This window comes from Paraglaciecola aestuariivivens, from assembly GCF_052983255.1.
This window is the reverse complement of sequence record NZ_JBRKBA010000002.1, coordinates 1-57,671: the sequence shown is the minus strand read 5'-3', so window position 1 is coordinate 57,671 and position 57,671 is coordinate 1. Positions and strand designations below refer to the sequence as shown.

The window sequence follows — 57,671 nt, the reverse complement described above, 5'->3', positions numbered from 1 at the left end:
TTTAAGATCTAACGTTTCCCCTGAAGACTGAAAATTCACTTGGCTATTAGACACATTGGATGCGCAGCCAAGCAAACCAAAAACCACCACTAAGCACAAAACAGCTTTGCTATAATTAACCATGCTATTACTCCTTAAAATACGCGATTAATTAACTTCAAAAATCCAAAAGGAAGAGTTGACCCAGGCCACATATTTGCCGGCAGCAAGCTCGTTTGAAACCTTAAAAAAGTAACCATTGTTAGATTCATCACTTTTTTTAGACAGGTCGATTTGCTCTCCAGCAAAGTAAAAAGTTTGGTCTTTTGTTGCTGGGCCTTTGTTTTCAAATAAACCTTCGTTTTCAGCCAAGGTTTTTTCTTCTAGCTTGTGAAGTGAGAAGTTTTTAAAGGCATAGTCGCCTTTAACAAACACACCTTGTAAGTCATCACTAGACAAAGTGGCTGTGGGGGTGTTGTCTAACACGTAATAATATTTAGGCGCTCGCATTAAGGCTGAAATGCTCATACCACCTTTGGCTATTTGTGTAGACGCCGCTTGCACTTCTGTTAACGGCATATATTTATCGCCAGAGGTCCACACATAGCCACCATCAAAGTCAGCATCACTTTGACCAGGGCCACCACAAGCAGTCATTAAAAACGTTAGTGCAAGGATGAATACAGCAGTTATTTTTTTCATTATTAGGCTCATTTATTTGACTAAAAAATATCAACAACCATTAAAACACCTTAGCCATAAGGGATCTTTCCCTAAAACGCGCATAAAAAATCAATTTAATGTTGGAAAAAAAAAGCTAAAAATCGTGACTAGTGCATAAAAATAAAACATTCAACACTTGGCTTACTATTTATGAACTAAGTGAAGCACCTATGGCCAAGGTAAAACCCTTTTCGCGCGAGGACTTTGTGCTGCAATTAGATAAAACCATTGAAAATCTGATCCAACACAAAAACTGTCAGCCAGACCTCACACCAACAGATATACAGGTGCAAGACATAGCTAAAGATTTTGGTGTGCATATGGCTACGTTAAGACGATGGTGCCATGAGTATATTGGTGTGAGCCCACGTCAGTATTTGGCTATGTATAGAGTAGAACGTGCAAAACACATGCTAAAAAGCGGCATGCGGCCAACCCAAATTTGGCAAGCATTGGCATTTACTCAGCACAAGGTGTTTTCAACTTTGTTTAAACGTTTACAAGGAAACTGCCCAATAGATTTTATTGATCAGCAAAAGCGCTTAAGTTAAGGCACACCAGCACTATCTTGGTCACTCAACTTAAATCAATTAAAAACTCTGGCACTGTGTACGCAAATAGGCCTTTGCCGCAGATAGTTCGTTATAAACTGTGGATTTATTAATTTCTAAGGCGGATTTTACTCGGTCAATGTCGTAGCCTAAAAAATAATGTAATAACGCTACTTGGTATGACCGAGGTGACAGTACTTCTAGTTTAGACAAAGCTTCATCAAACAAATGGTAAGGCTCTGGGTCGTCAATTTGTTGGAAAAATTCAGTAATGTGATCTTGCTCTTTGGTGCGTTTTTTCGCGGATTTAGCTTTGAGGTGGTCGAGCAACATCCAACGTACAAAAGATGCTAGCGATAAAAAATATTGTTCTCTTTTGTCAAAAATTTCAGTAGGCGGCGTTAAGCTTGCTAACACTTCATGCAATAAAGAAGTAGTGTTTGGTAATTGAGCCATCAAAGTGGGGCTGGCACCGTTATTTGATTTATCTAAGATCTGCTTTTTAACTATGCCTTTTAAATGATAATAAACCATGCTGCGTAATTGATTAGCGCTATCGAGATCATTATTAAGTACCCAATTATTTAGAATTTCCGTAAACGCGATATTTTCCGTTGGTTGTTCATTAGGTTGAGCTTGAATATTCATTGCATCTACATCTTTTAAGTTAATCGCAGCGAGCTGGTTATTTTTTATATACTGCCCGAGGCACCTATGCAGCTAAATAAGTTATATCAAATTTTTTATTAAAAAACCTAGATTATAACTATCTAGGGGTAACTCCCTATTTCCGAAATCGCTTGCTTTAAGTAATGTGAATGCATCTATTAGGAGTATCTTATGCGTTCACTAGTTGCACTTTCTTTGTACATTTTTATTGGTTTAGGCACAGCTAAAGCTGCGTTAATTGATTATGAATTTAATACCTTAATTTTTAGTGATAACCACCAAATTACCGGTGGCTTTACATTAGATTCAGATACTAATGAATTGGTGGCCTTGTCGATATCACTATGGGGTAGCTTACACAATATTGAATTTGATATGAGTCATTTGACTTCACCCGATGCGTTTTCGATCACCTTTGACAATAGGGCTTTTGGCGACAATGACGACGAAGGGTTTCAGTTATTTAATAATAATGTTTATTTAGCAACAGGCGATTATGGACTTGGCGCTCAAGATACTTGTTTTTTCGACCCAGAAACTTGCACAGCCAGTCTATTTACCTTTCAAAAAGTGACTTCAACGGTCAGTACTCCTGGCATTAATTACTTATTAGGCTTAGGTTTATTACTAATTTTTAGACGTAAAATAATCAGTTAACAATTTGTTTGAAATTGACGTGAGTTTGCCCTGTTTTACAGGGCTTTTTTGTATTCGTGTACAAAAAATAATATCTGAAAAATAAACTATTTTAGGGGTAACTACCCATTTTAGATTAATGACGAGTCGGTGATAGTAAGAGGGTATTCACTACCGAGATAAACTCATTATGAAACTTTTAACTAAACTAAAAACACTTTCTTTGGCAGTTTCTCTATCACTGCCGGCAAGTTACTTACAAGCCAAAACTTTTGACTCAGACTTAGCCAGTTTATTAGCTAACTCTGAGGAAACTCAGTTACATCAGGTGATTGTTAGCTTTGAGCAAAAAGGCGCACCTAGCACTAAACAACTTGATGCGTTAACAGCCCTGGGGATTAATCAAGGCGTTAGTATGCAAAATTTGCCTATAGTGGGCGTAATGGCAACTAAGTCACAAATTGACCAAATCTATGCCCGCGACGATGTAGTGTCGGTTTGGCACAATGATGAGCTAAGCCTAGAGAACTTTGAATCAACACAAATCTCTGGTGTGCGTGATTTACGCGCAGATCGTGACTTGCGTAAAAATGGTATTCCTTACTCTGGCCACGGTGTAGCTGTTGTAGTTAACGATTCGGGTATTGATGGTAACCATGGCGATTTGATGTTTCCTTCACATGTTGTGCAAAACGTTTTGGCGCAAACTAACCTGCAAAGTTTTAGCGGCATTTTACCTGTTACCTATCAAGAAAATGTAGCCAACACCGACATTGGTGGCGGGCATGGTACCCACGTTGCCGGCACAGTAGGTGGTTTAGGCGCAATGAGTTCGGGCAAACATGCGGGCGTAGCACCGGGTGCTGACATTATCGGTTATGGCTCAGGCGCAACCATTTTAGTGTTGGATGCAATTGGCGGTTTTGACTATGCCTTAACTCATCAGTTTCAATACAATATTCGCGTTATTTCCAACTCCTTTGGTAACTCGGGCGAAATAGGCATGGACTTTCAGCCTGACGACCCAACCAATATTGCCACTAAAGCTTTGGCTGATAATGGTGTGATCACCGTATTTTCTGCCGGTAACTCTGGTCCTGGTGAAGGTTCTATTACCGGTAACTTTAAAAAAGCCCCATGGGTAATTACTGTAGCAGCCGGTGATAAAGATGGTAAATTGGCCGACTTTAGTTCTAAAGGTGCCAGTAATAATGAGCCTAAAGCTGTGGAAATTGATGGCGAAACTTTCTTTTGGGAAGACCGCCCTACCATCACTGCACCTGGTGTAGATGTGGTATCTGCCCGAGCCTCTACCTCTAGCTTAGGTGGCTTGAGTGCACAAGATGATGCTGACATGATCGAGACGCAAAACTTGCCGTATTACACAGTGTCTAGCGGCACATCAATGGCCGCGCCACATGTTTCAGGCGTTGTCGCTTTGATGTTAGAAGCTAACCCTTCACTACAATGGCAAGATGTAAAGCGCATCATTCAACAAACTGCCACACCTATGACCGGCAGGGACACTTGGGAAGTAGGCGCGGGTTATATAAATGCTCACGCTGCAGTAAATGCAGTAGTAAATGGTGAGCAAGTCTATGGGGATACTGTTAAATTAAATCGTAATTTTAACGCTTCAGCTATTACGACCTCGGGTGAAAGTAAAACCTACACAACATCTTATGTACCAGTAGGTGATAGACCCATCACACCTTTTGAAGTTGGGGCCAATGTATCTTTAGTAATTGCTAAAGCCACCATAGAAACAGGTACTGCTTTTGTTTTAGAAGATCCGGCGGGCAATCGTTATGGTTCAGGTATTGGCTTACCTGTTTTAGGTGCCAATGTTGGGGTGTCTGCTCCGGGCATGCCTGGTACTTGGAAACTATATATGAGCGGTATTGGCTCCATTAGCGGCGTTTCTGTGGATCCATTAGGGGTTACTAATGGTGTGGGTGTACCTAGCACTGTTGATGTAGATATTCGCCAAGTTGAAACTTTGGGCTACCAAGGGTTAGATGATGTTGAGCAACATCCAGCCAAACCTTTCGTTCATTATGTGGTTGATCGCAAGTTAATGGATGCTACTGCAAATGGCTTTAAACCGGATCAAGACTTAACCCGTGTTGAGCTAGCCGATACCCTAACCTTAGCGACTAGTGTGCGCCAAAGTCTTAAAGGCAATCAAACTGAATTTATCGATATTGACGGCAACTTAGCCGCAGCTGTTAATTCAGTTACGCAAGAGGGCATGTTATTAGCTGATTTAGAGCGCACTGATGATCCGCTAATGCTATCCGATGGCTCAGCTATCTTTGGTACTAACGACAAGGTATCTAAGCAGGCTCTTGCTTATTCATTAGTACAGTCTTTAGGGTTGCAGTCCGAGGCACAAGCTTTTGATCCTGAGCAACAGTTAACAGCAGTAGTATTTGGTCAAACTATCCCTGTGGTAGATAGCGACCAAATTAGTGACGAGCTAAAAGGTTATGTGCAACATGCTTTGGCTTTAGGCTTATTAAAAGTAACAGTTGAAGTGCAGCAAGGACCGTTTGATTTAGAGCCTACGCTGGTAGCCTACTTTGCTCCTCATGCAAGTGTGACCCGCGGAGAAACCGCTGTGGCCTTAACCAATTTAGACGGATTACGTTAATTCTTACTCTAACAGGCCGGCTTTGCCGGCCAACCTAACTAACTCAGCCGAGCTATTCACTTGTAATTTTTTATAGATATTACTGCGATGGTTTTCGGCTGTTTTTAAACTCATATCTAACAATTCGGCAATTTTTTTACTGGTATTACCGGCTGTTACCAAAAAAAACACTTCTCGCTCTCTACGGGTTAATACACTAATAGGATTAATATATTTAGCTTGAGCATCGGTGTTGTCTGGCTGCTCTGTACTGTCAGGAAATGCTAGTTTACCCGCTGCCACGGCACGAATTGCTGCAATTAATGTTTCACTAGAACTTTCCTTTAACATATACCCTGCGGCACCTGCATCGCGCATTGCCTCTATATATTCAAGTTCGTCGTGCATTGATAAGACTAACACTTTGCTTTGTGGACGCTGAGTCAATAATTTATCAATTGCCACTAAACCACTCATTCTTGGCATAGAAATATCCATGATCACCACATCAGGAGTAAGCTTTAACACTTGATTAATCAGCTCTATGCCATCACCACATTCACCAATTACCTGAATATCTTGTTCGGCGCTTAAAACTTGAATAAGGCCCTGGCGCATAAGCACATGATCATCTGCAATCACTAGTGAAATACTCATATTGCCACCGTTAGCGTCACTCTAGCTCCTTTACCCAAGGTCGAATTTATCTCTAGTTTTGCTTTAAACGCCTGAGCTCTGTCTTGCATGCTATTTAGCCCAATGCCTTTTTCTATACTTTTATGCTCAAATCCAATGCCATTGTCAATAACATCTAACCTAAGGGTTTGGTGATGGCTAGATAGATTAACCTTTACTTTGCTTGCTTGAGCATGCTTAGTAATGTTGACCAAGGCCTCCTGTACAATCCTAAAAACCAGTATGCTGATGTCATTGCTTAACTGTGCATTACAGTCAAACTCGCATTCACACTGGCAACTTTCTTGGGCAAATATACTTCTAGACAACCATTTAATTGCAGGTATCAAGCCCAAGTCATCCAATATTGTAGGGCTCATTAAACGCGACAATTGACGTACATCGGCCAAGGCCATTTCAGACAAACTAGCTAATTCTTGTAGCTCTGGTTGCGTAGAGCTTAAGCTTTGCAACCTTCTTGTTAATCCAGTAAGTAGTTGCCCTACCCCATCGTGTAACTCGCGCGATAGTTTGGCTTTTTCTGATTCTTGCTGAGCCCATAAGCGTTTCGCTAACTGATTTAAGGTGTCTTGCTCTTGATCTAACCTAGTTTTTAAATTCTCTTGTTGTTGCAGTATTTTAGCCAATAAAGGCGCCTTAGGATCAGAACTCAAAGTACTGCTCCTGATATCGTTTTGCTTGTTGTTCATTTAACTTAGCAAACCACTCGGCTTGCAGTTGTTGTAGTTTCAATTGAGATTTTTGATCATCAAACACGCTGTAATACAAATGATTGCGCCAGTACTTAGGATGCGACAATAGCTGAGTATGCAAAGCTTGACGTGCTGCTTGATCGTCAGATTGCAAAAACAATAAATGCATATATTGCTGATAATAAATAGGCTTCACAATTTGTTTAAGGCGCTGCATGCTTAAGCTGTCGGCTGACAAATTTAACCGTTCTTGAATATCCAATAAAATTTTCATTTCGGTCATCACTGGAATATTCGCCTGAATAATATTTTGCACAAAATCCAATGGCTCTATTGCATTAATTTTAGAATCAAACAATTCACTACTGTATTTTAACCAACTTAACAATGCCTGATGTTCAGTCATATTTTCAGCAATTGTAGTGCTGGCTTGGTTAATGTTTGCTTGTAAGCAAGCTAGGTCGGCAATACGTAAACAGATTTCCCCATGCCATAAATTTACCTCAGTTAACGCTCTACTATCCTCTGTTTGTTTCGCCAGTTGCCGCGCCTCTTCTAAATTTGTTAGCGCATTAGATAAAGCCCCTTCGGCAAAATTTAGATAGCTATATAATAACTTGTTGATCATAACTTCTTGTTTTTGACTGGTATCAAGTTGCCCCGACACTTGAGTTAAAAATCGTGACGCTTTTAAATGATCTCCTTTGGCTAAACTTAACTGTGCAAGATTTTGAATAGTCCGCTGTAAATGACTTTGTTCATTATTTTTATCAAACAAGGCTTTGGCTTGTTGCCAATAAATATCGGCTAACGAAAAGTCACCTATTAAAAAGTGCATAAAAGCCACATTGCTCATACTAAGCGCTTTTTCTATATCATCTCCCAAGGCGCTGCGCAGATCTAAAGCACGTTTATAGTAATCTAACGCTTGGTTATACAGGCCTTGTTCTTCATGCAAAATACCAAGAGTATCAATAACATGAGCTTGGCGAGCTGTATCTCCTACTTCTCGAAGTATATCTAAGGCTTCTTCTAAGGCTGTTTTGGCCTTAGCATATTGACCATTTAAACTATCAACAGTGGCTAAATTAGCTAAAGACTTAACCCTTTCTAGCGGGTAATTTTGCCTATCATATAAAGCCAAAGTATCGGTTAAATATTTTTCAGCAATGTCATATTCTGCTCGTCTAAGGTGTGCAATTCCAAAAGCGTTTAAAACTAGGCCTTCACCAGCCAAGTCGTTATTTTTGCGGTATATCACTAGTGCGCGTGTCAGTTCATTTTCGATGGCACTTTGACTATCACCAGAGATAATTTTTAAACGCGCTAACTCAAACCAGTGCTTGGCATTGTTTGGGAGCAGTTCAAGCGCTTGCTGATAATCGGCAATTGCGCTGGCATAATCGCCAGCCCATTCGTGAATTTCAGCCTGTTTGGCTAACAAGTCAGCACGATCTGGAAACCCATCAGTAAGTTGCTGAATGCTTTGCTGCGCTAAGCTTAAATCGTCATTCATTTCGGCTTGTAACAATCTAGCCTGTAAGCGCCAATAACTGGAACTCGTGCCTAACTCAAACAGCATGGATAAATGCTCTTGAGCAGCTTGCACATCGCCTTGTTGCCATGCATTTAATGCCGCTTGATACCAAGCACCTGCATACCCTGGTGTTTGCTCGGCTAAAAAATCTGGAGTAAGAGTTTGCTCGCCAGTTTGTACTGTAGGTTGGCCAAGAGTAGCCAACCCTGAACTAAAAAGTGCCACTTCAGAGTCGTCAAATTGCTCGGCTAATCGCACTTCAAGTTGACTAAATAAACGCCCTGCAAACTCAGTTAGGTCTGCTTCTAATTGATTTGCATTTACACTTTGCGAAATTTCCAGCACACTTTTATTGGCAGGCATGGCGTACACACTTGCGCGCATTAAAAAATCATCCCCTTGAATATTATTCACGCTTAACACAATTAACGCCTGCAAATTATAAAGGCTAGCTAAAGTGACTCTGTCTTCGGCAATTGTACTGGGGTTTAAGCCAAGATTTAGGTTACTTTGTTGAATACTGTTAGAGGTGATCACAGATAACTGCGGATTAGTACTAAGGGGCAATTCAAACAAGTCTATTAAATTTTGCACCAGCGGTGATTTGCCATCATGTAGAAGTGAAATTTGTAGCGTATCTGCTGGCAAAGCCTGCTCTTGATTACTAATCCAATCAAATTTTATAAGCCCCCAAACCAGTAAAACCAAGGCCACAGCTAGGCCGCTTAACATCAGCCCGTTTAGTAGTGAAATAGAAGATTGTTGATGGTAAAAATCGCTAGCTTGATTTAGTGTGGGTCGCTTTAGTGGATTAACATGGCATAGTTTGTTGGCAAATTTTTGCTGCTTTGCTTGCCAAAATCTATTGGCAAGAGACCAAGCTGTTAATTTTACACTAGCCAACATTAGCTGGATAGTTTTACCGGCACTAAATAACTCTGATTGAATGCCTGATTGACCACCATATAAGACTTCTGGGGCAGAAAAATCTTGGTGACCACTGACAGCTTGCACACTGCTATGAATGTTTTGCCCAATACCAAAGTCAATCAGCCTTAGGTTATTTTGATGATCAATTAAAATATTATCTGGTTTAATATCACCGTGTTTAATTTGTGCTGTTTCACATGCCTTCAAGGCACTTATTAACTGTGCTGTCCATAACTCAAATTCTGTTTGAGTTATAGGCTGACCAATACGTTTTATCAGTGGTTCACCTTGGATATATTCCATTGTAAAAAAGACCAATCCTTGATCTTCAAATACATCAAATATGGGAATGATATTTTTGTGTTGCAATTGTCTGGCAAGCAACACTTCGTTGCGAATAATAGTTAAATGTGAGAAGTCTTGTAATTCATTTTGAATAACCTTGATGGCAACGTCAACTTCTAATAATTGGTCGTAAGCGTGGTAAACATTGCCTTGAGCACCTTGACCTAATGCTGCCACAATTTTAAAGCGGTTTACCAAGACATGATTGCTACTGAGTTGCGCTGCTGAGCAAAGTGATTGGGTAGCTAAATCATTTTCATCGGAAGGTGTTTTTGTATGGTCGGTCAACTAGCCACTCCAGCCTATTTGTCACATTTGTGAGCATTAGTTGTTACAAGCTAGAGAGATATTATGTCCTATAGATTGAAATAACAAACGTAATGATAAAATACTGGCAAATGACTGAACAAACTCTACTTCAGTTTGAGTAAAAAATTGACGCTCTAGGGTGTTGTCGGCATACAAGACCGCAATAACTTGCTGCTCGGCAATTACCGGCACACACAAGGCTGCCTGAATATTATTGCGTACTACACTTTGTTGTGCGGCTAAGATTGGTTCGTCTTTGATATTTCCTATTGCTTGTGGGGCTTGCTTGGCAATACAGCGACGAATAATAGTGCGGCTACCGCTAAAGTCCTCTTGTTGCATCCAGGCTTGAAAACCTAAACCTTGCTGCACCTGCTGATTTTCATCTAACAAAATGAGTGCCGCCCGTTCACAACCTAAAGTTTGGATTAAACAATGTCTCGCCATATCTAATAAGGCCGCGCTTGATGGGCATTGGCTAAATTGCTGTGAAAATTGCTTTATCTGTTGCTGTCGCCAAACACTTTGATTATCTAATACTGTGAGTTGATGATGGTTTATAGGATTAAACTGGCAAGAAATAGGCCCTAGCTGGAGAATTTGCTGCCCTTGAATTGGCAGTGATTTAACCCGTTGCCCAGCACGAAAACAGCCTACGCTACTCGTGTCTCTAAGCGACCAAAGTTGGTCGTCGTTGGAACTTAAGGTGGCATGTAAACGCGAAATTTGCGGATGGTTAATTAGTACATCCGCAGTTTTTGCCCTACCAATTTGATATTCATTACCTTCGAACAACAAATGTTCTGCTACCCAACCAGACTCTAACGACACTTTCAGTTGCATAGGCATAATCAATATCCTTGTAAGCCAAAGGCCTAGTTAGCTAACTCTTAGGCTATATCTTAAGGTTTTTAACCGGGTTAGAAGTTCGCCCTGCATATTAACTAGATCGTTTGATGAGCGCCAAACAGTGCTAAGTTGTTCATTGCTGGCGTTTTCAAGCACACTAATCAACTGGTCGGTCACAACTAAAGCAGTAGTATAGTCATTGGTTAATAATGCTAATTGCAAACTGTCAAAGCTGGTTTGTAAGCTGGCGCTTAAAGCTGACGAGATCAGGTCACTGTTAGCGGATAACAATTGATTAAGTTGTGCGTAGGTATCGTTAATTTTTGCTGGGTGGCTACGTTCGTCAAGTAAAATCATAAAGTCCGAAAAACTACCTGTGCTACCTCGTGCTCGAATACTGCCAGCTGAGATCATAGTGGTAATGTCTTCAAAGTCTTGGTTATCATGCGAACGAAACAATCTAGCTGGCATAGCGGCACTGTAATCTACCGCTTTAGTGTAAATTTCTACCGTGGCCAAGCCTTCAAAGCCAAAACCAGAGTCGGCTTTAGGGCGAATACTCACCACTACAGGAAAGCTAGGCAATACGCTTATATTGGTTGAGGTTAGTCTGTCTAACACACTGCTATCGTTAGGCGATACTAAAGTGGCACTTATATCAATATTGTCGGCACTCAAGCCAATACTGTTTTCAAACTCAACGACTAAGTCTACAGAAATTGCACTGTTAACTTGCAATTTAGCCTGGAGCTTGTTGTCGGTTATAGATACTGATGTGGGTGACACGCTTTGTGCCAGCACTAGTTGGCTACACAGCGAGAAAAACAATACACCAAAGATTTGCTTTAACTTGAGGGTCATAATTCAGCACCTTTTCAATTGGTTATTTAACTGCAAATTAACTTAATAAGGCCACTAACTCAATAGTGGCCTAACTCATTAGTTGCGTTTATTGAAAATAATTAACATAAAAACGCGAAGCCAATTCGGCGAAATGCGCTCGGGTTATGTTATTGCTGCCATTAAAACGAGCAACCAAGCTTGGGGTTAAATCAAAAGGACCTTGCTCAATTGAGTAATGTACATTAAGTAACGATAGGTTAATCGCCAGTTGCACATAACCTTTCATGTTGTCATCTATTTGATCTTGATCAGCTAACACCAATTGCTGACCTCTATAATCCACAATAATGTCATTGCTTGGATCAAAAGCGGTGGCTGCGTCTTGCATGCCTAACATTTGTACTAAGCTATAAGCCATATCTATCTTAGACATAGTGCCAAATGCCTTAGCTCGATCATCTAAGGTTTTTAAAATAGGCAACTGACTACGAGTTGAGTCTTTTAACGCTCCGCCTAGTACAGTTACCGATTCCATAAATGGTCTGTCTAAGGAAGATACACCTCTTAGTGCAGGTTGTGGTTGATTTAACAAGTCACGATACTGTCTAACCGCGCCGCCCATCATGGCGTAACGAGCAAAATCTTTGCGTCGTAAGGCACTGTCAGGCGAAAAGTTATTATCGCCTAAGCCGTCCATTAATCGTTCGCTTACGGCAAACTCAATAGCACCTTGCTGCGGATGACCTGCTACGTCATCTAAACCGTCGTAACCCCCACTCATTTCATAAGCAACAGTCACATCAAAGGTTTCGGGCAGACCAGGACCATTAGTCACACCAAGGGGGTCAGCCGTAACTCCAGACAAAGAAGTAAGACCGTAAACGTAAACACCCCAAGTACCAGGCATGCCAGGTGCAGACACACGCATGCCTTCGGTTAATACAGGGGTAGACAGATTACCGAAGTATTCTGTGCCATCAGGGGCGACTAAAACTAACTTAGTTAAATTAGCCAAGGTATTGGCCGAGGCCTTTACCAGCGCAGTACCTTCTTGTACTTCAAAGTGTTGCACTTCTGGCTCACCCACAGGGCTATAAAAAACCTCTAATTGGGTTTGATTTGGGCTAGTAAACACATTGGCATTAGCGTTAAAGGTTTTATCCGCTAAATTGTTTACTGTTACATTGTAATTCATATCGTAACCCAAGGCAGCGGCCACGGCAGCACGCGCATTTACGTAACCAGCACCCACTTCCCACCTTTCATAACCTGGCATATTAGTCGCAGTTTCTTGCAACAATTTTTTAATGGTTAAGTTATCCAGGCTTGGATTAGCTTCTAGCATCAAGGCAATAATTCCCGACACATGTGGAGTAGCCATAGAGGTACCAGAAATCATGGTATAAAAAGGCAGATTTTCTGGCTCAATAGCATCAACGTCTGCATCACCTCCGTTGGCAGCTAAGTTAGTCGTTGCACGAGTTGAGATAATATCCACCCCAGGCGCCACTATGCTAATTTCATTTGAATAGGTCCAATTAGTGCCATCTGGCATAGTAAAGTCGCCAGTTTCAGATTTTAGTCCACGAGATGAAAATTCAGCCAATTTACCAAATTTATCCCCTGCACCCACTGACATTCCCCAAGGGATTTGTGAATAAGGGTTGTTAGTGTCTTCGCCCGGACCGCTATTACCCGCAGCAAACACACTTAAAATTCCTAATTTATGAGCTTTGTAAGTTGCTAAAGAAACTGGCCCTTTAGGCTCATATTTACCACTTGAGCCCCACGAGTTACTGATCACTTTAATTGGACTGTCGTAGCTGTACACATTATTAATGGCAAAATCAAAACCACCAATAGTATCTAATAAAAACAAGCCACCACCTGAACCGTATCCAATTAAATCTGCATCGGGTGCTGCGCCAAGGTACTTGCCACCTGACATACTGCCATTGCCTGAAATTGTGCCGGCAACATGGGTACCATGGCCTGAATTAGTATCGGTATTTATTTGGCCTTTAAGGGTAGCGCCATCTGTTACGCCAGTTAAACTAATGGCCGAGGCATGCGTTAATCCTTGTACGTTTTCAACCACAGTATCACCAAAGAATATATCTTGATGAGATGCATCTATCCCTGAGTCGTTGACCATAATAGTCACGCCTTTACCGGTAAATTTTACCGAATTACGCTGTTCAAAGTCAGTGCTTTGCAGATCTGCTACTCCGGTGATCTGTCTAGCATCAGCGTTGAAATACTGCATTTTGCGGTTGGCAAATATGGATTGAATATCATCAAACTTAGACAAGGCTTCAATTTGTTGTTTGGTGGCCATCACACCCATAATAGGCAATGACTTAAATTGCACACCTTCGCTTATGCCTAAGCCCAGAATTTGACTAATCTGAGACTCTGTAAGTGGGTCAAGTTGATTGTAAGTTAAAACTGCCATTATAGGCTGAGAATCGCCAAGGTTAACTAGTTTGCTGGCCAACTGCTCGCCAATAATGGCATCGGCTTTCGCTACAGATGAAAATGCTAGCATTGCCGAGGCAATGGCAGTTAAGGTAAGTTTTTTATTAACAGTCTTAGACATGATGAGTGCTCTTTAATAATGAATACCCTGTCATATTGACTGTTGTTTTATTAAACGAATATAGGGGGATCACCCTATATTTTACATTAATTTAACGTCTAGCTGGAATAGAGCTTAAGGCCAAGCTCTATGCCAAAGCAGACGAGCTTAAATGCTCATAGGTTTAAAAGGTAGATCACGATAACGTTTACCTGAGGCAGCAAATACTGCATTCGCTAAGGCTGGGGCAAAGGGCCCTAAACCAGGTTCACCTAGTCCTGTAGGTTTATAGTCGTTTTCTAAGAAGTGTACATTTACTTGCGGCATTTCGTTAATGCGCAGTACGGGGTAATTGTGGAAGTTTGAGTTAACCACTGCCCCATCCCTAAACACAATTTCGGTACGCAACGATAACGACATGGCCATCACTACCGCCCCCTCCATTTGTGCGGTAGCGCTGTCGGTATTTAATACTTGGCCACAATCTACTACTGCATCTACCTCTAGCACTTTGATATCGTCACCATTAGTTTCAACACGTACCGCCATGGCCACATAGGTATTAAAGCTATAATGCACAGCTATACCTAAGCCTTGGTTTTTGGGTAGCTTGTCGCGGTTAGCCCAGTTAGAGCGTTTAGCGACTTCTTGTAACACTCCTATTGAACGTTTGACCTGCTCAGCTTGTTCGGGGTTTTTGTTGTTACTGTATACCTTAGTTAAAAAGCTCACTGTATCTTGCTTGGCCATATGGGCTAATTCATCGGCGGCGCTACCAAAAGCAAACCCATAAAATATGGCGTTAACCGCGCGATACCAACCTATACGAGTATGGGCAATGGCTTCGCCAGATTCACTGCGAAAATTGGCCACATTAAATGGATGATTATCTACATCTCTGATCACATTTGCCGGTGGGCGGGTAATGCTAGAGTCAAACAAAGATGGAATAGAGGGAAAAGCCGCACGGTGCAACCAGCCTGTGACATTGCCGTCTTTATCTAAAGCTGCTTGGATATGCTGGGCATTAATTGAATGATAATAACCAGTACGCATATCTTCTTCACGTGACCAGATCAGCTGCACTGGGGCTTTGACCGCTTGTGATAACACCGCCGCCTCGTGCACGTAATCACATTTAAATTTACGTCCAAACGCGCCACCAGCCATAGTGACATTCACATAAATATCTTTAGGGTCACGTTTTAGATACTGTCCTAAAACTTGCTGAATATGTGCTGGGCTTTGAGTAGCAGCCCACACTTCACAGCTGTTTTCTTGTACCCACACTACAGAAGCATTGGGCTCCATTGGTGAATGTGATAAATGCCCACCTGTATAGGTAGCCTTTAACACTTGTTCGGCATCGTCTATGGCTTGTTGTACATTGCCTCGTTCAGTGACTAATTCTGCGGGCTGTTCGACGTTCTTAACTAGTTGTGCTTTATAGGCCTTAGTGTCGTAGCTGGCATGTTCGCCTAAATCCCACTCAATTTTGACTTTTTTGAGGGCTTGTTGGGCAGTCCAAGTATTGTCGGCCACCACTGCTACCCCGCCTAAAGAGCCAAATGGCACGTCAAAACGCGGGATCTCTATTACGTCAATTACACCTTTAACTTTTAATGCTGCACTTTTATCCACACTTTTTAGTTTACCGCCCATTACCGGGCAATGGGTCATAGCCGCATACTTTAAGCCGGGTAATTTGGTGTCTACGCCATAGGTAAGTTTGCCTACTACTATCTCGCCTTGGTTGTGTCGAGCAATGTCTTTACCTATGTATTTATAATCTTTTTTATCTTTTAAGGTGACGGAATCAGGCACTGGCTGATCGGCAGCTAGGCTCGCTAACTCGCCATAACCAAGCTTTTGTTGGTTATTTTTATTTACTACAAAGTGGTTTTCGGCCATACACTGCTCAGGCGTAATCCCCCATACTTTAGCCGCAGCAGCCACTAACATTACTTTTGCTGCTGCGCCGGCCTCACGCATTGGAATATACATAGTCCGAATACTGGCCGAGCCCCCTGTGGCTTGCGGGCCGTATTTTTCTTCGTTGCCTTCACCTTGTTTAATAGATACCCGTGACCAATCGGCTTCTAGCTCATCGGCTACTGCTGCGGGCAACGCGGTACTTATGCCTTGCCCCATTTCACAGCGACCACAATACAGCAAGGTATCACCATTTTCGGCAATATGAATAAAGGCACTAGGGCTAAAAGTACTGTCTGTTGACATATTCATACCAGCAATAGTTTTGCCTGGTAAAGTCACACCTAAAACTAAACCACCGGCCGCGATGCCTGATTGTTTAAGGAACTGACGGCGGCTTTGATTACTCACTACTTGATTAGAGGTGTTCATATTAGGCCTCCTTGTACAGTTCTTCAGCTGCATCAGCCACAGCTTGTTTGATACGTTGATAGGTACCACAACGGCAAATATTACCTTGCATGGCATTATCTATGTCTTCACTGCTGGGCTGCTTATTGCTGGCTAAAAAGCTGGCGGCATTCATTATTTGTCCAGCTTGGCAATACCCACATTGCGGAACTTTGTTTGCCAACCAGGCTTTTTGTAAAGGGTGATCACCATTTTCAGACAAACCTTCTATGGTGGTGATGGTTTTACCAGCCACTGCCGAAACTGGCATAACACAGGCCCGAATAGCTTGGCCATCTAAGTGTACAGTACAGGCGCCACATTGCCCCATACCACAGCCAAATTTAGTACCCGTGAGTTCAAGTTTGTCGCGTAAAAACCACAGCAACGGCATTTGTGGATCCACGTCAATGGGGTAACTTTTATCATTAATCGTTATGTTTTGACTCATTCTGCACTCCGTTAAAGGTACGAGGTTGAGTCGAGATAACGAGCCAACCTATAGCTGTTTGTTTTTATTTAACCATTGTTAATTTTGTACTGCTGGTTGCGAAAATTTGGGTGGTTTAACTGCTTTAGGTTTAGACCCTTTCAACTGTTTGAGCAATTCTTTTACGCCCCTTTCTAGTTGTGGATCTTTACCTTTAGCCAAAGATTTAGCATCTTGGTAGACCTCAATGTCTGGCGCTATGCCTTTATTTTCACCTACCCATTCATTGTTGATAGGATCAAATACCGCATTATCAGGTGCGGTTAATGCGCCACCGTCTACCAAACTGTAATGCACCGAAGACTTCACTAAGCCACCCCATGTACGTGCGCCAATGAGTTTGCCCACTTTTTGCTGTCTAAAGGCCCAAGGAAAATAATCTCCACCAGATCCGGCTAACTCATTAATAAGTAACACTTTAGGCCCTTTAATACCGGCAGGTAATAACAAAGGTTTGCCATTGGGCACTTCATTGGTAAGGGCAGCTCGCAGCTCACGTTTCATCAAATCAACCATATAGTCATCTAATAACCCGCCACCATTAAAGCGCTCGTCAATCACAGCGCCCAACTTATCTTGCTGAGCAAAGTAGTATCGATTAAATGATACAAAACCTGGTGTGCCAGTATTAGGTACCCATACATAAGCTAATTTACCACCCGACAATTTGTCTACTAAACGGCGGTTATCTTCTACCCATGCACGTTGACGCAAAGCTCGTTCATCACCTGTAGGTTTAACGGTAATTTGCCAAGAGTCGGTAAATTCAGGTTTATCGTTGATATGTAATACCGTTTGCTGACCGACAGTACCATCTAACCATTGATAAGGATTATCTTGGCTGGTTAACTCTTGGCCATTCACTCCAACTAAGTAGCGTCCTTCTGCCACTTTTAACCCTGGCTGATCGAGCGGGCCTTTAAGTTTAGGGTTCCAGCTTTCAGCGGTAAAAATACGCTCAAATTGCCAACGACCTTTGCTGGCAACTAAATCAGCCCCAAGTAAACCGGCTGTGCGCTTTTCGGTTTTGGGATAATCACCGCCAAAGACAAAACTATGGCCTACCGATAATTCACCGTTCATCATATCCAATAAATAACTTAAATCAGCACGATGTTTAACATGGGCAATGAGCGGCTCATAACGGGCTAACACTTCTTGCCAATCACGGCCGTGCATGTTTTTATCGTAAAAGTAATCACGCTGATAACGCCAAGCTTCCATAAATATCTGACGCCACTCTTGCTGACGATTAAGCTTCATCATTAATTTAGTATTAAGCGGTTTATCGGTTTTACCTTTTCCTCCTGTCGCATCAACAACAAACCACTTTTTGCCTTTTTGAATCAATAAAGATTTATGTTCAGCAGAAATTTGTGCAGACCGAATACCACTCATAAAGGGTTTGGCTTGGCGCTTTTTCAAATCAAATTTGTGCAATTCCACTTCGCGTTTGCCTGGTATTCTTTTGGCAAAAAATACCGTGCCTTTAGGCCCACTTAACGCAAAGCTATAATCGCCAGCTGGCATGGGTAAGGGCAAGATCCGACGTTCGATATTGCTAAAATCAATGGCGATTTTTGCTGACTTTTTATTCTCGTCAGCTTTAGACTCTTGCTCAGATTGCTCTTGAGAGTCTAGGTCTTGCTCTTTTGCTTCTGTCTCAGTTTCGCTGGCCGCGTCCTGTTCATCCTCTTCAGTGACTTCTTCTTCGTCGCTTCTTGGTGCAAAAGGAGAAGTCTCACCCGCCAATAAACTGACCACATAAGGAGCATATTCAGACTTAGCCGAGATTGAACTAGTGTTGGCCCAACCACTTTCTAAACCGTAATCTGTGCTGGCCAAAAAGTATAAGTATTGGCTGTTTTGATCCCAGGCTGGTGAAAATGAATTAGCAAACTTATTGGTTAAAAAATGGCTTTTTTGCTCATCAACTAAATACACTTTTATTTGTTGAAAACTGTTTTCAGCAGTTTTCACATAAGCTAACGCATTAGAATCGGGGGCCCAAGTTAAATCGTTTCTTCCACGTTCTAAATTAGTTCCGCCCACATCTATAGTACTGATGCTGGCATTTTTTAAATCCACTAAACGAATGCGTACATCATCATCCACAAAGGCAATATAGTTACCATCGGGAGACCAGGTAGGCTCCCAGGCCATTTTAGATTCACCTATGTCGATAAATTTTGCAGCAGATAAACCATCTTGTGCCTGTAACACTAATCGATAACCGTTTTCGCCTTGGTCAGAAAACCAAGCAATTTGATCACCTTTTGGCGACCAGATTGGTTTACGATCGGCCGCATCAGAACTTTGGGTAAGGTTGCGCACACTGCCATATTCAGTAGGCACAGTGAAGATTTCACCACGGGCTTGCATTACCACTCGTTTACCAGAGGGCGACAGAGCCGCATTTTGCACATTGTCACCAAGGTTTTGCCAAGTTGACTCGACCCAAGCAAAATCACCCACCAAATTAATGGTTAACTTTTTTTGATTTTTGCTATTTAAATCATACAGATACAAATCACCATTTTGCTCAAACGCCAATTGGTTGGAATTACTTGTTAAGTGTTTAACATCAGCATTTTTAAACTCGGTAAGTTGTTTGAGGCGTTTACGTTTTACTTCATAAGCCCACACATTGGAAACACCGCTGCGGTCAGATAAAAAATACACAGTATCGCCTAGCCAAATAGGGCGAATATCGGTAGATGAATTATTTTTTATCATGGTTTCGTCTAATGTAGCCAAGTCGACAATCACCAAAGGGGTATTTTGCCCGCCACGATAGTTGCGCCACTCGCTGTCCCATCTAGACATACGATCTATCACTAGTTGTGTACCATCGTCAGAATAGTCACCGCTATAAGCCCACTGGTTAAGTACTAACTCAGCGGGGCCGCCGTTTTTGCCGATAGTCCATAAACGATTAATTGGCCTAGGTGCAGTATCGCGACCTGAAGCAAATAACACTTTTTGCCCATCAGGCGTCCAACCTCTGACACTGCCGCCGGCTGCGTGCCAAGATAAACGTCTAGCCTGCCCGCCAGTAGTAGGCATAACATACACAGAGTTTGTGCCAGAACGGTCTGATGAAAAGGCGATGTGGTTACCATCTGGTGAAAAGTGCGGAAAACTTTCTTCTGCCGGGGTGCTCGTTAATCTTTGGCTATTTAGCCCGTTTAAGTCACTGAGCCAAATATCACCAGCGTGAGCAAAAACTATGTGTGTGTCGCTCAAACTAGGCTGACGTAGCAAGCGGGTTGACTCTGCCAAAACACTAGATGATATAAAGGCAAAAATCGTTAACAAGCTTAAAAACAAGCGCATTCTGGGTTCCTTTTTCGTAAAAATGTAGCGGTTTACTGTCCCCACTGTAAATGACCTAACTTTTTAGCGCAATGCCAAGCAAGCTGAGCTTGTTAGTCGCTGTGCAAAGCATCAATTGGGTTGAGTTTTGAAGCTTTAATAGCAGGATACACGCCAAAGCCTATACCTACAGCCATACATATGGTGAGAGATAAAACAATTGCGGTGATTGACCAACTGACTGCCCAACCAGAATAAAAGCCTATGACCTCAGATAAAATCAAACCAAAGGCTATGCCCAATAAGCCCCCTAATACTGAAATAGTGAAACTTTCGGCAATAAATTGCATTTTAATATTTTGTTGGGTTGCCCCAACCGCCCGTAACAATCCAATTTCTTTTGTGCGTTCTAATACGTTGGCAAGCATGATATTCATAATGCCTATACCACCTACTAACAACGAAATACCAGCTACACAGGCCATTACTATATTAAAAATTTGCTGAGTTTGTTTTTGCTGAGCGAGCAAGGCTGCGGGTATGATCAGTTGATAATCATCGGCTTCGGAGTGACGCAATTTAAATAAATGAGACACCGCTTTTGCCGCCACTACAGGATCAGTTTGCTCGTCGATTTTGAGTTTGACCAAGTCGAGTTCACTGGCCAAAGCTGGACTACTAAGCTTTTTCATACTGGTGCTTAATGGCACAAATACTCGGGCGCTATCTCCACCAATTTTCACCCCTTGAAATTCATCGGTGGCAAAAAACGGATTATTTAATACTCCCACTACTTCTAACCACAAATGGTTAACCTTAAGGTATTGCCCTATGGCTGATTGGTTTTTAAATAACTGCTGGGCGGCACTTGCCCCTATCACTGCCACTTGCGCCACATTCAGTGAGTCTTGTTGATTTAACAATCTGCCGGCCTGAACCTGCATATTGGATAAGCTAAAGTGTTGTTCACTTACCCCAACAACTTGCAGATCGGCACTGCCTAAATCGCTGTACACAGACTGGGTTTTAATATGCCTTTCGGCACTATAGTCTGTGACAAAAGGTAAGGTTTGTTTTGCCGCTTCAACATCGGCTAAGGTTAAACCCAGTGACTGCTGACGAATTTCGGTTAATTCGTCGTCTGCAAATTGTTTGGCTTCCACAATTAGGTTTCTTAAGCCCATTGAATCAATCATCTTTAAGGCCTGACGCTCTGCCCCTTCGCCTATGTTTAACATAGCAATCACAGCTCCCACACCAAAGATCATGCCTAACAGGGTTAACAGGGTACGTAATTTATGCGCTGCCATTTCGGCTAGCGCATCTAAGACCAATGGCATAAATTTATGGTTCATAGGGCCGCTCCACTGGCATGTTCTGGTTCACTAAGGGCAATCACATCATCAGCCGACAGCCCGTCTATTACCTCAACAAAATGTAGGTTTTTGTCGGCTGTGGTTACGCTTTGCACAACAAAGTCTTGACCTTGTTGGCGGTAAACATAGTTTTGGTTTTGCTGATTAAAAATCGCTTGAATGGGGATCACAATTTTTTCTTGCGCTTGTTTTACCTGAATGCTTGCTGTGACTTTGGCCCCAGGTTGCAAACGCTTAGACTGTTGATCTAACCCTACTTGCAACTCGAAATATTTAGTCGGATTGCCACGCTTAATAGTGCGCGAAAAGCCTGAAACCGCTAATACTTCACCTGTGAGTTGCTCTTCAGGATAGGCATCTAAACTTAACTTTACCTTTTGCCCCACAGCTAAATTAATGGCGTTTTTATCTAACACATAAAGCTTGGCCTGCATTTTATCGAGATTAGGAATTTTGGCTATATTGCTACCTGGAAAAACAGTTTGGCCTACTGAGGCTTTTTCACCACGCCAATTTTTTTCATATATCAACAGGCCGTCATAAGGTGCCACTACTTCGGTTTGCGCTAAAGCGGTTTGATGTTGTTGATATTTGGCTTGATGCCCACCTTTTTTAATATCTAAAACCTCTAATGCACTTTTATTTCGCTCATCTATGCTGTCTTCTTTCCATTCAATAAATTCTTCTTTAGCGCCTAAATAATCGCGGTTCGACAAGGTATCAATAATCTCAATTTTGGAGTACAAACGCAGATCATCTATAGCAAAACGGTCGACAAAACCAAACTCTTTGGCGACCAACACTTTTTCTGAGTTGAGTTCATTTTGTTGTTGTACTTCTTGGGCATTTTGTTTGCGCATGTCCATGTCTAACAACATCATAGCCAGTTCTTCTTCACGGCTATCTAATAACAATTGTTCGGCATCAAAACGCGCTACCACTTGGCCTTTTTTCACCCAGGTATTTTCTTCGGCTAGCCATTCGATGGTCATAGGGCTGCGACCTGGGGTAATAATTTTTTCTGCTAAGGCGGCTTCTAATTCGCCAACCGCAGGAATAGCAATGGAAAAGCTTTCTGCTTTAACCTGATAAAGGGGAACGGTAGATTGCGGTGCCTCACTGCAAGCCAACAACCCACCTAGCGTTATCCCTAACAAGGCAGCTTTTTTCATATGTCTAATACCTCTACTTTTGCTTTCATGCCGGGGCGCATAACGTCTGGGCGCACTTCGCCTAACTCTATTTCTGCATCAAAAATAACCTTAGGATTGTTTGCCGACTTAGGGTAAAAGGCTTGGCCTAGCTTAGAAATTTTGCCTTGATAAGACATTTCTGGATAGGCTTCAAAAATCACTCTAACTTGTTGACCCACCTCCAATTTGGCTTTATCTGGCTCGGCAAATTCGGCCTTAAGGGCTAATTTATCTATAGAAGGCAACTGCAGTAAGCTGCGCCCCATCCATACAGATTCGCCCACTGCCACTTTTTCACCGTCGCCATTTTCAAGGTACATTACTAACCCCGCTTTTGGGGCTTTCACACTTAACTTGGCAATTTCGTCCTGAATACTGTTTACCCTTTTTTGAAGGCCTTTAATTTTACCTTCTGACACTTGTTGGTTAATCACTAAGGCTTGGTGATGATGCGCCAGTTTTTGTTTGGCTTGCGCTAAGTTTTCGGTGTGATAGCGGTAGTCTGCTTGTTGCTTGAGTCGCTCAATATCAGAGCGAGAAGCGTCTACAATTTCGGCTTTGCGTTTGGCTTTTTCAAACTCCATTTCGGCTTCGGCTAACTTCAGCATAAGATCTTGCTTAGTGGCTTCGTCTCTTAAACTGTCACTTTCGGCCTTTTTTTGCGCGGCCTTTAATTCACTTTGTTTGCCAATTAGGTCGTTTTTAAGCCTTTGCCCGTCAAACACTAAAATCACATCACCTGGTTTAACCAGGGTATTTTCAGCGGCCATTTTCTGAATTTTAAATTGCCACATACGCGAGACCATAGGTGGGCCTATAGTGGCGTTTTCAAGAGAAATCAACTCGGCTGGAGCAGTGACACTGGCCTCGGTTAGCGTGGCATTTGCGGCTTGCTTAGATTCACCACAGGCCACTAGCAAAGCGCCCAATATCAATAAAGGTAAAGCGAGATGTAGCTGCATTATTGGCGCTCCTGTTGTGAGTTGGAAACTTTAGCGCTTAATGCAGGGGTTAACTTTACTCTAACACTCATGCCCGGAAACACAGCTTGCTTTAATGGCTCTTCAAAACCTAGCTCTACTCGATAATAGGCACTGTCACTCCAATGGCTTTTAGCTTCTGCCTGACTTGAAACCGACAACACTTTGGCTTGATAGCTGTACTCTGGGTATGCGTCTAGTGTGAGACTGTAGTGGCTATGGGTAAGATCTAAACGCGCCGCATCAATTTCGTGCACCCAAGCCGTAACCTGATAGGTAGATGCAGCCTGAACAGTTAACACATCCCAACTGGCTTGAATATTCATGCCTGAGGCCAACTTTTGCGCCATCCAGGGATGCATAGCATGAGTCACTGGGCCAGACACTTTGGCTCTTACGCTTAACTTTTCTAACTGACTTTTTTGATAGGCAATTTGCTCTTCTAATTTAAGAATTTCGATTTTCTTTTTATTCAGCTCTACATGTTGCTCTTCTAATTTTAACTGGTAATTTTGCTCAGCTTTAATCTTAGCAGTCAGAGCTTTTTCGTAGGCAATCACGTGTTTGCCTTTTTCGTAGGCGCTGATTTCGCCGTCTGGGATAGATGCTTCAATTCGCGCTTTTTCAAGAGAAATAGTGGCTAACTTTAAAGCCCCTTGGGCTTCAAGCACGGCTTGGGCTTTATCCATTTCTAATTTAAGTAACTCTAGTGATTCGGTTTCTAGGCGCTCTTCATTCGCTTCAAGTTGGGCTTCTGTGCCACCTGAGTCAAATACCGCCACTAAATCCCCTTCATTCACTATGCTGCCTTCATCTGCCATCCATTGAATTTGCACTTGCCATCTATTGGTTTTGGGGGCGGTCACTAAGTGATATTCTGACGAACTCACAATGCCAGTTAATAAAGTGCTAGGCTGCTCGGCGGCTATGCTGAAAGACCAAGCCAACAAGCCTAAACTAAGGCCAGTTAAATAATGCATAAATTGTCCTCTTTATGCTGTTTGCGAAACAGCGCTAATATTGCTGGTATCTTGCAACACTTCTCCGTCTCGCATAGTGATAACGCGTTGCGCATACTTAGCAATATCGTCTTCGTGCGTCACCATAACTATGGTTTGCCCTTGTTGATGTAAATCCGTCAGCAAGGCCATGATTTCTACCGAAGTTTTACTGTCTAGATTACCCGTTGGCTCATCTGCTAAGACCACAGTTGGGCGATTGATCAACGCCCTAGCTATGGCTACGCGTTGGCGTTGGCCGCCAGACATTTCAAATGGTTTGTGGGTTTTACGATGGCCTAAGCCAACTTTTTCTAATAATTCGTGCGCACGTTGATCGGCTTCTTCTTCAGAAACTTGACTAAAGCGTAGGGGTAATTTGACATTCCCTAGGGCGTCTAATTTGGGTAATAAATGAAAGGTTTGAAAGATAAAACCTATATGCTGATTACGAATGGCCGAAAGCGTATCGTCGTCCATGGTCGCGACATCTTGGTTATTTAACAGGTATTGACCACTATTAGGTGTATCTAAGCAGCCCAATATATTCATCAGGGTCGATTTACCTGAGCCCGAACTGCCCATAAAGGCCACAAATTCATTCTGGCGAATAGACAAGGAAATATCTTTGAGGGCATGTACAGTTTCTGCCCCATTAGCAAATGACTTGGCTATGTGTCTAAGTTCTAACATTATAATTGGCAATATATTTCAAAGAGTTAACAGTATACGCAAGCACTATAACGCGCAATCTTTCAGGCTTTAAAGCTAAGCTTTAAAGCCTGTTTTACTGTTTCAAAATATGTCAAACAATAGGTAATTTGTGGTTATTGGCAACCAGAAGTAGGTGGGGCTGTAGCGGCTTGTTTGGCGGCCTGGCGCGCTTCAAAGGCTGCCAGTTGCTCGTCAGAAGCGGGCAACTGATATTTTGCTTTGTATTCGCTAAAAGGCATGCCATAAATAGCTTCGCGCGCTTGGTCGTAATCCATGTCTACGCCCTGCTCTTTAGCACCAGCCATATACCATTTAGCTAAACAATTACGGCAAAAGTCGGCCAAAATCATTAGGTCGATATTTTGCACGTCTTTGTTGGCATCTAAATGTTTAACTAAATGCCTGAAGGCCGCCGCTTCTGCGGCGATTTTTTGTTGTTGGTTCATGGGGTTTCCTGATTATTTTCGTGGATCTGTGGCAGTGACTTCAATGCGCTGCGCATTATCGTCATGAAAAGCCAGCAAGTCGGTTAAACCTTGCATGTTATGTAACTTTCTAAACTCTATCCAATCAATTAAGCAATAAAGGCATACGGCTGGGTAATTCCAACTAGAAAATTGTTTATTGGCTACCATTTCATTTAATTGAACCAATACCGAATTGACTCGCTCTTTTTGTAATTTAAAGAACAATTTATCTTCATCGGGTTTAATGTCTGAATTGGATAAAATAAACATTTGCACTAAGGAATCGTTGGCTGAGTCGATTAAGGTTAATTGATTCTCTTGCTCCCAGGTTAACAGCGGATCATTATGTTTACTGGTTAAATAACGATAGATAACACGCGAATCAAAAATGATCTGAGGCTTACCTTCTACTTCATCTTCAAGCATAGGGATTTTCATAGTAGGGTTTTTATCTGCCAGAATTTGCCTATCTTGCTCAGCAAAAATTTGTAAATTAACAAATTCGTGTTCTGTATTGGCCAACCAAATACGCAAACGACGTACATAAGGAGAAGTGGTAGACCCGTATAATTTCATTCTTTCATACTCCACAATAGATAAAATTAGTTAAGGATTAGATACTAGAATGAAGTCGGCATTGCGGCAAATCAATCTAACCAAAATCCTCGCCAACAACTTAAGCAGTGCATTTAACTTGAAGCATTAGTTAGCACTCGCTTCTTCCCTGAGCAGAGATTTTATGGCATTTTTTTCTTCGCGTTTAACTTTTAGAGCTAACAGGCATGGGGTTAACACTAAAGTTAACACTGTGGCAAAGGCTAAGCCGCCAGCGACAGCTGTGGCAAGTTGCGACCACCATTCAGTTGATGGACCACCTATGTCTATATTACGACCAATAAAGTCGATATTGATTTCAGCAACCATGGGCAATAAACCTAAAATAGTTGTCACTGTGGTCATTAATACTGGGCGTAAACGTTGAGCGCCAGTGCGTAAAATGGCTTCCATAGAAGCAATGCCTTCTTTGCGCAAAATATTATAGGTATCGATTAACACTATATTGTTGTTCACTACTATGCCGGCTAGCGCTATCACTCCTATGCCAGACATCACTATGCCAAACGGCTTTTGAAAAATCAGCAGGCCTAAGAACACCCCAACTGTAGAAAACAATACCGCGCTCAAGATCAAAAACGCTTGGTAAAAACTATTAAATTGGGTGACCAAAATAATCGCCATCACAAACAGGGCAACTAAAAACGCATTTTGTAAAAATGCGGTAGATTCGACTTGCTCTTCATTTTGACCTTTAACTTGAATATTCACTCTAGGATCTAGGCCTAAACTTGGTAATTGTTGCTGCAGTTTAGGTAATTCAATGCTGAGCAATTCACCAGGTACCATATTGGCTTCTACCGAAATCACCCTTTGACTATCTATATGTCGAATAAGGTCGGTTTTAGGTTTAGCCGAGCGCTCAACAAAATTTGAGATAGGCACCATGCCACCGGCGGTTTTCATTCTCAGTTCATCTAACTTACCTAAATAGCGTGCATCAACTGGGTAACGCACGCGAATATCAAGTTCGTCATCTACATCGTCTGGACGATATTCTCCAATTTTCAAGCCATTGGTAACAAACTGCACTGTGCTACCGACCAAGGTTGCATCGGCACCAAATCTGGCGGCATCAGCACGATTCACTTTAAGTTGCCATTCAATACCGGGTTTAGAGGCTGTGTCGCTGATAGAAGTAAATTTAGGGTTATTTTCTAAGGCCTGACGTATTTTCAGGGCGGCTTCGTCTAGCAGTTCTGGAAAACGAGAGGACAACTGAATACGTAAATCTTTGCCAGATTGCGGGCCTTCTTGATCAGGGGTAATTTCGATATCCATGCCAGCCAGATCTTTCAGACGCGACTGCGTTTCTTTAAGCACTTGGTCTGAGTGCGATCGATAGTGCCAGTCCACTAAATTTAACCTTAAATAACCAATTTGATCACGCCCGCCACTACGTACATACAAACTTTCAATCTCGGGCATATCAATTAGCCGGGCCTCAACCTGACGCACCACTTGGTCTTTTTCGTAAATAGAAAAATCACCACTGCTGCGCACTGTAATATTGATGCCTTTTACATCTACATTAGGGAAAAACTGAGTACCTAGCCCAGATATGCCGTAGGCAGTAAAAGATAAAAATGCCACTACTATGGCGCCTAACAAGATTTTCCAAGGATGCTGAATAGCGGTGGCCAACATTCTCACATAGCGACCGGTAAAACCCTGTAAATGGATAATGTCACCGTTTTCTGCTTGTAACATTTGTTGGGTTTCGCGCTGGGTTACGTATCGTGGTTTTCCAAACACCCCACCTAATACAGGCACAAAAATCAGTGCCATTAATAACGAGGCGGATAATACGGCAATAAGGGTAAAAGGTAAGAACTTCATAAACTCACCCATCATGCCCGGCCAAAACATTAATGGGGCAAAGGCCGCTAAAGTAGTGGCAGTTGATGCGATAATAGGCCAAGCCATACGTTGTGCTGCTTTGCTATAGGCTTGTTTTTTATCCATACCTTCGCTCATACAGCGATCGGCATATTCGGTGACCACTATGGCTCCATCCACCAACATGCCCACCGCCATGATTAACGAAAACAGCACAACCATATTTAGGGTATAGCCAAACAGCGAAATAATTAAGATACCGGTTAAGAAAGAACCAGGAATGGCCACCCCTACTAAACAGGCAGTACGTAACCCCAAAATTGCCACTATCACTATGGCCACCAAAATCACTGCACTGGATACGTTATTTTGTAAGTCGCCTAACATCATGTTGACATCTATGGTTTGGTCGCCGGTATAACTCACCAAAATACTGGCTGGCCAAATGGCCGATTGTTGCGCACTAGCCACTAGCTCTTTAACTTTAGCTACGGTTTCTAACATGTTTTCGCCAGGACGCTTTTTCACTTCTAGCGACACTGAGGGTTTGCCATTTAGGCGCGCAAAACTACTGGGATCTTTATAAGAACGCCTGACTTGTGCCACATCCTGAAAAGTAATTACGCTATTGCCTTGTACTTTTACCGGCTGTTCCATTACATCTTTGATCGATTCAAATACTGAGGGGACTTTAACCGCAAAACTGCCCTTGCCGTTATCCATAGTACCGGCTGGCACTAAACGGTTGTTTCGCGACAATAAGTTAAAAATGTCGTTTTGATCTAAACCGTAAGATTCCATTAAGAGTGGGTCTACTACTATTTCTACTATGTCTTCTCGATCGCCACCTATTTCAACTTCAAGCACCTCACTTATGCCTTCAAGTTGTTGTTGTAGCTCTCGCGCAACGGTAACTAAGGCACGTTCAGACACTGGGCCAGATAACACCACAGTAATAGCCGGTTGTTGACCGGCCATAGTGACTTCGTGAATGGTTGGCTCTTCGGTTTCAGCGGGCAATTTAGCGCGCGCCACTGTCACTTTATCGCGCACATCGGCTAGCGCAACGGCAGAATCAAGACCAGCAAAAAACTCTAAGGTGATATTGGCAAAGCCCTCACCTGCTGTGGCTTTCATCTCTTTTACCCCGTCGATAGAACGCAGTTCTCTTTCCATTGGCTTAACCAACATGCGCTCTGCGTCTTCGGGAGATATACCATCGTGAACAATAGACACATAAATTACCGGAATCGGCACATCTGGGTTGGATTCTTTGGGAATATTGACATAAGTCACTACTCCAGACACCAGCAACAACACAAAGACCATCAAAACGGTACGGCTGTGATTTAATGCCGCGTATATAATGTTATTCATTATTGTGCCTTGGCTGAAATAGCGCTGGCAGAGGTTTGAGTAGACTCAACCCGGTTAACTTGTACTTTGTCACCGTGACGTACAAAACCATGGCCTAAGATGATCACATCGGCTTGTTGACCCATACCGCTTAACCAAACGCCTTGGCTATCACTTTTTACTATATCTATGGGCACAAATTTTACCTGATCATTTTGCACAATTTTCACCCCTATATTACCTTCTTCATCTAGTGCCATAACCGAAGGGGTAATTCGAATGGCCCAAGTTTTTTGTAAGGGCAAAGCTAATTCTGTGCTAATGCCGGCTAAGGTCGAAAAATTAGGATTTGGCACCGCAACTTCTATTTTAAAGGTGTTGGTACCTGGCTCTGAAATACTCGAAATATAACGAATTTTACCTTCTAGCACCTCGCCAGAAACCATGCGGCCAATGGCCGCTTGCTCATGTACTAATTGCTGAATATGGTTTTCGGTGACATTAGCGCTTATGACTAAAGGATCTAAATCCACCAGCTTGGCCACTGAATCACCGTCTTTTAATAAATCTCCTTGCTCAACAAAACGTTCATTAATGATGCCATCAAAAGGCGCCAAAATTTCGGTTCTTTGCACCATTAGTTGGTACTGAGTGACCTCTGCTTTAGCTTGTTCAAGATTAGCAACGGCTTGGGCTAAAGCGGTTTGAGATTGGTAGCCTTGGGTTTGTAACTTTTGCGCCCCTGCAAGCTCCACTTCCCTTTGTTTAAGCGTGGCTTGGGCCGAGCTTAAACGGCTTTGGTAATCGGCTTTTTCTAGACTGACTAACTTTTGGCCCTTTGTGACGCTTTGACCTTCTTGAACATGGACTTGTTTTACTAACCCTTTTACTTCGGCTCTAATAGTGGCAATGCGGTCGGGTTCGGTTCGCCCGTATAAAGATATTTCACGGGTAACTTGTTCGGCATTAAAACGTTCCACTGTCACTTTAACTAACGGAAAACTTTGTTGTTTGTTAGGGGTTTCAGGGCGATTGTCTGCTTTTAACATACCTGAAGCTAACCATACACAAAGTATCACTACAATGATTAGCGCTAGCCAGATAGGTTGTTGTTTAAATTTAATGAAAGCAGACGACATAGGAATTCCGTTTAGTTAGATCAGGCAGTAATTTACCTGTTTTAGCAGCCAAGATCATGAGCAATTAGTATGAATCGGGAGCTAAATTGTTACCAATTACAAATGTTTAATATTTTTCTAGCTGGTAAATGGCTTCGCTTAATGCATCAACATTTTTGTCTAGTACCGCCTGCGCATCGTAAACCCCTTGGTTATAAAAGGTTTTACCCATTTCTTTCGCAATAAAGTCTAATAAAAAATCGGCGTCAAACTGCGCTAATTCTAGATCTAACTCTTGGTTAAAATAGTTTTGTAATTTTTGCACCAATTGCTCTTTTTGAGCTGGGGAAAATTGAATTTCTGACATGCTTATCTCTATTGCAGCTAAAGAGCCAATTATGCCTAGCTGTTAAAACTAAATACAGCAACAGGATCAAAAAGTGCAAACTAACGAATGGTGAGGGTGGAAAGTAGTAGTGCTAAAAATTTTAAAGGTTGATCCTACAAGTCAAGTTGCTGGGCAAGCTCAACTTGTAGGATAAAGACCTTGAGGGTTATCCCAACATGGTACTGACAGAGTTACCGCTGCCATAATGCTGCTTACTGACCTGCATGCAGGTATCTAGATATAACTTATCTATGTCACTCGCCGACATAAATTGCTGGCTAAAGCCTGGAATAACCGGATCTATATGCAATTTAGCACTATTAATAAAGTGTGCTATTAGCTCTCTTACATTGTCTGTGCCCATGGCAATTCGCATAGTAGTTAAATAAATGCCACTTTTGCTTTGTGCGTCTACATCAAGCTCACTATGAGAAGTAAGAGCAGGACATAAAATAATAGTGTTGTTTTGCCCAATACTTACCTGATGACTAAAAGCCGGCTCTAAGGCATCAAAAAAGCGCACAAAAGTATCGCGGGCAATATCTGCGCCTTGCATATCTACAGTAAACAAAGCACATGGCCAACCGTGACGTAATTGACTCTCACGCAAGGCAGCATTGGCATGTCCGGGTACAGCATGACAATTAACATTAAAGCTAGGGTGAGAGGCTAAAAACTGGCTAAAGACTAGAGTGTTGATCACTTTATTCATCACTCGCATTTCTAGGGTTTTCATGCCATTTAATACATCAAAGGCTTTTTCAGAATCTAAAAACGCACCTTTAATATAATACACATCCCAAAACATGGTTTTTGACCAATCATAACCGTTTACGCAGTCACCTTTGCCTTGGAACATGCGATACGCTTCACCAATAACCACACCAGCAGTAGTGGCGCCGCTGCCACAAATGTCTTTGGTATAGCTATGAACCACATAATCTGGACGTTCGGCTTTGTCTTCGCGTTGTAAAGGTTGATGCAAAATAGGGGTAGCTAAGGTGGCATCTAACATCACTGTATGGCCTTCGGCATGAGCTAACTTGCTAATACCAGCCACATCTAAAACGTAACCATGCGGGTTACAAGGTGATTCCATATAAACATGTAAATCGCTCCCCTCACTAAGGCGCTCAGCATGTTTGGTTTTGGTTTGTTGCATAAAATCAGCAAACTCTGCAGCTGTATAACCATCAAACCATTCAAGTTGAATATTTAAACGATTTTCGCGGGCAAAATAATCATGCAATAACTGATACACCCCGCCATACACATTTCGCGATACAATTAACACATCGCCGTGACCCAACACATTAGACAGTAGCGCATCTATCGCTGCCATACCTGAGTTAAAGTTCCAGGCTAAATAATCGGCGGCATAAGGGCCAGCTTCTAAATCAACTATGGCATTAGCCAGTGAGATATTAGTGGGATTGAGCAAACGCGAATAAATTTGGTGGGTAGACTCTTTCCCCTGAAACGCATCATCAACCCATTCAGTACAGGCATAAACATAAGTGGCAGTACGCACTACTACTGGGGTAGCCGAAAATAATGCGGTTACATTATCAAACAAGGGATAATGACTTTTACTGACTTGTGAGCCAGATTGTTCGCTTAAACTTTGGTAAGTGGCGCGAAAAGGATTTTGTAGGGTATCCAGAATTTTGGCAATTTGGAAAGATAAAAACTTTTTTGCATTAAAATAAGCGACTTTATTTTCTTTGCTTAAACCGTCTAAGGTAGCACTGGTGATTTGCCAAAGTTGCTGCATATTGGCTTGGGTGTGATATAAATGCTGAGCGGTTTGAAATAACGCTTGTCCATATTCCGAATTTTTATCAATGCCAAAATGAGCTAATTGTTCATGAGTTAATTCGTCGATAGTGGTGGCTTGAGTGGTGTTTCTTTTAGGCGATAAAATTTTTGCTTGTTGTGCGATATTTTCGGCGCTCATAGTCACGTCTCTGTTAGAAGTCAAAAAGTAAAGCGCCATACTAAACCGAATTAAATTCAACTTTAACTAATTTTTAACAAATATAATTTTGATTATTCTCCATTAAGTAATGTTAACTTTACAGGTTTTAAGTTCCCTATGATGAAGCTAGCCATTTTAAGCCGTGACGCTGAGCAATATAAACTCTTGATTGAACAGGCCAATTTACCTCAATTGCAGCTGTCTATTGTCAATACTAAAGTGATGGATTCAGACGATTATTCTGCTGTAGATATTATCTTTGGCGATCCAGATTTAACTGTACAGGTGCTAGATCAAGCAGAGCAGTTAATCTGGTTACAATCAACTTGGGCTGGAAACGCGCCCTTGTTAAGCCACCCTAAAACAAACTATCAACTATGTGGAGTCAAAGGTATTTTTGCCTCTGCCATGCAAGAATATGTATTTGCTTATTTACTGCACTTTGCCCGCAATATTGACGGTTTTAAACAAACCCAAAAATCGGCACTTTGGGGCGCACCAAAGTTTACTAGTCTAGCTGGAAAAACCATTGGCATAATGGGCGTAGGCGATATTGGCCAAGGTATTGCTAAAACGGCTAAACACTTTTCCATGCAAACTAAAGGTTATACTCGTACCCAGAAAAATTGTGAGTTTATTGATACATATTACGCCCCAGGGCAAGAGCAAGACTTTGCCACTGGGCTAGATTATCTAGTGTGTTTGTTACCTGAAAGCGCGGCCACTAAAGAATTAATCGATGCGACTTTTTTAGCCTATTTACCCAACAGCGCTGTACTGATCAATGCGGGGAGAGGCACTTGTATTCAAGATTCAGCCCTTATTCAGGCATTGCAACAAAAGCGCCTTAAAGCTGCAGTGCTAGATGTATTTACCCAAGAGCCTTTGGCTAACACTCACCCTTATTGGCAACTAGATAACCTTTTTATTACCCATCACAGTGCGGCTATTTCGTTACCAGAGCAAATTTGCCCGTTATTTATTAATAATTACCAAGGCTTTATTAACGGATTACCATTAAAGCATGTGCTGGATTTTAGCCGAGGTTATTGAGCCTACCCTTAACAACAACTGCCCAACAATCAACTAACTAGCGCCAAATTACAGTAGATTTATCCGTTTAATCTTACCAACGAACCCTGTGGCCGCATTAGCTAGGGATCTGCTACTCATGCCCTAAGTTGTGGCATACACTTTAGCCCACTGTTTTTCCTATAGTTACGGAGCCAGCATGATCTTTTCCCCCAGCCTTTATTCTAAAGGCTTAGTATTGATGTTACTGATAAGCTGTTGCACAACCTTTTTAGGGTGTTCTGATAAAAACAACTCAGGGCCTGCCGAGGTAAAAGTAGTTAAAAATGGCGCGCAATATTCATTAACAGTTAATGGCCAGCCATTTACTGTAAAAGGCGTAGGTTTAGGCTACAAAAATGACCAGCAAATAAAAGCGCTAAAAGCCGCGGGCGGCAATAGTTTTAGAACCTGGGATCTAAAACACATAGAACAAGAACTGGCCATGGCAAAAAAGCTAGATTTAATGGTGGCAGTGGGCATTCGCACAGGTAAAGAATTAACTGGCTTTGATTATAACGATCAAGCCGCAGTGGCTAAACAGTTTGAACGAGTTAAAGCGGCAATTAATCAATATAAAGATCACCCCAATATTTTAATTTGGGTGATTAATAACGAGCCCAATTTGTTATTTGATGAAAATGAAAAATTGGTCGAGGTAAACCCTAAAGTGTATAGCGCTATGGGAGACATTATTGATTATATTCATCAAGTTGATCCCAATCACCCTGTTACTTTTAGCTTAGCGGGGGCAAATCCCAGACACATTCAGCAGGTGGTAGAACACGCTCCCAATATCGACATAATAGCGGTACAAACCTATGGTGATTTAGTCACCTTGCCCGAGGCAATGGCTAAAAGTAAAGTTGATAAGCCTTTTATGGTGACCGAATTTGGTCCTATGGGCCACTGGGAATTACCCACTACAAATTGGGGCCGCGAAATTGAAGAGCCTAGCGCTGTGAAAGCTGCAGGTATGGCAAAGCGAATGCAAGATGTAATACTCAATGATAAAACCGGCAAAATTATTGGATCTTTTGCATTTTTCTGGGGGCAAAAACAAGAACGGACCCCAACCTGGTATGGCATGTTTAACGAAACCGGTGAACAAACAGCCAGAATTGATGAATTAACCCGACTGTGGACTGGGCAGTACCCAGCTAATCGCGCCCCTCTATCTTCTGAAATACGCATCAATGGGCAATTAGCCACACAAAGTTTGCGATTAGCAGCCAATCAAATTGCTCAAGTCAAAGTGCTGGTATCTGACCCAGACCAAGATCCCATTCGCCATGAGTGGGTACTAATGCGAGAAGTCACTAAACGCAGTCAAGGCGGACATTTCGAAGCAAAACCTGCAGAAATCCCAATAAAAATCATCACCACTAATGTGCAAGATAAATGGATAGAAATGACCTTTAAGGTGCCACCTAAGCCGGGTGAATATCGACTATTTAACTATGCATATGACGGTAAGAATAAAGTCGGCAATGCCAACTTCCCCTTCTTGGTGGAATAAATATTTAGAGTAAAATACTAAAAAGCCCTTCATTTTGAAGGGCTTTTTGGTTAAGCAAAATAGTTTGTTATTTACCTATATGCTTCTCTAAAAAAGCTAACATACGTTGATATAACTCTAATCTATGTTCTTCTTTATAAAATCCATGCCCTTCGTTTTCTTTAACCATCAATTCATAAGGATAACCGGCTTTATCTAATCTATTGGTTAAGGAGTACATTTGTTCAATAGGCACGCGAATGTCTTTTCCACCTTGAACAATAAACAATGCGGCTTTAATTTTATCCACATTGTAGGCCGGTGAACGTGCTTCTAAATCCGCTTGGTCTTCGCCTAAGACTTCTTTTAAATAGGCGATGCCCGATTCGCGAGCAGGAATGTCACCCTCTTTAAACATCATAGGCAAGTCATACACACCTACATAACCAATGGCACATTTATATAAATCCGGCTCTTTGACCACTGCCATTAAAGCTGCATAGCCACCATAAGAGGCACCATAAATACATAATCTGTTTTTATCCGCTACACCTGTTTTAACTGCCCAGTTAGTCGCATCTGTGAGGTCGTCTTGCATTTCACGGCCCCATTTTTGATAACCTAAACGCTCAAAGTCGCGTCCATAACCACCAGAGCCTCTAAAATTAAGCTGCAGTACCGCATAACCGCGGCTGGCTAACATTTGTGCGTCTTGTGTAAAGCGCCAAAAATCTCTTGGTCCATGTGGGCCGCCATGGGGGTGCACTATTAAAGGTAAGTTTTTTGCTTCACCTTTGGGTAAAGTCAAATAGCCTCTAAGTTCAACGCCGTCGCGGGCTTTAATAGTAAAGGGCTCAACTCTTGCCATCTTGGTGCTGTCTACCCAAGGTGAGGTATTTAACAAAAACTGTAGTTCTTTCGATTTAGTCTTAAACAGATAAAACGCCCCTGGATCGCTGGCAGATGACACATTCACAATGAGTTTGCTAGCGTCTGCTGTAGAGCTAGTGATAGTCACTGTGTCTTTTGGAAACACCCCTTGTAATTGATCTAACCACTTAGCCATTTGGTTATCGGTTAAGGTGACATTAATGGTTTTATCTGGCGATACTCGTACCCCAACCAGTTGATCGTTTACATCCCACAGTACCTCATCAATATCGACGACTTCATTGCGGTACAACACCTCAACTTCAGTTGAGCCAGGCTTTAGTTTGACTAAACCTTGAATGCTATTGCCTAGATTAGAGGTGGCATATACTTCTTGGTTATTTGGGGTAAAGGCAATAGGCATTATTGCCCCTTCTTGTCTGGTATCGTAACTAGATGATAATTGCCATTCATCATCATTACTCTGCCGATAATAGGTTTTTACCTTAAAGTCGTCTTCATCATCTACCCCAATTGCAAAACGTACATTTTGATTGTGATCGGCCAATAAAGTGGCGCCTCTTAATGGGGCACTGGCTACTTTTTTAGTTTTACCCGTATAAATGTCCATTTCGTAGGCATTAGTGTAAGACGCTACAGAACTGTAGCCACCAGTGTTACTGCCACCACGCTCAGAGATAAGAATTTTTCTTGGGTCTTCAGGGATTAAATCTAAAATGCGCATAGAAGTACGGTACTTTTTAGGACCAAAAGCGCGACTGTCATCGGCCATGCCCCATAACACATCTTTATTGGTACCATCGGCATTCATGGCGTAATACAGTGGCGTACCTATTGGTTGATCTAAGGCCCCAATTTTTTTAGCGATCCGTATACCAATACGCTCTTTGTTAAGCCAAGTTAAACGGGAGGGTAATTCCCCCAACTTAAACTCAATAGCAGAGAGCTGTTGCATCTTATTTAGATCGAAAATCGCCACATAGTTAATATTGTCGCTACGCATAGCTGCTGCAGCCATATATTCCCCAGTGGGAGAAATAATTAATTGCTGAAATTGCGAAAACTTTACAAAGGTTTCTAATGGGATAGGTTTTTCGGCCTGAGCAGGCATGCTGAAAATTGTCACCAACAGTAAAAACAGCAACAGATGTAGTTTTTTCATATTTCTTCCTTAAATTTATTTCATATTTGCCCGCTAGATGCAGGCAAATTTATTGCCATGCTTTATCATCAGCAAACAAATCGTAAAGCTGCTCAGCTTTGGTAATGAGTCGATTGGCAAATTCAACCTGAGTGTTATCTTGCGTACCCGAGTTTAATAAGTTATCGGCTTGTAACTGCCAGCGTAGTGAAAAACTGCGCATAGCGTCACGCGCGGTTTTTTCTAATTCATAAGGCATAAAATCGGCAGGCACATCTCCGCTTATCACCCAATAAAACTTGCCGTCAGAGGTTTTGATTTTCCATACAGCTACAAAAGGCGCTAAATAACGACTTTCGCTGGTTACTACAGACTCAAATAACACCCCATTCTCGGCTAAGTGTTTATTGGCTCGTTGAAATTGCTCTTTTACCCAAGCAGATAATTGCTCTTGGCTAACTACATTAGTTGTCATATAACTCACTAGTCTAAGTTGTTACAATAGATAAAATAAATACTAGCATAGAGTGGATAAACGCTTCATTAAGCATTTTGGATGAAATAAACCCTAAATTGTAACTTTAGGTTTTTGTTTGGTTCGCACCACTTTAAACAAACTTTTGGAAATACTCATGTCAGAAAATAATGTTTCGCAGCTCACCCCTGAACAACGTCTTAGTTACCTAATTAAAGAATGTCAGACTCACAACCAAGTATGGATCTTAACTGACCAGGATGGCTGTGTGATGTTAAATACTGAAGATGAAGATTGTACCCCGGTGTGGCCAGCAGAAAACTATGCTAAAGCTTGGGCCACGGGTGAATGGGCAGATTGCCAGCCCCAAGCCATTGATTTAAAAACTTGGCATAGTCGCTGGACCCAAGGGTTAGAAGATGACGATGTGGCTATTGCAATTTTTCCTAGCGAAGATGAAGAAGGCTTAGTGATTTCAGCCCAAGAGTTTGATTTTGAGTTACGCCAAAAGAAGTAATCAATAAAACTAAGTGAGGTGGCTGTTGTAGGCTATTTAAGCTTTATTTAGCCACAAACTCATGCCTCACTTACCTTTCACCCGACTCATTTTTTTGAGTATAAACTTCAAATTGATTGGGTAAAAAGTCTACCAACCTACCGGATAACCCTACATAGGTTTTAAGGGTTTGCGGAAAAGACAAAAAGATTTTAGGCAGAATATTTAATAATTGGTCGTTACCACGCTTTTCAGCTTGCTTAACCGCTAATGGAATGTCGGCAAAAGTGGTAAACATGTATAAACAATGTTTTAGATCTTTTTGTAGCTGGGTTAGTTTGTGTTTATCTGTGACTTGCATTTTATCCCAAGCCGCTTGCCATACTGGCTCCAGCTGACTATGCCCTAACAACATACCTTGGCACCAAATTGCTAGGCTACTTGGCTGCTGGTCTTGCTCATTAAAGGTGACGCCCATAGGCAAATTTATCTTTTCGTCACTTAAGTTTTTTAGCTGATGCTGCAGAATTTTCATCAACAGGTCGGTTAATTCATCCGCTTGCTCAGTGCTAGTCAGTTGCTTGGAGTTGTTTATGATCCAAGGTAGCCAATTTTCTGGCATAGGAATTTCAGGGGCGGCACTTACCGCAAAGACTAACCCTTGAATAAACGCATAAGGATGCAGCACCTCAGATAGTGCATCAGACGCACAAAGTTCAAAAAGCCGCTGGTGTGCATCAGACTCAAGTTTAGGCATAGTCATTCATCTAAATTGTTGCTGTCATACTTGGCCTAAGCTTAACCATTTACCCTAAGCATAAGCAACACAGAAAAACACATCTTAACCCTTTGCAGCTTCGATTAAATGTTATAGTATAACATTACTTTAAACTTTCAATGACTGAACTCTATGCATTATTCACTGGTAAAACTAGGTATAACTCTGGCCTTGGCCTCGTTGTCGCAATCTCTGTTGGCTGAAGATAAACCCATTCAAACCGATGAAAACCACATAGAAAAACTGCTAATTACCGCCTCACCACTAGGGCGTTCGGTTTTAGAGTCGGCCACTCCAGTGAGCATTTTAAGTGGTGACGAGTTAGAAATGAATCAAAGCGCAACTTTAGGTGAAACCTTAAAGTCGGTGCCTGGGGTGAATAGCACCTATTTTGGTCCTGTCTCTAGTAGTCCTATTATTCGTGGTTTAGATGGCCCTAGAGTAAAAGTGGTCCAAAACGGTATGGATAGCTCAGATGCCTCCAGAGTAGGGCCAGATCATATTGCCAGCACCGAAGCCTCAACCGCCACACAAATTGAAGTGTTACGCGGCCCAGCAACCTTGTTATATGGCAGTGGAGCCATAGGCGGAGTTGTAAATGTAGTAGATAATCGCTTACCTAAAACCCGTCAAGAGGGCACCAGTGGACGGGTAAGCGCTCTACATAATACTGTATCGAATGAGCGTACAGTATCGACAGATTTAAATGGTGGCCAAGGCAACCTCGCTTGGCACTTTGATGCTTTTAGCCGCACAACCGATGACTATGAGGTACCAGAATTTACCCTAGAAGACGGCGATAAAGTGGATAGCTTAGAAAACTCCATGCTAGATGCTAAAGGATTTACCTTAGGCACAGGCTGGATAGGTGATAATCATTCATTGTCTTTTGCCTATGGCAAGTTAGATTCTGATTACGGCATACCAGGTCATTCTCATGAAGAAGAGCACCATGAAGAGCATATAGAAAACCAAGAAGAACATGATGAAGAAGGCGTGTATGCAAGCATGCAACAAGAGCGTTTTCAATCAGTTCTCGATATCAATAACTTATCTGGTTGGTTGACAGAAGTGCATTGGCACAATGCTTATACCGATTATCAGCATAGAGAAATAGAAGAAGGTGAAGTGGGCACCACTTTTACCAATGATACCTTTGAATCTCGATTATGGGCCAAGCATGCTAACACTTATGGCTGGCAAGGGGTTGTTGGTCTGCATTATAGCGACTCAGACTTTGCAGCTGCAGGAGCCGAAGCTTTTACTCCTTCTACTTCCACTAATTCAACCGCATTATTTGTTTTAGAAGAACAAGCCATAGGGAATTTTTTATGGCAGCTCGGTGCTAGGTTAGAAAGAGTAAGCCACCAGCCCGACAATAGCTTTTTTGCAGAACAAGCTAGCTCAATCTCCTTTGACGAGCTAACTTACACTGCCGGTAGTGTGTCGGCAGGTTTTGTTTATGAGCTATCAGATAACCAATCCTTTGCGGTTAATTTTGCTCACTCTGAGCGAGCGCCGTCATCGGCAGAAATATTCTCTAATGGGATCCATATAAGTACCTCTACCTATGAAGTAGGTGCAGGTTTTGACTTACTAATAGACAACAGTGATCCTGACGATCTGGAATTTTCTCTGGCAGTATCTTCGGAGCCAGTAGAAAAAGAGCGCTCTAACAATTTAGATCTTACTTACCGTGTTCAAAACCAAAATATCAATGCCAATTTCAGCGTGTTTTACAATCAAATAGACAACTATATATTCCAACAAAACACGGGGTTAGTTTTCCATTTAGATGAAGATGAGCTTGAAGATCATCAAACCCATGAAGAACATGAAGATAGCCATGAGTCTGGCTCACCTGTGTATATATTTAGTCAGCAAGATGCCTATATTTATGGTTTTGAAGCCGAACTAGATTGGCACCTAAATGATACTTTGCGAGTGAGTGCCTTTAGTGACTTTACTCGTGCCAAGTTAAAAAACAGCTCAGAACAAAACACTAACTTACCTCGCATTCCCCCCATGCGCTTTGGCGCAGAATTGCATTGGGAGCAAGGTGACTGGCATGCCGAAATAGGTGCAACACATTATGCCAAGCAAGATAAAATTGCAGACTTTGAAACCTCTACAGCGGGTTACACTATGGTTTCTGCCTCTATTAATTATTATATGAGTTTAGATAGCCTAGATTTGAGCCTGTATCTCAAAGCCAACAACCTTACGAATCAACTGGCTAAAGTACACAGTTCTTTTTTAAAAGACAGTGCCCCCTTGCCAGCTCAAGCTTTTGTGTTTGGCACTAAAATAAGTTTCTAGCCGAAGTTAATGCTTGCCTAGCCAGATAGTGGCTAGTCAGTTAATAAGGCGATGGCTTTTTCTAGTTGAGCCCGCGGGCAGCCAAAATTAATCCGCACAAAGTTTTTGTCCCCAAAATCTGCCCCCGGAGACGGACCAATTCCCAGATCTTCGAAGTACTTTTGTGGATTTTTAACCCCTAAGCCACTGGCGTCTATCCAAGCTAAAAATGTGGCTTGTGGGGTTAACACTTTAAGCCCTTCAATTTTGTTAATTTCTGCAACAAGATAGTCTCTGTTGCCACGTAAATAGCTTAGAAAATCTTGATGCCATTGATCACATTGAGTAAATGCTGCAGCTGTGGCTGTTAACCCTAACACAGTCACCCAAGGCACTATGCCTTGTGCTGCGCGGCTAAATTTAGCCCGCATGGCCGCATCTTCTATGATGGCAAAAGACGTACCTAAGCCTGCTACGTTAAAGGTTTTACTGGCCGCCATTAAGGTAATAACTTGGCCATCTAAGGCAGAGATTTTACCCGCAGGTATATGCTTGGCTTGTTCATCGAGAATAATATCGCAATGAATTTCGTCAGAACACAATGTCACATTGTGTTGCACACAAATTTTGGCAATTTTATCTAATTCTTGCTCAGTTAATACCGAACCCACTGGATTCATAGGGTTGCATAAAATGAGCAACTTGGCCGCGGGATCGGCCGCCTGCTCTGCTAGTTGCTCAAAGTCTATAGTCCAACGGTTATTGACTTCTACGCTAGGTATATCGACTTTGGTTAAGCCGTTTAGTTTAGGCGCGGCAATAAGCGGAGGATAATTAGGCGTTTGAATCAGTACCTTGTCACCGGGTTGGCAAAGCGCTTTACAGGCAACATTAAAGGCCGGTACCACCCCTGGTGTCCACACTATCCATTCGGGCTTTATATGCCAATCGTATTGACGAGCTAACCAATTAACCACAGCTTGGTTGGCTTCAACATGATGTGAAGGCAAGGTATAACCTAACAGACCATGGTCGGTTCGCGCTGTAATGGCCTTTAAGATTGGCTCGGCACATCTAAATTCTGTATCGGCAATCCAAAGCGGTAAAATATCGCGATCTTTGTATTTTTCCCACTTTAAGGCATAGCTTGGTGAACGGTCGATTATAGTGTCAAACTGCATATCAAAAGGTCACTTAATTAAATAAAAAGGTTTAAATATTTAGCCTAAATCGGCATTGCGAATTACGCGCTCTACTTTGGCTAATAAATCATTAGTATGAAAAGGTTTCACCACAAAATCTGTGGCGCCTAAGCGAATAGACTCAACCACTAACTCTTGGGTTGCGTTAGCAGTCAGCATTAAAAATGGACACTCTGGGTGATTTTCTCGCAACACCGCCAAAATTTCTAAGCCGCTGACCTCTGGCATTAACCAATCACAAATAACCAATGATATATTGGTAAACTCTGCACCTTTGACAAAATCTACTGCTAGTTTGCTATCACTATAAGTGATGATTTCTCCACTAATGATTTCCTCAAGAATCACTCGCACTAACTCTAGGGTTGTGCTGTCATCATCTATTACTACAATGTTGCAGTTGTACATCTACCATCCTTCGAAAAATACCAAAATGCATTTGGGTCAAAAAACTTCCTATTTACATAGTAACTAAACAATAAACAATGTAAAAGCAAAGTGATTCAAGCTTATTTAGTTTGCATTAAAGTTTAATAAAAAGCCCAGTAAAACTGGGCTTATTTGAACAATTATATTTAGCCTAGTTTATCTGAGGCAATATGGTAGCGAGGATCTTCATTTAAGTTCATTTCTACATATTCTTGTGCTTTGGTCATGAGTTCGCGGCACTCGGCACTAATATGCCTGATATGTAACTTTTTACCTTGCTGTTTATATTTATCAGCCAGTCCGTCTATGGCATCAATACCAGACGAGTCCCAAATCCTTGATTCGTTAAAATCTATGACTACGTCTTGTGGATCGTTTTGCGGATCAAATAAGTCTTTAAAATGCAGAACTGAACCAAAAAATAATGGGCCTTCAAGTTCATAAACTTTCCAACCATCTTTGTCTGTATGAGTTCGAGCATGAATATGAGTTGCATGTTTCCAAGCAAAAACTAAAGCAGAAACTATTACGCCCACTACCACAGCTACTGCCAAATCAGAAATCACTGTTACTGCTGTTACTAAAAACAACACAAAGGCATCTTCTTTGTTTACACCACGAATAATTCTAAACGATGCCCATTCGAAGGTGCCTATAACTACTATAAACATAACCCCAACTAATGCAGCTAATGGGATCATTTCAATTAATGGCGCGGCAAATAAAATAAAGCCTAATAATACTAATGCTGCGGTAATACCTGATAGTCGACCACGACCACCAGAATTAATATTGATCATGCTTTGACCTATCATGGCACAACCACCCATACCACCAAAAAATCCGTTTACTGTATTGGCAAGACCTTGGCCTAAACATTCTTTATTGCCGTTACCACGAGTGTCGGTCATTTCATCAATTAAAGACAAGGTCAATAAAGACTCGATTAAGCCAACTAAAGCCAAAATAATAGAAGTAGGCAAAATAATGTACAGGGTTTCTAAGGTGAAAGGCACCATAGGAATCGCAAAGGTAGGCAGCTCACCAGCTAAGGTAGCAGCAGCTTGTTGCTCGGCAGGTAACATATCACGCACAAAATCGATAACGGTTCTAGCTTCTAGGTCTAAGCCATGGACTAAAGCAGTAACCCCAACTATGGCCACTAGAGACGCTGGCACAGCTGTGGTTAATTTAGGCAAGAAGAAAATGATTGCCATAGTTAGCACCACTAAACCTAACATCAGATACAACATTTCTCCTTGCATCCATACCTGATTGCCTAGTGAGTCAATTATTTTAAACTGACCTAATTGAGCTAAGAATATGACTATAGCCAAACCATTCACAAAACCTAACATCACTGGATAGGGCACTAAGCGTATAAACTTACCTAGTTTAAATATGCCAAATAGCAGTTGTAACACCCCCGCTAAAATGACCGCCGCAAACAAATACTGAATGCCATGTTGAGCGACTAATGCCACCATTACCACAGCCATAGCGCCAGTTGCACCAGAAATCATGCCAGGACGGCCACCTATAGCTGAAGTAATTAACCCCATCATAAAGGCAGCATATAAACCTACCATGGGTTCAACCCCAGCTACAAAAGCAAAGGCAACGGCTTCTGGCACTAAAGCCAAGGCCACAGTAATTCCCGATAGCACGTCATTTTTGACGTTACTATCTTTACTGGTGATCAAATCAAACATTTGTTTTCCTCGTAAATGATCGACGATTAAAAATTAGGCGCGGATTCTAGCAGAGATCATAGACCAATACTTTTAACAGATTGTTAATTAAACAAAAAATTATGAAATAAATGGAAAAATTGAAGATGTAAAAAGAGAATTGAAAAACAAGTGGGGCAAAGCTTAAAGGCAATGCCCCTTTACCAATATTATCTTAAATATTTTTTACATAGTTTGGAGTGCTGCTTATTAGGTTTGAGGCCTTTTTTATAGGCCATTTTATCATTTAACTCTTCTACCAAAACATCTTCAATAAAGTATTGAGCAGATTGATCAGTTTCTTGATGTACTTTTAGCAGCAAATTATTATCGGCATCAACCGCACAGCCCTTAAACTTCACAGTACGAATTTCAGCACCAGCTGGTGGTCTATAAGCCCATTCAATCAAATCCGGCATCTCGCCACCAAATTCTGGGATAACAAAGTCAATATGAAAAACCGACTCGCCACGAACAAATCCATCTTTAACTGAATAAGTAGAGGTAATCCAATGCCCAAAAAGCTGCTCTTCTGGTTGTGATAACGGGTTAAAGGGATCACGAATATACGCCCAGGAAATAGCGTTTTTAGTGCGCAGCGACACTTGTACAAAGCCTCTACCATCATCCATTTTAGTCTCTGTTACCTTACCATCAAACTGTGCGCCAAAGCGCCCATTAAAGGCTCGGTCTGCCACGCCAGAGTAATCAAAATAAGCCATTCGAAAGCTTTTAGGATCCGACCAAGAAAATAGGTTTTCTAATGGAGGGTTAAGCATCATACACTCCCCATTATTAAATAAATCAGCACAGAAGGTACCTTGTGCTGCGATAAATTCGTATAAATCCCGTGTTTGTTTATTAGCTTTGTTGCTTGCGTAAGCGACTCCGCTTAATGCTATACACACTACTAAGGTCATTTTAACTAAGTGTTTCATGTTAATTCCTTTCTAATCATTGGGTTGTTAATTGATAAGTCTTATTTGTACCTTTGCTTATCCAGTTACCTTTTTGGTTAAGCCCAATAAATTTGTATGCCTATGGTGATAAAAACCTTCGCGAGATATTCTTTTTTCCTCTTTTGTAAGCAGCCCGAGCTTTACCGCCCTTATTTTTTACCCATAGTACATAGATAATAAAAAATAAGAGTAAGTGTGTTGGAGGTGGTTCACACCCAATGAATAGGCTTTTTGACCAAAGTTTAGAGTTTTATCATGACCAAGTTGGTTTGACCGAATATGCACAAACCATAGAATCTACTAAAAATAATTGTGCTAGAAAGTTAGGCTTAACCCGTACCTTATTGCCAGAATATACAGTGGTTTTCCCGATCAAAAATTATGGGGCGATCCAAGAGGGACAACATCAATTTTGCCATATAGAAAATGGCATGAATGATTGTGGCACCTTTAAATTTGTGCTCATTTGGAAAAATAACGGAGAAAATTGGACATTGACCCGCGTTATCAGTTACGACCACTAAGCAACTTTACTGATAACAATCAACCTAAACCGATAATTGATAGGTACAAATGTTAACCGCACTGGCTAAGTTTAACGAGTCGATTTGCCCTTGACCTGGAATAGTAAAAGCTTGAGCCTGACATTTGCTCAATTCTTCTTTAGGTACGCCTCTTGCCTCGTTACCAAATAAGTAACAATCAAAATCTGCAAAGTCTGGGCTCTGAATAGGCTGACCTTGCAGATCTAAATAGGCAAATTGGTTAAAACGTGCAGGCAATTCATTTAAACCCACGTCTATTTCTAATGGCACATGAAAGATAGCCCCCATGCTGGCTCGTACTACTTTAGAGTTAAAGGGATCAACACTGTTGCTACTTAACAATAATCTAAAACCCCCAAACCAAGCTAAGGTACGCAAAATAGTGCCCAAATTACCCGGATCTTGGATTTCGTGCAGATAAATTGTTCGTTCTTTAGTTAGCTTTTTAGCCTGATAAGTTGGCGGCACTTGCGACAACTCGGGCAAAGGTACACAAGCAATAATGCCTTGCGGTGAACGTGTGTCACTTAGTTGCATCATCTGCTTAGTACTGACTGTATGAATATCAAACACTGGCTTTAAATGACTGGCCCAAGATTGGTAGTCTTCTGTGATGTACAAACTGATTTTGGATGGATTAGGACTAAGAATTAAGACTTTTTGTAACTCCAAAATAAGGTGTTCTCCTTCGACCAAATAATGGCCTAAGCGCCCACGGTATTTTTTTTGATGGAGTTTTTTAACATCATCTAACTTCATTTAACTCGACCTAATCCTTAATATTTCTGATTAATGGCACGGCTGCGCTTATATCTTGATTGCCAATTTTGAAATGCCATTTGGTATTGAACTGGAGTAAATTATATCGCTTTGCCGCATTTAAAACAGAGCAAAACCCAGATTCCCTTACAAACCTACAAAATAAAGCGATTTAGCTTAGTTGGAATTTGCAAATCAAGCTTGTGGGCTTACAATAACGCCAGATTTAGCGCGACCTGTAGCAGAGAAAATTATGGCCCAATCAGCAAGCAGTAAAAAATGGATGGACGAACATGTCAGTGACCCTTGGGTCAAAAAAGCCCAAGCCGATGGTTATCGCTCGCGCGCCAGTTACAAATTGCTAGAAATAAACGAAAAAGACAAATTATTCAAAACTGGCAGTGTGGTGATAGACTTAGGTGCCGCTCCTGGCGGTTGGTCACAAGTAATTGCGCCAACAATTGGCGATTCGGGCAAATTGATCTCCTCTGATATTTTACCCATGGACAGCATCATAGGCGCACATTTTATCCAAGGTGATTTCACAGAAGAGTCGGTATACAACGAAATTCTAGCCGCCTTAGATAACCAAAAAGTAGACTTAGTGGTATCTGACATGGCACCAAACCTAAGCGGGGTGAAAACTACCGACCAATATTCTTCGATTTATCTGGTAGAACTCGCACTAGACATGGCCCGTAATGTACTTAAGCCCAATGGTAATTTTTGTGCCAAAGTGTTCCAAGGTGTGGGCTACGAAGCCTACGTCAAAGACGTAAGGCAATCATTTAACAAAGTCATCATTCGCAAACCCGCAGCATCACGCCCCCGCTCCCGCGAAGTCTATGTAGTAGGTAAAGGGTTTAAGGGGTAAAACCGGAATCTCTCTGGAGCACTGCTCCAGCCGGTTTTACAGCGAGATATGGATATCGAGCTTGTTACGCGGTAACCGGACGAAGTTCATCATGGACGTGTAATCGACCAACTAAAAGATTATTACTACTAGGTTTTACAGCGCAACAAAGAAGTCGAGCTCGTTACGCGATAACCGAAGAAAGTTCATCTCGGATGTATGATTAACCAAACCAAAGAATGTTACTCAATCAGTTTTCAAAACACTTATCCTATTCATATTTTAAACACAAAAAAGGCCGGATAACCGGCCTTGAATTGATTAACTTGTCAATGTGCTAATTAAGCAACAATATCCAACAACTCAACATCAAATACTAATGTGCTGTGTGGGCCAATTGCGCCACCTGCACCTTGCTCACCATATGCCAAGTTGGCAGGTACGTGAAGTTTAAGCTTAGTGCCTACTTTCATCATCTGTAGGGCTTCAGTCCAACCTTTAATCACACCATTTACTGGGAATTCAGCAGGTTGGCCACGGTCGTATGAACTATCAAATACGCTGCCATCTAGAAGCGTTCCGTGATAGTGAGTACGTACTGTTGAAGTTAAGCTAGGGATGTCTCCATCGCCTTGTTTGATTACTTCATATTGTAATCCGCTTTCAGTCACTGTGACTTCTTCGCGTTTAGCGTTTTCAGCTAAATAGGCTTCGCCTTCGGCGATAACACTGGCAAACTGTTCAGCTTTTGCTGCTTGCATGCGTTCATGAATTTCATTAAAAGCAACACGTAAAACATCGTTACTTACTTGAGCAGGTTGAAGGTTAAACGCATCGGCTAATCCTGCCTGTACTGCTTCAACATCTAATCCGTCAAAAGGGTTAGCGCGAAGTTGCTCGCCCATCTGTAGGCCGATTCCGTAACTTGCTTGGGTTTCTACTGTAGAAAATTTATCTGACACTGTTGCTCCTCACTGCCTACCTTTTCAAAATGAATTAGGATCACTGGCTTCAATTGCTTTAAAGGCGCGCAAGTATATAGAAAAACCAATCAAAAAAATATAAGAAGGATGGATTTGCTTTAGACAAAATTCATCCATGGCAGTATCGTATATTCAGGTTTTTACCATTTTTGGAGCAAAACGTGTCTCAAAATTTAGATTCTCAATTAATCTCAACAGTTAGAAATTTAGGTGCAGTATTAGGCGATACCATTTGTGATCAGCTAGGTGAAGAGTGGCTAGCCCGAATAGAAGCCGTTAGAAAAGACGGACGCAGTGCGCACCAAGGTGATGAGCAAGCGACAAAACGAGTAAAACAATTATTTTCAGAATTAAAAAATGAAGAACTACTAACAGTAGGGCGAGCGTTTTCGCAATTTTTAAACTTGGCCAATATAGCCGAGCAAGAATTTAATAGTAACAATGATCAAAACGACCCCATAGAAACTCTATTTAGTCATTTAGATAAAGCAAACATTGAGGCCAGCACTTTTGAAAAAGCGCTGGAAAACCTCACCATAGAGTTAGTACTTACTGCGCACCCAACAGAAGTCACTAGACGTACTCTTATCCATAAACATAGTGAACTGGCTAAATGTTTGAGCCAAATTCACGCCACTGACATTAGCAGTTCGCAACGGGATAAAGTTGAAACCCGAATAGCAGAATTGATCAGCCAAGCCTGGCATACCGAAGAAATTAGAACGGTGCGCCCTACCCCAGTAGATGAAGCGCGTTGGGGCTTTTCGGTCATTGAAAACTCTTTATGGGAAGCAGTTCCTAATTTTATTCGCGACCTAGACAAGCGTTTTGTGGCTAAGTTTGGTACACCTATTCCACTCGATGTTTCGCCGGTTAAGTTTGGCTCGTGGATGGGTGGAGACCGCGATGGTAACCCTTTTGTAACGTCCAAAGTAACAGAAGAAGTATTGTTGTTGGCACGTAAGCGTGCGGCCAAACTCTTTGCTCAAGATCTCGACATCTTACAAGTCGAGCTGTCGATGAGTGACTGTGATGACACCCTCAGAGCCCAAGTAGGTGATGCCTTAGAACCTTATCGAGCATTATTACGCCCTCTTTTAGATAAACTCGTTGCCACGCAAAAAGGCATAGTTGAAAAGCTTAAAGGCCAGCCAGTGGATAGCAGTGATTGGATCAATGAAAAATCACAATTACTCGATCCCCTTATGACCTGTTTCCACTCTCTGCAAGCCTGTGGCATGTCGGTAATAGCCCAAGGGCATCTACAAGATACCATTCGCAGAGTACATTGCTTTGGGGTGCATTTACTTAAATTAGATGTGCGCCAAGATTCAGAGCGTCATGCTGATGTGTTTTCTGAGCTGACCCGTTATTTAGGTTTAGGCGACTATGGCCAATGGAACGAAGAAGACAAGCAAGCCTTTTTATTACGTGAGTTAGGTTCAAAACGCCCACTGTTTCCACCTAAATGGCAACCTAGCGCCGATGTACAAGAGGTATTAGATACTTGCAAAGTGATAGCGCAAAACGCTAAAGACGGCTTTGGTATTTATATTATTTCTATGGCCAGTTTGCCGTCAGACGTATTAAGCGTAAATTTATTGCTTAAAGAAATGGGCGTAAGTTGGCCAATGCCAGTGGCGCCCTTATTTGAAACATTAGATGACTTAAATAACGCTGCTGAAGTAACCAAAAAGCTATTTTCTATCGATTGGTATCGTGGTTATATTCAGGGGCAGCAACACATCATGATTGGCTATTCAGATTCAGCCAAAGATGCCGGTGCTATGGCAGCAGGTTGGGCTCAATATGAGTCTCAAGAAGCCTTAGTCGCCCTTGCTCAAGAAAATGACATTGAATTAACCCTGTTCCATGGTCGTGGTGGCACTATTGGCCGTGGTGGCTTACCTGCGCATGCAGCTATTTTGTCGCAGCCTCCAGGCTCGTTAACGGGCGGATTTAGGGTAACTGAACAAGGTGAAACCATACGTTATAAGTTTGGCATGCCTTCTTTAGCTCAGCGTAGTTTATCTTTGTACGCCAGTGCCATACTCGAGGCCTTAATATTACCTCCTCCCGCTCCTAAGCAAGCTTGGCGTGATGCTATTACCCAAATTGCCGCAGATGGGCGCGATAACTATCGTCAAATTGTGCGTCATGACGAAAAGTTTGTGCCCTATTTTAGAGTAGCCACCCCAGAGCAAGAACTAGGAAAATTACCTTTGGGTAGTCGTCCAGCTAAACGTAAGCCTACCGGAGGCATTGAAAGTTTACGCGCCATACCTTGGATATTTGCCTGGGCCCAAACCCGCATGGTACTACCTTCTTGGTTAGGCGTAATGAAAGCAGTGCAAAGCGCCCTAGATAAAGGTCAGCAAGATACCATTAATGATATGTTAGATAATTGGCCTTTTTTCTACTCGCGCTTGTCTATGTTAGACATGGTATTTGCCAAGGCCGACCCTAAAATCAGCCATGAATATGATCAAAGTTTAGTACCAGCAGAACTACGCCATTTTGGTGATGCATTAAGGGCAGAGCTTCAAACCAGTATTGATTTGTTGTTGACCTTATTAAAGCAAAAAACTGTGATGGAAAGTGATCCCAAAGGGGCCAACTCAATGAACATTCGGGCCAGTTATTTACAACCTTTGCACTACTTACAAATAGAGCTGCTTAAACGGGTTAGACAACTGGACGATGACCAACATGACGCAACCCTTGAGCGAGCTATGATGGTGACTATTGCGGGTATAGCAGTAGGTATGAGAAACACTGGTTAATAGGCTGGTATATTGTTGTACTAACCAGTCACATGTTAAATCACACAAGGATGTGTGATTTAAGCTAACTAAATCTCACAATAACAACCTTCGCTATCTGCAATCACCAAAGCCCCTAAATGGGTATTATTGACTATAGTCTCGACTATAGGCTCGATTAAACTAGTATTTACCCCACAAAAATAGCCAGAAGAATACGGTCCTAAATAGGCTAGCTTACCTTGGCGATCAAATATCACTAACGCAGGCACGGCTGGTACAATTGCAGCCAATTGTTGATAAGTATTTGGTGTAAGCTGCTTCACGCTAAAAGCTGACTGGCTAACTTTTTGGTTAATTAACCTTACATGATTATTACTTAAGCTTGAACATTTACAGTCTTGATCTTGAATATGGAAAACTGTGCTATCTAAGCGTCCAAACTCTTGGGCAAAGGCCTTTTCTACGTCAGCATCAAAATCTTGACTGGTAGACGCGTAGAGCAGCCGACCTTTGGGGTCAAAGGCTTGAATATCTTGCGAGGCAACCAAAATCATCGCAGCTAAACTACCTAAACCCCATAGAACAATTAGAAAGATTTTCATGCTCTGCTTGCGCTAACTAAAACGAGTTAATTTATTCATTAATTCTTTCGAGGCATCATCTAATTTAGATGTTTCTAAGGTTAAAGATTTGACTAAATTCACTTCCCCTTTACTGGTATCTTGTAACTCAGAAACTGAATTTGAAATAACATCAATTGCCTCTTTTTGTTCATTAGTGGCAGACTTTAATGTATTTATACTTTTATCTACTAATTCGATATTACTATTTACTTGCCCCATCAAGTGTTCTGCTCGCTCTGCTTGCTCGTTAGTGGCACTACTTAACAATAAACATTCTTGCATTGAACTACTTGAACGATTAGAGGAATCTTGTAACTTCTCCATTATTTCATTCACTTCTTCAGTGCTCGACTTAGTTCTGAAGGCCAATTGCCTTACTTCGTCGGCTACTACAGCAAAACCACGTCCTTGTTCGCCCGCTCTAGCCGCTTCGATGGCGGCGTTTAAGGCCAATAAATTGGTTTGGTCAGCAATAGACTGAATAGTGTCTAAAACTTTAGAGATGTTGTCACACTCACTAGCCAGAGTTTCAATATTGCTATTCGTACTTTCAATTCGACCGACTAGTTTTTGCACTTCGTTTTTTGCATCTATTACCGCTGATTGCGCTTGCCCTGTGTCTTGTTTGGCTGCAGATGAACAAGCGTATGCCGCATCGGTTTGTTCAGACATGTACTCTGCTGACTTTGACAGTTGTTCTGTTGATTGATTGATCATCGCCATCTTTTTAATGGTTGATTCTTTACTTTGTGACAATTCCACCGCTGCATCGTAACTTTGTTTACTGGTGGCATCGATTTTTTGCCCCAATAAATCAACGTCTTTAATTATCGCCTCAAAGGTAGTTAATAATTGGTTATAGGCTGATAAAGCACTGTTTTCGTTTAAGTTTTCCGCTCTAACAGAGAGATCAATTTTGTCTCTACTTTGCATCAGTCTTTGCACGCTATTTTGTAAAATAAATGAGGACTCTATTTGTGCGCCATTGCTTTTAGCGATGCGCGCCATAATGGTGCCTTGCGCGCCAGCATAAATAATGTGCACTAACAGCAAAGAGGTTAGCAAAGCTGAATCGAGCATCACATAAGTACCTAACCCCATTTTTTGCATATAAAAAAAGCTAATATGATGCACAGCTACCGCAAGCACAGCAGTGACAAAAACTTTCCAATTTTGATAATAAGCAAGAAACGACATAAACACGAATACACCAAAATGCATTTCAATCGCCCCTTGCATTTGTTGAATGTGCAAAGCTGAATAGATCATCATACTAAGGGCAACAACATGTTGAGTAAGCTCAGATTGCCCTTGGGTCTTAATAAAATACAGTGGAACTAACACAGCGGGTATGCCTACAAAAGCGGCTAACAACCAAGTGTCGTAAAAAGGTGCCAAACCAAAGGTTATCACCAACATTGCAGGTAAAATGTAGGTAAAAAGTTTATTTGCATTCTTTACCCAAGGTTTTGCAGTTAACGCCATAATCCCTCCAACAGACCACCGTAAAAATCTAAAAATTGAGTTTAAAATCAATGAGTAAAAGCTAGTTCAAATTGTTTGTTTTGTCACAAAATGTTTGAATAAATCGACTAAAGTCTCATTAGATACAGGGTCTTTAACGAAGAAAATAAAGATTTAGATTTAAAAGCTTAAAAACTAATGATGCTAAGACAAAACCAATAGGTAAATTCACTCACTTTAACCTGTCTGCTAGTTAGCCGATACATCAGCAAAAGCAGAGGTTGCACTGTTGCATTTAAACAGCTATTAAACCTTAGCCAGTGATTCTGGCAAGAAATGGAACAGCCAATACACCTTTATTCGCCAATGTATTGGTGAGAAAGTTACAGATATTCCACGTTTTTCCCGCGAAGGCAGGAACTTTTTACAAGAGACTGAAGTGCTAATTTATGTAATTTCACAGGTGTTGCAGAAGGTTCACGACTTCTCGAGAACGACGCATTACCTGTTACTACTTTTGATAAACCCTTAATAAACTTTCTAAACTTTCGGCTAAGGCAGTTAAACTAAAAATCTCTTCGTTAATCAATTCAACACTTTTCACATTTTTCTCGGCACTGGTGCGTACATCATTCATACGATGATTAATTGACTCAATATTTGATGATTGCTCTTCAGTTGAATTGGCAATAGATTGATTAGCCTCAGAAATGCGTGAAAACTGCGACTGATTCTCAAGTATGGCTTTTTCGGCTTGAACAACAGTTATTGAGGTGGATTTAGATTGTTCAATAATTAAGTCAATCTCTTTAGTTGCCGTATTAGAGGTATACTGCAACTGCTCGATTATGGATTGGATCTCTTTAGTTGAATCAGAAGTACGTTTGGCTAAGGTTCTTACCTCATCGGCAACCACTGCAAAGCCACGCCCTTGTTCGCCAGCTCTAGCAGCCTCGATCGCTGCATTTAATGCCAACAAATTGGTTTGGTCTGAAATTGCATGTATGGTTTCTAATACTTTAGCTATGGTTTCAGTGTTGTTGGTTAACGATGCTATCACCTCGGCTACATCATGAATTTTGTCAGCTAATCGGCTGATATCGGTTTGGGTGCTTTGTATTATTTGAGCAATGTGTTTGCTTTCGGCACTAATTTCTGTAGAAACACTTGCTGCCTCGTTAGCATTTTTTGCCGCTGCTACAACATTAGCTGTCACCTGTTCAAGAGTACGGGATATTTGTGTGGTATTTTCTGTGCTTTGTTTCACATTGACTTGTGTATCTTCTGCATCTTTTTGTAATATTTTTGCCACTTCGCGTAATTTATTACTGCTGTTTGAGATGTTGTTGAATAGGTCTTCTAATTTAGCCATAAATTGATTATAACCTTTAGCCACCTCAGCTATTTCAATTTGACCATCTGTGGGTAAACGATAAGTCAGGTCGGCATTTCCTTGGCCTAAATTTGCAAATACTTCGGCCAATTGGCTAATAGGTTTCACCACCGAGCCGGCTATGTACCAAGCCGAAATACAAGCGATAGTGGCAATGAGGACCGACCAAAATAATATTTGCCAAATCAGAGTGTTCAAGCCCTGAAAGATTTCGTTATGCGGAATATTAGCCACCACAAACCAATCCATACTAGGTATATGACTAGAGGCTAAGATAACTTTTTCCCCTTGATACTCTGCTTGCACAAAATTAAAAGTATTTTTAGTTAACAACTTAGACACATTCGAAGGATAAACTTTTGATAATGACTGACCAATTTTTTTACTACTTTGGTGAATTTGTATTTTTCCTAAAGTGTCCACTAGAAAAACATAGCCGCTTTCTTCCAATTTAAAGGTATTTAACCTTTTTACCACTGCATCAAAAGATTTGGCAGTACCCGAAAGGCCTCGACCATTTGGCTGCTGATAATTAACAAAAAGATCGGTTTTACCTGTGTTGGGATCACGGTACACGCTCGCCATGTTTTGTTTTTTGCTTTTTACATAGGCAAAAAACCATCCATCTGCATTGTCATTTTGTAAGGTTCTTAAAAAACCATCTTGATTCCAATATTTAGCAGTTTGTTTATCGGCAAAAGACACAGCACTTAAATCATTGTACTTTGCGACCTCTTGTAACTTTTGCACAATTAGGCCTTCTTCTTGAGGATTATGCCCCTGACTATTCCACTTCAAAATATGTGGATCTGTGGCAATCTGCCGAGCGATCACTTGCATCAGAGTAATTTCGTGATCTATTTGCTCCGAAATTTTTTGCACGGTATTAGGTAACTCTGTATTTAACAACCTAGATTCAATGCTGGATTTAGCCGTAAACATACTGATACTGCCTACTAAAACAGTAGTAAGCACAACAAACAGAATTAAGGTCAAAATGATTTTTTGCCTTATGGATAATCGGCGCATTATGTTTTACCTATTTTTTTAATATTAACTTCGAATAATATGGCGAGTATTATCAGCATAATAAAAGACTGAGATGGATTAGCAATCTACACTACTAATTCGGCATATAATAAATAAAGTTTAATGAAATAGCTGTGCTAGTTACAGGTAAAATAAAAAAAGGCCACCGAGGTGACTTTTATTAGTATTAGCTGATTTGGCTAATTATAGGGTTTTGGCTGCTACCCAGTGTTTGTTCAACAGTTGCATGTCACATATCCATGATGACAGTTATCCAGCAAAAACATCCATGTTTTTTCGTTCAGTCAGGGATTGCTATGCAACTTAAATGACTGACTTCATACACTTGTTTAATTCTTCAGAAATTTGTTGGGGGTTCCCGCTTTCGCGAGAATGACGGTGCTTGCTTTTGGCTTTTGGCTTTTGGCTTTTGGCTTTTGGCTTTTGGCTTTTGGCTTTTGGCTTTTGGCTTTTGGCTTTTGGCTTTTGGAGATTCTGAATTTGGCTCATAAAAAAAGGCCACCGAGGTGACCTTTTTGGGATTCTTAATCTTTAGGATTAAAGGATTTTGGCTACTACGCCAGCACCTACTGTACGGCCACCTTCGCGGATTGCGAAGCGTAAACCTTCGTCCATCGCGATTGGGTGAATTAGCTCAACTTTGAATTTCAAGTTGTCGCCAGGCATTACCATTTCTACGCCTTCAGGAAGCTCTACAGCACCTGTTACGTCAGTTGTACGGAAGTAGAACTGTGGACGGTAGCCTTTGAAGAATGGAGTATGACGGCCACCTTCGTCTTTGCTTAGTACATATACTTCAGCTTCGAAAGAAGTGTGCGGGTTGATTGAACCAGGCTTAGCTAGTACTTGACCACGCTCAACGTCTTCACGCTTAGTACCACGTAATAGGGCACCAACGTTCTCACCAGCACGACCTTCGTCTAGAAGCTTACGGAACATCTCAACACCAGTACAAGTAGACTTAGCAGTATCTTTGATACCAACGATTTCTACTTCGTCACCTGTGCGTAAAATACCACGCTCAACACGACCTGTTACAACAGTACCACGACCTGAAATTGAGAATACATCTTCAATTGGAAGTAGGAAA

General features: G+C 41.6%; 46 protein-coding genes (1 of these 46 running past the window's edge). 10 read left to right on the top strand and 36 right to left on the bottom strand.

Features of this window, described 5'->3' with window-relative positions:
- Nucleotides 1–123: the beginning of an SH3 domain-containing protein gene (locus tag ACVCDT_RS03255; RefSeq protein ID WP_447131322.1), read on the bottom strand. It extends 2,139 nt beyond the left edge of the window; 123 of the gene's 2,262 nt are visible here — the first part of the coding sequence; it begins with the start codon at nt 121–123; the stop codon falls past the left edge of the window.
- 24 nt (nt 124–147) lie between these two features.
- Nucleotides 148–681: a hypothetical protein gene (locus tag ACVCDT_RS03250; protein WP_447131321.1), complete on the bottom strand. Its 534-nt coding sequence runs from the start codon at nt 679–681 to the stop codon at nt 148–150.
- 191 nt (nt 682–872) lie between these two features.
- Between ACVCDT_RS03250 and ACVCDT_RS03245 the strand changes: the two genes are divergently transcribed.
- Nucleotides 873–1,253, top strand: coding sequence for a helix-turn-helix domain-containing protein (locus tag ACVCDT_RS03245; RefSeq protein ID WP_447131320.1), 381 nt, complete (start codon nt 873–875; stop codon nt 1,251–1,253).
- Nucleotides 1,254–1,292: 39 nt separating this feature from the next.
- Here the strand turns inward: ACVCDT_RS03245 and ACVCDT_RS03240 are convergent, their stop codons facing one another.
- Complete coding sequence (locus ACVCDT_RS03240) at nt 1,293–1,901, bottom strand: ECF-type sigma factor (protein ID WP_447131319.1); 609 nt, start codon at nt 1,899–1,901, stop codon at nt 1,293–1,295.
- 192 nt (nt 1,902–2,093) lie between these two features.
- On the opposite strand from ACVCDT_RS03240, the gene ACVCDT_RS03235 reads away from it, so the two are divergent.
- Together ACVCDT_RS03235 and ACVCDT_RS03230 are read left to right on the top strand one after the other, a co-directional pair.
- Entirely contained in the window at nt 2,094–2,579 is a 486-nt protein-coding gene (locus ACVCDT_RS03235) for a hypothetical protein (protein WP_447131318.1), read from the top strand.
- 169 nt (nt 2,580–2,748) lie between these two features.
- The gene (locus tag ACVCDT_RS03230; RefSeq protein WP_447131317.1) at nt 2,749–5,211 is read left to right on the top strand and encodes a S8 family serine peptidase; all 2,463 of its coding nucleotides are present in this window, start codon (nt 2,749–2,751) and stop codon (nt 5,209–5,211) included.
- 3 nt (nt 5,212–5,214) lie between these two features.
- On the opposite strand, the gene ACVCDT_RS03225 is transcribed toward ACVCDT_RS03230, so the two are convergent.
- The 20 genes from ACVCDT_RS03225 to ACVCDT_RS03130 all read right to left on the bottom strand — a co-directional run bounded on the left by ACVCDT_RS03225 (nt 5,215) and on the right by ACVCDT_RS03130 (nt 33,157).
- Nucleotides 5,215–5,847: a response regulator gene (locus ACVCDT_RS03225; RefSeq protein WP_447131316.1), complete on the bottom strand. Its 633-nt coding sequence runs from the start codon at nt 5,845–5,847 to the stop codon at nt 5,215–5,217.
- Nucleotides 5,844–6,539 (bottom strand): sensor histidine kinase, encoded by a 696-nt coding sequence (locus ACVCDT_RS03220; protein ID WP_447131315.1) that lies wholly within the window; start codon nt 6,537–6,539, stop codon nt 5,844–5,846. The genes ACVCDT_RS03225 and ACVCDT_RS03220 overlap by 4 nt, the downstream gene beginning before the upstream one ends.
- Nucleotides 6,529–9,678: a serine/threonine-protein kinase gene (locus ACVCDT_RS03215; protein WP_447131314.1), complete on the bottom strand. Its 3,150-nt coding sequence runs from the start codon at nt 9,676–9,678 to the stop codon at nt 6,529–6,531. The genes ACVCDT_RS03220 and ACVCDT_RS03215 overlap by 11 nt, the downstream gene beginning before the upstream one ends.
- Nucleotides 9,679–9,714: 36 nt before the next feature.
- The gene (locus ACVCDT_RS03210) at nt 9,715–10,548 is read right to left on the bottom strand and encodes a GAF domain-containing protein (RefSeq protein ID WP_447131313.1); all 834 of its coding nucleotides are present in this window, start codon (nt 10,546–10,548) and stop codon (nt 9,715–9,717) included.
- Nucleotides 10,549–10,578: 30 nt separating this feature from the next.
- Entirely contained in the window at nt 10,579–11,409 is an 831-nt protein-coding gene (locus tag ACVCDT_RS03205; RefSeq protein WP_447131312.1) for a DUF6689 family protein, read from the bottom strand.
- Between the two features lie 88 nt (nt 11,410–11,497).
- Nucleotides 11,498–13,990, bottom strand: a complete 2,493-nt coding sequence (locus ACVCDT_RS03200) for a S8 family peptidase (protein WP_447131311.1) — start codon at nt 13,988–13,990, stop codon at nt 11,498–11,500.
- A gap of 147 nt (nt 13,991–14,137) precedes the next feature.
- On the bottom strand, nt 14,138–16,333 hold the full coding sequence (locus ACVCDT_RS03195; RefSeq protein ID WP_447131310.1) for a xanthine dehydrogenase family protein molybdopterin-binding subunit: 2,196 nt from the start codon (nt 16,331–16,333) through the stop codon (nt 14,138–14,140).
- Nucleotide 16,334: 1 nt separating this feature from the next.
- A complete protein-coding gene (locus ACVCDT_RS03190; protein WP_447131309.1) occupies nt 16,335–16,802 on the bottom strand; it encodes a (2Fe-2S)-binding protein in 468 nt (155 codons plus the stop codon).
- Nucleotides 16,803–16,880: 78 nt separating this feature from the next.
- Nucleotides 16,881–20,177, bottom strand: coding sequence for a S41 family peptidase (locus ACVCDT_RS03185; protein ID WP_447131308.1), 3,297 nt, complete (start codon nt 20,175–20,177; stop codon nt 16,881–16,883).
- A gap of 92 nt (nt 20,178–20,269) precedes the next feature.
- Nucleotides 20,270–21,511: an ABC transporter permease gene (locus tag ACVCDT_RS03180; RefSeq protein ID WP_447131307.1), complete on the bottom strand. Its 1,242-nt coding sequence runs from the start codon at nt 21,509–21,511 to the stop codon at nt 20,270–20,272.
- Complete coding sequence (locus ACVCDT_RS03175) at nt 21,508–22,704, bottom strand: efflux RND transporter periplasmic adaptor subunit (RefSeq protein WP_447131306.1); 1,197 nt, start codon at nt 22,702–22,704, stop codon at nt 21,508–21,510. Before ACVCDT_RS03175 ends, ACVCDT_RS03180 begins: the two co-directional genes overlap by 4 nt.
- On the bottom strand, nt 22,701–23,687 hold the full coding sequence (locus ACVCDT_RS03170; RefSeq protein ID WP_447131305.1) for an HlyD family secretion protein: 987 nt from the start codon (nt 23,685–23,687) through the stop codon (nt 22,701–22,703). The genes ACVCDT_RS03175 and ACVCDT_RS03170 overlap by 4 nt, the downstream gene beginning before the upstream one ends.
- Entirely contained in the window at nt 23,687–24,685 is a 999-nt protein-coding gene (locus ACVCDT_RS03165; protein ID WP_447131304.1) for an HlyD family secretion protein, read from the bottom strand. The genes ACVCDT_RS03170 and ACVCDT_RS03165 overlap by 1 nt, the downstream gene beginning before the upstream one ends.
- Nucleotides 24,686–24,697: 12 nt before the next feature.
- On the bottom strand, nt 24,698–25,396 hold the full coding sequence (locus tag ACVCDT_RS03160; protein ID WP_447131303.1) for an ABC transporter ATP-binding protein: 699 nt from the start codon (nt 25,394–25,396) through the stop codon (nt 24,698–24,700).
- 134 nt (nt 25,397–25,530) lie between these two features.
- The gene (locus ACVCDT_RS03155; protein ID WP_447131302.1) at nt 25,531–25,863 is read right to left on the bottom strand and encodes a DUF1244 domain-containing protein; all 333 of its coding nucleotides are present in this window, start codon (nt 25,861–25,863) and stop codon (nt 25,531–25,533) included.
- A gap of 12 nt (nt 25,864–25,875) precedes the next feature.
- Nucleotides 25,876–26,460, bottom strand: coding sequence for a glutathione S-transferase family protein (locus tag ACVCDT_RS03150; protein ID WP_447131301.1), 585 nt, complete (start codon nt 26,458–26,460; stop codon nt 25,876–25,878).
- A gap of 126 nt (nt 26,461–26,586) precedes the next feature.
- Complete coding sequence (locus ACVCDT_RS03145) at nt 26,587–29,715, bottom strand: efflux RND transporter permease subunit (RefSeq protein WP_447131300.1); 3,129 nt, start codon at nt 29,713–29,715, stop codon at nt 26,587–26,589.
- Nucleotides 29,715–30,833, bottom strand: coding sequence for an efflux RND transporter periplasmic adaptor subunit (locus ACVCDT_RS03140; RefSeq protein ID WP_447131299.1), 1,119 nt, complete (start codon nt 30,831–30,833; stop codon nt 29,715–29,717). Before ACVCDT_RS03140 ends, ACVCDT_RS03145 begins: the two co-directional genes overlap by 1 nt.
- A 106-nt stretch (nt 30,834–30,939) precedes the next feature.
- Complete coding sequence (locus tag ACVCDT_RS03135; protein ID WP_447131298.1) at nt 30,940–31,179, bottom strand: DUF2164 domain-containing protein; 240 nt, start codon at nt 31,177–31,179, stop codon at nt 30,940–30,942.
- Nucleotides 31,180–31,366: 187 nt separating this feature from the next.
- Nucleotides 31,367–33,157, bottom strand: coding sequence for a trans-sulfuration enzyme family protein (locus ACVCDT_RS03130; protein WP_447131667.1), 1,791 nt, complete (start codon nt 33,155–33,157; stop codon nt 31,367–31,369).
- Nucleotides 33,158–33,295: 138 nt separating this feature from the next.
- Here ACVCDT_RS03130 and ACVCDT_RS03125 point away from each other — a divergent pair, with 138 nt between their 5' ends.
- Both ACVCDT_RS03125 and ACVCDT_RS03120 read left to right on the top strand, forming a co-directional pair.
- Entirely contained in the window at nt 33,296–34,231 is a 936-nt protein-coding gene (locus ACVCDT_RS03125) for a D-2-hydroxyacid dehydrogenase (RefSeq protein ID WP_447131297.1), read from the top strand.
- A gap of 178 nt (nt 34,232–34,409) precedes the next feature.
- Nucleotides 34,410–35,768, top strand: a complete 1,359-nt coding sequence (locus ACVCDT_RS03120) for a glycoside hydrolase family 2 TIM barrel-domain containing protein (RefSeq protein WP_447131296.1) — start codon at nt 34,410–34,412, stop codon at nt 35,766–35,768.
- Between the two features lie 67 nt (nt 35,769–35,835).
- Here the strand turns inward: ACVCDT_RS03120 and ACVCDT_RS03115 are convergent, their stop codons facing one another.
- Both ACVCDT_RS03115 and ACVCDT_RS03110 read right to left on the bottom strand, forming a co-directional pair.
- Nucleotides 35,836–37,800 carry an alpha/beta hydrolase family protein gene (locus ACVCDT_RS03115; protein WP_447131295.1) on the bottom strand — a complete coding sequence of 655 codons (1,965 nt, stop codon included), beginning with the start codon at nt 37,798–37,800 and terminating at the stop codon, nt 35,836–35,838.
- 49 nt (nt 37,801–37,849) lie between these two features.
- Nucleotides 37,850–38,254: a DUF4826 family protein gene (locus tag ACVCDT_RS03110; RefSeq protein ID WP_447131294.1), complete on the bottom strand. Its 405-nt coding sequence runs from the start codon at nt 38,252–38,254 to the stop codon at nt 37,850–37,852.
- Between the two features lie 157 nt (nt 38,255–38,411).
- Here ACVCDT_RS03110 and ACVCDT_RS03105 point away from each other — a divergent pair, with 157 nt between their 5' ends.
- Nucleotides 38,412–38,771 carry a DUF2750 domain-containing protein gene (locus tag ACVCDT_RS03105; RefSeq protein ID WP_447131293.1) on the top strand — a complete coding sequence of 120 codons (360 nt, stop codon included), beginning with the start codon at nt 38,412–38,414 and terminating at the stop codon, nt 38,769–38,771.
- Between the two features lie 70 nt (nt 38,772–38,841).
- Here ACVCDT_RS03105 and ACVCDT_RS03100 read toward each other — a convergent pair whose 3' ends face one another.
- Nucleotides 38,842–39,507, bottom strand: coding sequence for a YecA/YgfB family protein (locus ACVCDT_RS03100; RefSeq protein ID WP_447131292.1), 666 nt, complete (start codon nt 39,505–39,507; stop codon nt 38,842–38,844).
- Nucleotides 39,508–39,660: 153 nt separating this feature from the next.
- Here ACVCDT_RS03100 and ACVCDT_RS03095 point away from each other — a divergent pair, with 153 nt between their 5' ends.
- Nucleotides 39,661–41,847, top strand: a complete 2,187-nt coding sequence (locus ACVCDT_RS03095) for a TonB-dependent receptor (protein ID WP_447131291.1) — start codon at nt 39,661–39,663, stop codon at nt 41,845–41,847.
- A gap of 32 nt (nt 41,848–41,879) precedes the next feature.
- Here ACVCDT_RS03095 and ACVCDT_RS03090 read toward each other — a convergent pair whose 3' ends face one another.
- From ACVCDT_RS03090 to ACVCDT_RS03075, 4 genes are all read right to left on the bottom strand, one after another.
- Nucleotides 41,880–43,007: a MalY/PatB family protein gene (locus ACVCDT_RS03090; RefSeq protein ID WP_447131290.1), complete on the bottom strand. Its 1,128-nt coding sequence runs from the start codon at nt 43,005–43,007 to the stop codon at nt 41,880–41,882.
- Between the two features lie 39 nt (nt 43,008–43,046).
- Nucleotides 43,047–43,436: a response regulator gene (locus ACVCDT_RS03085; protein ID WP_447131289.1), complete on the bottom strand. Its 390-nt coding sequence runs from the start codon at nt 43,434–43,436 to the stop codon at nt 43,047–43,049.
- A 167-nt stretch (nt 43,437–43,603) separates the two neighbouring features.
- Entirely contained in the window at nt 43,604–45,169 is a 1,566-nt protein-coding gene (locus ACVCDT_RS03080) for a SulP family inorganic anion transporter (protein ID WP_447131288.1), read from the bottom strand.
- Between the two features lie 188 nt (nt 45,170–45,357).
- A complete protein-coding gene (locus ACVCDT_RS03075; RefSeq protein WP_447131287.1) occupies nt 45,358–46,125 on the bottom strand; it encodes a hypothetical protein in 768 nt (255 codons plus the stop codon).
- Nucleotides 46,126–46,364: 239 nt separating this feature from the next.
- On the opposite strand from ACVCDT_RS03075, the gene ACVCDT_RS03070 reads away from it, so the two are divergent.
- The gene (locus ACVCDT_RS03070; RefSeq protein WP_447131286.1) at nt 46,365–46,670 is read left to right on the top strand and encodes a hypothetical protein; all 306 of its coding nucleotides are present in this window, start codon (nt 46,365–46,367) and stop codon (nt 46,668–46,670) included.
- 24 nt (nt 46,671–46,694) lie between these two features.
- On the opposite strand, the gene ACVCDT_RS03065 is transcribed toward ACVCDT_RS03070, so the two are convergent.
- Complete coding sequence (locus ACVCDT_RS03065; RefSeq protein WP_447131285.1) at nt 46,695–47,450, bottom strand: TrmH family RNA methyltransferase; 756 nt, start codon at nt 47,448–47,450, stop codon at nt 46,695–46,697.
- Nucleotides 47,451–47,703: 253 nt separating this feature from the next.
- On the opposite strand from ACVCDT_RS03065, the gene rlmE reads away from it, so the two are divergent.
- Entirely contained in the window at nt 47,704–48,324 is a 621-nt protein-coding gene (gene rlmE / locus ACVCDT_RS03060; RefSeq protein WP_447131284.1) for a 23S rRNA (uridine(2552)-2'-O)-methyltransferase RlmE, read from the top strand.
- Between the two features lie 320 nt (nt 48,325–48,644).
- Here rlmE and bamJ read toward each other — a convergent pair whose 3' ends face one another.
- The gene (gene bamJ, locus ACVCDT_RS03055) at nt 48,645–49,265 is read right to left on the bottom strand and encodes a BamJ family beta-barrel-assembly machinery protein (protein ID WP_447131283.1); all 621 of its coding nucleotides are present in this window, start codon (nt 49,263–49,265) and stop codon (nt 48,645–48,647) included.
- A 182-nt stretch (nt 49,266–49,447) separates the two neighbouring features.
- Between bamJ and ppc the strand changes: the two genes are divergently transcribed.
- Nucleotides 49,448–52,069 carry a phosphoenolpyruvate carboxylase gene (gene ppc / locus ACVCDT_RS03050; protein WP_447131282.1) on the top strand — a complete coding sequence of 874 codons (2,622 nt, stop codon included), beginning with the start codon at nt 49,448–49,450 and terminating at the stop codon, nt 52,067–52,069.
- A gap of 68 nt (nt 52,070–52,137) precedes the next feature.
- Here the strand turns inward: ppc and ACVCDT_RS03045 are convergent, their stop codons facing one another.
- The 4 genes from ACVCDT_RS03045 to ACVCDT_RS03030 all read right to left on the bottom strand — a co-directional run.
- On the bottom strand, nt 52,138–52,653 hold the full coding sequence (locus tag ACVCDT_RS03045; protein ID WP_447131281.1) for a DUF6436 domain-containing protein: 516 nt from the start codon (nt 52,651–52,653) through the stop codon (nt 52,138–52,140).
- 12 nt (nt 52,654–52,665) lie between these two features.
- Complete coding sequence (locus ACVCDT_RS03040) at nt 52,666–54,159, bottom strand: methyl-accepting chemotaxis protein (RefSeq protein WP_447131280.1); 1,494 nt, start codon at nt 54,157–54,159, stop codon at nt 52,666–52,668.
- A gap of 490 nt (nt 54,160–54,649) precedes the next feature.
- Complete coding sequence (locus tag ACVCDT_RS03035) at nt 54,650–56,560, bottom strand: methyl-accepting chemotaxis protein (RefSeq protein WP_447131279.1); 1,911 nt, start codon at nt 56,558–56,560, stop codon at nt 54,650–54,652.
- Between the two features lie 558 nt (nt 56,561–57,118).
- A partial coding sequence (locus ACVCDT_RS03030; protein WP_447131278.1) for an EF-Tu C-terminal domain-related protein occupies nt 57,119–57,671 on the bottom strand: 553 nt, incomplete at its 5' end.

What these genes read in the sequence shown, in the direction of transcription:
- ACVCDT_RS03250 (WP_447131321.1), bottom strand. Translation starts at nt 681, where the DNA reads ATGAAAAAAATAACTGCTGTATTCATCCTTGCACTAACGTTTTTAATG.
- ACVCDT_RS03245 (WP_447131320.1), top strand. Translation starts at nt 873, where the DNA reads ATGGCCAAGGTAAAACCCTTTTCGCGCGAGGACTTTGTGCTGCAATTA.
- ACVCDT_RS03240 (WP_447131319.1), bottom strand. Translation starts at nt 1,901, where the DNA reads ATGAATATTCAAGCTCAACCTAATGAACAACCAACGGAAAATATCGCG.
- ACVCDT_RS03235 (WP_447131318.1), top strand. Translation starts at nt 2,094, where the DNA reads ATGCGTTCACTAGTTGCACTTTCTTTGTACATTTTTATTGGTTTAGGC.
- ACVCDT_RS03230 (WP_447131317.1), top strand. Translation starts at nt 2,749, where the DNA reads ATGAAACTTTTAACTAAACTAAAAACACTTTCTTTGGCAGTTTCTCTA.
- ACVCDT_RS03225 (WP_447131316.1), bottom strand. Translation starts at nt 5,847, where the DNA reads ATGAGTATTTCACTAGTGATTGCAGATGATCATGTGCTTATGCGCCAG.
- ACVCDT_RS03210 (WP_447131313.1), bottom strand. Translation starts at nt 10,548, where the DNA reads ATGCCTATGCAACTGAAAGTGTCGTTAGAGTCTGGTTGGGTAGCAGAA.
- ACVCDT_RS03205 (WP_447131312.1), bottom strand. Translation starts at nt 11,409, where the DNA reads ATGACCCTCAAGTTAAAGCAAATCTTTGGTGTATTGTTTTTCTCGCTG.
- ACVCDT_RS03200 (WP_447131311.1), bottom strand. Translation starts at nt 13,990, where the DNA reads ATGTCTAAGACTGTTAATAAAAAACTTACCTTAACTGCCATTGCCTCG.
- ACVCDT_RS03195 (WP_447131310.1), bottom strand. Translation starts at nt 16,333, where the DNA reads ATGAACACCTCTAATCAAGTAGTGAGTAATCAAAGCCGCCGTCAGTTC.
- ACVCDT_RS03190 (WP_447131309.1), bottom strand. Translation starts at nt 16,802, where the DNA reads ATGAGTCAAAACATAACGATTAATGATAAAAGTTACCCCATTGACGTG.
- ACVCDT_RS03185 (WP_447131308.1), bottom strand. Translation starts at nt 20,177, where the DNA reads ATGCGCTTGTTTTTAAGCTTGTTAACGATTTTTGCCTTTATATCATCT.
- ACVCDT_RS03180 (WP_447131307.1), bottom strand. Translation starts at nt 21,511, where the DNA reads ATGAACCATAAATTTATGCCATTGGTCTTAGATGCGCTAGCCGAAATG.
- ACVCDT_RS03175 (WP_447131306.1), bottom strand. Translation starts at nt 22,704, where the DNA reads ATGAAAAAAGCTGCCTTGTTAGGGATAACGCTAGGTGGGTTGTTGGCT.
- ACVCDT_RS03170 (WP_447131305.1), bottom strand. Translation starts at nt 23,687, where the DNA reads ATGCAGCTACATCTCGCTTTACCTTTATTGATATTGGGCGCTTTGCTA.
- ACVCDT_RS03165 (WP_447131304.1), bottom strand. Translation starts at nt 24,685, where the DNA reads ATGCATTATTTAACTGGCCTTAGTTTAGGCTTGTTGGCTTGGTCTTTC.
- ACVCDT_RS03160 (WP_447131303.1), bottom strand. Translation starts at nt 25,396, where the DNA reads ATGTTAGAACTTAGACACATAGCCAAGTCATTTGCTAATGGGGCAGAA.
- ACVCDT_RS03155 (WP_447131302.1), bottom strand. Translation starts at nt 25,863, where the DNA reads ATGAACCAACAACAAAAAATCGCCGCAGAAGCGGCGGCCTTCAGGCAT.
- ACVCDT_RS03150 (WP_447131301.1), bottom strand. Translation starts at nt 26,460, where the DNA reads ATGAAATTATACGGGTCTACCACTTCTCCTTATGTACGTCGTTTGCGT.
- ACVCDT_RS03145 (WP_447131300.1), bottom strand. Translation starts at nt 29,715, where the DNA reads ATGAATAACATTATATACGCGGCATTAAATCACAGCCGTACCGTTTTG.
- ACVCDT_RS03140 (WP_447131299.1), bottom strand. Translation starts at nt 30,833, where the DNA reads ATGTCGTCTGCTTTCATTAAATTTAAACAACAACCTATCTGGCTAGCG.
- ACVCDT_RS03135 (WP_447131298.1), bottom strand. Translation starts at nt 31,179, where the DNA reads ATGTCAGAAATTCAATTTTCCCCAGCTCAAAAAGAGCAATTGGTGCAA.
- ACVCDT_RS03130 (WP_447131667.1), bottom strand. Translation starts at nt 33,157, where the DNA reads ATGAGCGCCGAAAATATCGCACAACAAGCAAAAATTTTATCGCCTAAA.
- ACVCDT_RS03125 (WP_447131297.1), top strand. Translation starts at nt 33,296, where the DNA reads ATGATGAAGCTAGCCATTTTAAGCCGTGACGCTGAGCAATATAAACTC.
- ACVCDT_RS03120 (WP_447131296.1), top strand. Translation starts at nt 34,410, where the DNA reads ATGATCTTTTCCCCCAGCCTTTATTCTAAAGGCTTAGTATTGATGTTA.
- ACVCDT_RS03115 (WP_447131295.1), bottom strand. Translation starts at nt 37,800, where the DNA reads ATGAAAAAACTACATCTGTTGCTGTTTTTACTGTTGGTGACAATTTTC.
- ACVCDT_RS03110 (WP_447131294.1), bottom strand. Translation starts at nt 38,254, where the DNA reads ATGACAACTAATGTAGTTAGCCAAGAGCAATTATCTGCTTGGGTAAAA.
- ACVCDT_RS03105 (WP_447131293.1), top strand. Translation starts at nt 38,412, where the DNA reads ATGTCAGAAAATAATGTTTCGCAGCTCACCCCTGAACAACGTCTTAGT.
- ACVCDT_RS03100 (WP_447131292.1), bottom strand. Translation starts at nt 39,507, where the DNA reads ATGCCTAAACTTGAGTCTGATGCACACCAGCGGCTTTTTGAACTTTGT.
- ACVCDT_RS03095 (WP_447131291.1), top strand. Translation starts at nt 39,661, where the DNA reads ATGCATTATTCACTGGTAAAACTAGGTATAACTCTGGCCTTGGCCTCG.
- ACVCDT_RS03090 (WP_447131290.1), bottom strand. Translation starts at nt 43,007, where the DNA reads ATGCAGTTTGACACTATAATCGACCGTTCACCAAGCTATGCCTTAAAG.
- ACVCDT_RS03085 (WP_447131289.1), bottom strand. Translation starts at nt 43,436, where the DNA reads ATGTACAACTGCAACATTGTAGTAATAGATGATGACAGCACAACCCTA.
- ACVCDT_RS03080 (WP_447131288.1), bottom strand. Translation starts at nt 45,169, where the DNA reads ATGTTTGATTTGATCACCAGTAAAGATAGTAACGTCAAAAATGACGTG.
- ACVCDT_RS03075 (WP_447131287.1), bottom strand. Translation starts at nt 46,125, where the DNA reads ATGAAACACTTAGTTAAAATGACCTTAGTAGTGTGTATAGCATTAAGC.
- ACVCDT_RS03070 (WP_447131286.1), top strand. Translation starts at nt 46,365, where the DNA reads ATGAATAGGCTTTTTGACCAAAGTTTAGAGTTTTATCATGACCAAGTT.
- ACVCDT_RS03065 (WP_447131285.1), bottom strand. Translation starts at nt 47,450, where the DNA reads ATGAAGTTAGATGATGTTAAAAAACTCCATCAAAAAAAATACCGTGGG.
- rlmE (WP_447131284.1), top strand. Translation starts at nt 47,704, where the DNA reads ATGGCCCAATCAGCAAGCAGTAAAAAATGGATGGACGAACATGTCAGT.
- ACVCDT_RS03045 (WP_447131281.1), bottom strand. Translation starts at nt 52,653, where the DNA reads ATGAAAATCTTTCTAATTGTTCTATGGGGTTTAGGTAGTTTAGCTGCG.
- ACVCDT_RS03040 (WP_447131280.1), bottom strand. Translation starts at nt 54,159, where the DNA reads ATGGCGTTAACTGCAAAACCTTGGGTAAAGAATGCAAATAAACTTTTT.
- ACVCDT_RS03035 (WP_447131279.1), bottom strand. Translation starts at nt 56,560, where the DNA reads ATGCGCCGATTATCCATAAGGCAAAAAATCATTTTGACCTTAATTCTG.